The organism is Burkholderia sp. AU15512, from assembly GCF_002223325.1.
In the GTDB taxonomy this organism is placed as follows: Bacteria; Pseudomonadota; Gammaproteobacteria; order Burkholderiales; family Burkholderiaceae; genus Burkholderia.
Genome location: NZ_NKEX01000005.1, coordinates 171,408 through 228,098 on the forward strand (window position 1 = coordinate 171,408; position 56,691 = coordinate 228,098).

Sequence of the window (56,691 nt, forward strand, 5' to 3'; positions counted from 1 at the left end):
GGTTTCGTGCCATCGGCCGGATTGCACCGCCGGACATGGGTCCGCCGGAGACTGGCGGGCCCGCGCCGGTCGTTGTCTGAGGATTCTACATAAAACGTCTCCATCCGGAGACGAAATGGCCGTTCGGCCAGCCCATGGAATCGGGCAGGGCTTTCCCGGACAACGCATTGCGGCGTGTCTCCAGAGTGAGATAATCCGTCTCGTTCCGGAGACAGCCGGCCCAGAATACACGGAGACGACGACACGATGATGAATGACTGGGCCCGCCTGCCCGTCAACTACGGCGACGTGCTGCGGCGCGCCGCCGAGTCGCTGTTCCGGACCTTCGAGGATTCGAGCGCGGGCACGGTGGTCGTCGATCGCGATGCGCGTGTGGTGTGGATGAACGAGCGGTACGCGGCGCGCTTCGGTTTTGCCGATCCGCAGCAGGCCGTCGGCCTCGACTGCGAGGCCGTGATCCCGAACAGCCTGATGCGCGAGGTCGTGTCGACCGGGCAGCCGATCCTGCTCGACATCATGGAGACGGGCCGCGAGCCGCTCGTCGTCACGCGCCTGCCGCTGAAGAACGAGGCCGGCGAGACGGTCGGCGCGATCGGCTTTGCGCTGTTCGACCAGTTGAAGACGCTTACGCCGATCTTTTCCCGCTACGCCCAGCTTCAGCAGCAGTTGATCGCGACGCAGCGTTCGCTCGCGCAGGCGCGCCGCGCGAAATACACGTTCGCGAGCTTCGTCGGCACGAGCGCCGCGAGCCTCGAAACCAAGCGTCAGGCGCGCCGCGCCGCGCAGGTCGATTCGCCGGTGCTGCTGCTCGGCGAGACGGGCACCGGCAAGGAACTGCTTGCGCATGCGATTCACGCGGCGTCGGCGCGCGCGCTCCAGCCGCTCGTGACCGTCAACGTCGCCGCGATTCCCGACACGCTGCTCGAAACCGAATTCTTCGGCGCGGCACCTGGCGCGTACACGGGCGCCGATCGCAAGGGGCGCATCGGCAAGTTCGAGCTGGCCGATCGCGGCACGCTGTTTCTCGACGAGATCGGCGACATGCCGCTGCCGCTGCAGGGCAAGCTGCTGCGCGTGCTGCAGGACAAGGAATTCGAGCCGGTCGGCTCGAACCGGATCGTGCGCGCCGACGTCCGGATCATCGCGGCCACGAGCGCCGACCTGCCGGCGCTGGTCGCGGCCGGGCGTTTTCGCGCGGATCTCTATTACCGGCTGAACGTGCTGACGATCCACGCGCCGCCGCTGCGCGAGCGCGCGTCCGACATCGCGGCGCTCGTCTACGCGACGCTCGAGGAACTGGCCGCGCAGCACGGGCGCGCCGCCCATTGCGAGCTGACCGACGATGCGCTGCGGATGCTGTGTGCGTATCCGTGGCCGGGCAACGTGCGCGAGTTGCGCAACACGCTCGAACGCGCGCTGATGCTGTCGGACCGGTCGGTGATCGATGCGCGCGCGCTCGCGCCGTTCCTTGGGCCGGTGCGCGTCTCGACGGACGGTGCCGTGCCGGCGCAGCCGCTGGCCGTGGCACCGGTCGAACCGCGCGCGGGCGAGCGGCCTGCTGTGCCGGCCGCTTCGTATGCCGATGCATTGGCGGCGTGGGAGCGCCAGTTCCTGATCGATGCGCTGGCGGCCTGCGACGGGAAGGTGGTGGAAGCGGCCGCGCGCATCGGGATCGGCCGCGCGACGCTGTACAAGAAACTGGCGGCGCTGGGCATCGACCGGTAAGCCAGACGGCCAAGCCGGCGCGCTCGGACGTGAAGCATCGAACAACAGGAGATCACGATGAAACGGATCGGCATCGCAGGGTGGCTGACCATGTGGCTGGCGACCGCCGCGTTCGCGCAGTCCGGCGACACCGATGCACCCGAGGCGCGGCGCAACTGGTACAACGATCCGTTCATCGCGCTGTCGCGGGACGTGGCCGAATGCCCGTTGCCGCTCGGCCCATGGATGACCCGGGCCGAGATGACGGACGACGCGCATTACCGCGCCGAACGCGGCACCACCTGCTGGCTTGCGCATCGCTGCACGAAGCCGAATTCCTATATGTATGACGCACCGATCGCCGATGCCGTGAAGGCGCACTTCGCCGGCTCCGATCGGCTGCATGGCACGAGCCTGTGGATCACCGTGCAGCGACGTTTCATTTACGTCGAAGGATGTGCGGATACGGCGTTCGATCAGCCGGCGTTGCAGCGCGAACTCGAGGCGCTTCCGGACGTCGAGCAGGTGTTCGTTCGCATCACCGACGATCCACGCAAGCGCTTGCCGTACAAGGCGCGCGGGCAACCCGGCCGTACGCCGAACTGACGGCCGAAGGGTCGCGCATGGCATACTCGCGGCATTCAAAAAAAGGTTGACGGGAACCACAATGAAACACATGCTTGCGTCGGTCTGTCGGTGGCCTCGGGCGGCCGTTGTGTTGGCTCTGGTTGCAGGGCTCGGCGGGTGTGGCGGCAGCGCGCCGCTGTTCACTTCGGACGGGCGTCCGACTACTCAGGTGCAATGCACCGGTAGCGACTGGAGCAATTGCACCGACAACGCGCGGGCGATCTGCAACGGCGATTTCGAAGTGATTCAGCAATCGAGAGATGACGCCACGCGAAATCTTCTCTTCGCGTGCAAGAAAAAGAGCGGTTATTGATCCCGAGATAACCGGCTGAGGCGGTCACGATCGGGCGAAGTGTTTTTCTGTTGGCTGAGCGTCATCTATTTTTCACGAATAACACTCACGGAGTCCCATCCATATGGCGACCTACAGGCAACTGACCGCGCAGCTCGAACGGCTTCAGCAAAAGATCGACAAGGAACGCGAAAAGGCGATTGCCGATGCGATTGCCGATATCCGCGCGAAAATCGAGGAATACGACATTACGCCGGAAGAACTCGGGTTTCGTCCGGTGGGCGCGGCCGCTGGCGCAGCCAAGCCGAAGCGTGTGTCGCCGCCCAAATATTTGAATCCGAAGACGGGTGAAACCTGGAGTGGCCGCGGGCGCTCGCCGACCTGGCTCGGCAAGAATCGCGAGCGTTTCCTGATCAAGGACTGACTCCCGAAAAACCTCACCTTTCGCGTACTGACTGACGGTGCGAACGGCCATGCGGCCGTCGCACCGTTTTGTTTTTGCGCATTTCCGGCGCGATTCCCGACGGCGTATTGAACCGCGACGCCGCGCAATTAACGGATCCCGTTTTGCGAATTCGCTGCGATTCGACGGGATATCGCGGTGAATTCCGGTAAACAGCCGCGCAATTGCGCAGCGCATGCGCATTGGCTTGCGCCATTCTCGTGGTGCACGCATGCTGCGAAATCCGATCACCGTTCGCATGTTGGCGCGTGGCGCCGCGCAATTCCCGAAGAGTCTCACCCTGGCTCCTGTAAATCCTCACCTTTGACGAAGCGGACGCAGCGTCGCGCTGCACGCCTGCACCTTGCGCGCCGAGCGGAGGGGCTCGGCCGGCGCGCGGCGATGGCTTCCGTGCTGGTGTTGCAGGCCCATGATGCGAGCGTTGACGTGGGTCGAACAGTCGGCCGTTCGGCATATAGGCAGCCGCATGCGCTTCGCCTATGCTTGGGGTTCGCGTCGATCGGCGTATGGCCTGTCCGTGCCGCATGCCGATCGGGTCGTCTTTCGTTACCGCAGGGAGCCGATGTGACCGTTCGCCATCTCGATGCGTTGTTCCAGCCCAAGTCCGTTGCGGTCGTCGGTGCGTCGTCGCGCGCGGGCAGTATCGGCGCGATGGTGTGGTCGCGCGTGCTCGACGGTGCATTCGAGGGGCCCGTGTGGCCCGTCAATCCGAAGTATCGTGAGCTGCACGGGCATCCGGTCGTTGCCGATGTCGACCGGTTGCCCGCGCCGCCGTCGGTGGCCGTGATCTGCACGCCGCCCGCGACCTGGGCCGGCATCGTGCGCAAGCTCGGCGAGCTTGGCACGCGCGTTGCGGTGATCGTCGGCGAGGCGCGTACCGATGCCGATCGCGCCGCGCTCGATCGCACGCTGAAGGCGGCGAAGCCGTTCGTGCTCCGTATCGTCGGGCCGGGCAGCCTCGGCGTGCTGTCGCCTGCACGGCACGCGCATTTCGGCGCGCCGGCCTATACGGCGCGATCCGGCGGCGTCGCATGGGTGTCGCAATCGAACGCGCTGACGAACGCGGTGCTCGGCTGGGCCGATGCACGGGGCCTCGGCTTTTCGCACGTCGTCGCGCTCGGCGGCGAGTCCGACGTCGATGCGGGCGACGTGCTCGACTATCTCGCGAGCGATCCCGGCACGCGCGCGATCCTGCTCGAACTCGATACCGTGCGCGCCGCGCGCAAGTTCATGTCGGCCGCGCGCGCGGCCGCACGCAACAAGCCGGTGCTCGCATTGCGCACCGGCCGCGCCGATCCCGGCGACGCGCTCTATACGGCGGCGTTCCAGCGCGCGGGGATGGTGCGGGTGGATGCGCTCGACGATCTGCTCGACGAGATCGAGACGCTCGGCGTCGGCCGCGTCACGGCGCGCGGCGCGGCCACGCTCGTGACGAGCGATGCGGGTGTCGCGAAACTCGCGGTCGATGCGGTGGCCGAAGTGCGCGATGTGCTGACCGACTGGTCGCCCGCGGCAACATCTGCGGTGTCGGCGGCGCTGCCGCATCTCGCATCGCCCGCCAATCCGCTGACGCTGGGCGACGATGCGCGCCCCGAGCATTTCGCCGCGGCGGTCAAGGCGCTCGCGCCGTTCCCGCAAACGGGCACGCTGTTCGTCGTCCATTCGACTTCCCACAGCGCGCCGGCCGATGCGGTTGCGCATACGCTGATCGAATCACGGCAGTACGCGCATCGCGGCATCCTCGCGTGTTTCTTCGGCGCGGTCGACGCGGCGACGCGCGATGCGCTGCACGCGAACGGCATTCCGGTGCACACCACGCCGCAGCGGCTCGCGCGCGCGTATGCGCGTCTCGTCGACTACAACCTCGGGCGGCAACTGCTGATGCAAACGCCCGAGGGTACGCCGCTGCAGCCGGCCGAGTGCGTGGCATCCGCGCAGGCCGATGCGCGCCGGAGGGTCGAAGCCGGCCAGCATGAACTGACCGGCGAAGCCGCGCTGCGCTGGCTGTCTCATTTTGGCCTGCAGGGCGAGCCTGCCGTCGAGCCGGCCGGAAAGAAAGTCGTCGATGTCACCGTCGACATGTACGACGATTCGAACTTCGGCCCGGTGTTTCGCTATGCCGTGCCGCCCGCGGACGGCGTATCGGCGCCGTTCGTCGTCTATGGCCTGCCGCCGCTGAACACCGTGCTTGCCCGTGCGGTGATGGAACGCTCGCCGTATGCGCGCAGCACACCCATCGAGCCGACGCTCGATGCGTTGACGGCGCTGTCGCAGGTCGTCTGCGACGTGCGTGAAGTCGTTGCGATGTCGGTCACGCTGCGCGTGCTGTCCGACCGCGCGCACGTGATCGCGCCGCGCATCACGCTGGCAGCGGGGCGCAGCCGGCTCGCGATCATGCCGTATCCACGCCACCTCGAGCAGACGCTCGAGTGGCGCGGCGAGACGGTGACGATCCGCCCGATCCGTCCGGAAGACGAGGCCGCGCACAACGAACTGCTCGGCGCGATGACGCCGGAAGATCTGCGGATGCGTTTCTTCGGCGCGGTGCGCAGCTTCGATCATTCGCAGGTCGCGCGCATGACGCAGATCGATTACGACCGTGAGATGGCCTTCATCGTGTCGTTCACCGATGTGTCGGGCCGCGACCACACGCTCGCGGTGGTGCGCGCGGTGGCCGATCCCGACAACGAGGCGGCGGAGTTCGCGATCGCGGTACGACCCGATCAGAAGGGCAAGGGGCTTGGCCGGCTGCTGATGACCCGCATCATCGATTACGCGCGCTCGCGCGGAACCGCCTGGATGATCGGCGAGGCGCTGCGCGAGAACACGGCGATGATCTCGCTGGCGAAGGCGTGCGGGTTTGCGGTGTCGACGACGGAGGAGCCTGGCGTCGTGGGCTTCAGGATGAAGTTGCAGCCGTAGCGTCTGTCGGCGGCCCGACACGCGGAGACGTTGCATGCGGTGGATGTCTCCGGCCTCCCGGCACGTTCGGCATGTTGCCGGTCAGGAATGCAGAGCATTCGAACCTGCGTCGCGAGCGAAGCAACCGAGAAAGTGTCGGCGCCTGTTCGCAGCGGAAATATCGACGCGCAAATGGCACCGATCCGGCACCGCGAGACGCGTACCGCTTGCCGCGATATACGCTCCGCGCCGCTGTTTCAGACAAGGTGTCGTCACGCATTTACCGCCGCATTCCACCTTCGAAAATTCGAACTTCCCCAAAAGGTGAGACTTTTCGGGAGCTGTCGGTGAGCTTCTCCGGGAAGGTTGGGGTGAGTCGATACGGGAGCGCTTGGTGAGCCGATACAGGAACACTCGGTGAGCCTTCCCGGGAATGGCCGGTGAGCACCTGCGGGAGCCGCCGGTGAGCCTTTCCGGGGCACATGGGTGAGGATCTGCGGGAAGCGTCGGTGAGGACATCCGGGACGCTTGGGTGAGGGTCTCCAGGAGCCTGGGTGAGCTTATTCGGGAGGGTCAGGTGAGTGCTTGCGGGACGCAAAGGTGAGGCTTTTCGGGAGCGTGCGGATGCACGTCTCCCGCAAGCGCAACGCCGGCCTGGGCCGGCGTTACGCGGGGTGCGGGCACGCATGAACCGTGCCCGTGGCGACATTCAGGCAGCAAGTTTCGACGCTGCGTCGTTCACCTGATCGCGAGAAATCGCGAGTTCCTCGAGGTGCGGATCGGCATAGACGGCGCCGGTTTCGCGCTCGAGGCGGGCGATCGTCAGCGCACAGCGCGCGGTGTCCTTCGGCATTGCGATGAAGCGCTTGACCGATTCGCCGGACGTGAACGCTTCGAACAGCGCGCCGCGCACGTCGTCCGGAAGCGTCTTGGTCCACTGGTACGGCTTGCCGTTGAACGTGATCGACGGCGGCAGCGTGCGCTCCTTCTTGGTCGCCGTGATGAGCCCATAGGTGCGGGCCGCGTCGCCGATCTGTTCGGGCGAGAAGAGTTCGTCGGGCGTGATGTCGAACTGCTCGATGTAGCTCTCGATCGCCTGCATTGCAGCGGTACGATCGTCGCGCTTCTTCTGCGCGCGCGCGACGATATCGCGCAGCTCGTCCGCCTCTTCGGGCGTGATCGTGAAGCTTGCCTGCTTCTGCTGAAGTTCGGAGAAACGCTGGAATTCTTGATCGTTCAGAAGTTTGGCCATGACATCCATCGGACACGACGGCCGCGACAACCGGCCGCCGTAGTTTTTGAGAGGGCCGCTATTTTAGCGTAGCGCCGTGGGCGCACGATATGGCACCGTGCATCGCGCTCCGCAGAGGGGTTGCGCGCGACCGGGGGCAACGCGATAGCGCCGCCGCCGGTGCGCTCCGCCGCGCCTGCGCGTCAGCAGGTCTCGTCGCGGCACATCGACAGATGGGCGGCCGTCTCGCGCACCCCTTCGACGACCGTGTCGACGGACGGCGCCATGTGCGCATCGATCCGGCGCATGTACGGGCAGGTCAGCACCGCGATCGCATGGCCGGACGGCCCGAGGATCGGTGCGGTCAGGTCGGTCACGCCGTACGCCTGGCGGCTGTCCTCGCGCAGGTAGCCGTCCTGCCGGATGGACTGGCACGCATACGCGAGTTCCTGCTCGTTCAATGGCGCTTCGCCCTTGACCTTGCGGTGCTCGGCGAGCATGTGCGCGCGCTGCTCGGCACCCTGGAACGCCAGCATCACGCGCCCCGATGCCGTATCGACGAGCCCGACACGCGAGCCGAGCCGGACCGACACGCCCCACGGGCCGGGCCCGTCGACCTGCGCGATCACGAGCAGGTTGCCGCGATCGTAGACGGACAGGTGACACGATTGCTCGGAGGAATCCGCGAAACGCTGCATCGGCGGCAAGGCCTCGGCGATCAGCCGGCTCATCGGCGGATGGCGGTGCGCGAGCGAGAACAGCTTGAGGCTGAGCGTGTAGCGGTCGCCGCCGGTCGAGCGCATCACGTAGCGGCGCGCGACGAGGCGTTCGAGCATCCGGTAGATCTCGCTCGCGTTGCGGCCGAGTTCCTTCGTGATTTCGGTGCGGGTGAGGCCTTCTTTCTGCTCCGACAGGAGTTCGAGAATGTCGAGACCCTTGTCGAGCGCGGGTGCGCGATAGCGGTCGATTGCGCCCATCGATTCCCGTGCGTCGCAGCCGGGAAGCAGGTCGTTGGTTGTTTGCATTGTCGGTGTGAAGTTGGGGGATTACTTTCGATCGATTGGCGACGCACGCTGACCGATTCTGCAACACGCTTGTGTCGAGCCCGCGTGTGGCGACGAACGCCATCCGTTTGAGCTTAACAACAAACATTTAGTGTGCAATGCAGCGTCTTTTTACCGATCGTTACCGGATAAGAACGGATCGATTCCTGTTCGGGATGACAGGGAAGCCCCGAATACCCGGTATTCATGACAGGTGGCACCGGTTCAAGGTATCCGAAAGGAAATCGGGCGGTGGCGCTGCCCGCGATGCTGCGCCGCAGCGCCGGCGGGCGCACCAATAGTCGGTATCCGTCGCGCGTCATTTCACGGCGCGCGGCCGATGGTACAAAGGCTGGCGGGCCAGCGACGGTGCGGCCGCGTGTGAAGCCGGCCGGTACGGGCCGGACCATGTCGCGGGTGCCGGGCCGTCGTCGCCGATGCGCAGACCGGCGGCCGCCCGTTCGATGCGCGCCATACTTCCGTGCGGCGCCGCGATCGCTGCGCCCGCGCGACCCTCGCGCGTCGACGGCATGCCGGATGCGGCGTCGACGCGCGCAATCGACGATCGACAATCAGTCCGGCGCGCGGCCGCGAATGGCCGCGTCGGCCGGAATCCTGTCCCATTCGACAACAGAGGTTGACCACGATGAAACTGCTTCGCTATGGCCCGTCCGGCCAGGAAAAGCCCGGGATGCTCGACGCGGACGGCCGGATTCGCGACCTGTCCGCGCAGGTGCAGGATCTGTCCGGCGATGTGCTGTCCGACGCAGGTCTCGCGCGGCTGCGCGCGATCGATCCGGCCACGTTGCCGCTGGTGTCGGGCGAGCCGCGCATCGGCGCGTGCGTCGGGCAGGTCGGCAAGTTCATCGGCATCGGCCTGAACTACGCCGATCACGCGGCCGAAGCCGGCATGCCGGTGCCGAAGGAGCCGGTCGTGTTCGGCAAGTGGACGAGCTCGATCTGCGGCCCGAACGACGGCATCGATATCCCGAAGGGCTCGGTCAAGACCGACTGGGAAGTCGAGCTGGGCGTCGTGATCGGTGCGACCTGCAAGGACGTCGACGAAGCGCGCGCGCTCGATTACGTCGCGGGCTACTGCGTCGTCAACGACGTGTCCGAGCGCGAATGGCAGATCGAACGCGGTGGCCAGTGGGACAAGGGCAAGGGCTTCGACACGTTCGGCCCGATCGGTCCGTGGCTCGTCACGCGCGACGAGGTGCCCGATCCGCAGCGTCTCGACCTGTGGCTCGAAATCGACGGACACCGCTATCAGAACGGCAACACGCGTACGATGGTGTTCACCGTCGCGCAGCTGATCGCCTATCTGTCGCGCTGCATGACGCTGCAGCCGGGCGACGTGATCACGACCGGCACGCCGCCGGGCGTCGGCATGGGCATCAAGCCGTCGCCGGTATTCCTGAAGGCCGGCCAGACGGTGCGCCTCGGTGTCGAAGGACTCGGCGAGCAACTGCAGCACACGCGCGACGCGCGATAGCCACGCACCTGGCGATTCCGTCGAACGACCGCCGCCGGCAGTTCGATAGCAAGGGCCCGATTCCGCATGGTGCGGAATCGGGCCCTTGTCTTGGGTGACGCGAGCGCGATTACACGACGTTGTCGAGTTCGCAATGTGCTTCCAGCCGATATCCGTCGGGATCGACGACGAACGCCGCGTAGTAGCCCGGCCCGTAGTGGTCGCGCTTGCCCGGCCCGCCGTTGTCCTGACCGCCGTGCTCGAGTGCGGCGCGGTAGAACGCGTCGACTTCGACGGGCGAAGCGGCCTTGAACGACAGGTGCATCCCCGAGTCGGGATCAGGGGCGACAGGGCGAGGTGCATATTGCAGCCACAACTGCGGCTCGGTTGCGCCGTACCCGATGGATTCGTCGTCGGTATGCAGCCTTTTGTAGCCGAGCGCGCCGAGCGTGCTGTCGTAGAAGGCTCGGCTGCGGCCGACGTGTGCAACGCCGAACGAAAGGTGATCGATCATGTGTGGCTCCTTGGACTGAAGAGGGACGTCAGTACGGCAAGCCTGCTTATAACCACCATGCCAGCCGCTTGTAGCGGAGTGTGCCGAGTGTGCTGTCGTAGAACGCGCGGCTGCGGTTGTTGTGGATAACGCCGGACAAAAGACGATCGATCATCTGTGGCTCCTTGAACTGAGGCGGGTGTCAGTGCAGCAAACCTTTTATAACTACCATGCTGGTTATGTTAGGAAGCGCTCGCGGGCTTGTCAACCGGCATGGTGGTTAGATACGATCCGGGCATGAGCGATACGCAACCTTCCGTCACGATGGACTGCCTGATTCCGGCGCCGCCCGAAACCCTGAGCATCGATTTCGCGAACACGCTGTACTGGCGCGGCAGCGATCCGCCGACGGAAACCTTCGGCACGATGGACGACCTGCTGGCGTGGTGTCGCGACCAGGCAGGCGTGCCGGCCGGCCTTACGCAAGCGTGTCGCGCGCACGGCGAAGAAGAAGGGGAGCCGGCGATGCTCGCGCACGCGCTCGCGTTGCGCGAGGCGCTGTATCGGCTCTTTCTTGCGCAGGCCGAACAGCGCGAGCCGCAGGTGGACGATCTCGCACTGCTCGGCGGCTTCCTGGCGGAAGCGGCGCCGCGTGTCGCGCTGGCACGCGTCGATGGCGGTTATGCGTGGCGGATCGGGGAAGGGGGTGCGACGCTGGCCGGGCTGCTGAGCCCGGTATTGTGGTCGGCGATCGACCTGCTCGGCGGCGCGCGGCTCGCAAAGGTCAAGCGTTGCGCGAACGATGCCTGCCAGTGGCTGTTCATCGACGACAGCAAGAACGGCAGCCGCCGCTGGTGCTCGATGTCGTCGTGCGGCAATCGCGCGAAGGCATACCGCCACTATCACAAGGCCGACTGACGGTCGGCCCGGTCATTGCGCGGCAGCCGCCATATTCATTTCACCGACAACTTCCTCCACAGCGTCGTCTTGCTGATGCCGAGCATCGCGCACGCGCGGTCGCGGTCGCCGCCGCATGCGTCGAGCACCGCGCGGATCTCGTCGGCTTCCGCGCGACGGCGGCGCGCGTGCAGTGTCTGCGCGTCGTCGCTGTCGGCCGCGTCGGGTGGTGCCGCGAACAGCTCGGGTGCGATCGCCTGCAGCGCGTCGGGATCGAGCGCGCCGCACGCGGCGGCCGGATCGCTTTCATCGGCTGCCTCGGCCAGCTCCACCGCGATCCGCTCGATCACGTTCTGCAGTTCGCGCACGTTGCCGGGCCACCGGTAGCGTGCGAGCGCAGCCTGCGTTACGCCGAGCACGCGCGCGGCATCGTCGGAGTCGCGCAGGCGTGCGGCGAGGCGCGGCTCGCGTCGTGCGGCCTGCACGAGCAGCGTGGCCGCGAGTGCGGGGATGTCGGCGGCGCGCTCGCGCAGCGGCGGCAGGCCGACATTCAGGATGTTGAGCCGGTAATAGAGATCCGCGCGGAACGTGCCGGCCTCGACGGCCACGAGCAGCGGACGGTGCGTCGCGGCGATCACGCGCACGTCGATGCGGATCGGCTCGGTCGAGCCGAGGCGGATCACCTCGCGCTCCTGCAGCACGCGCAGCAGCCGGCTCTGCAGCGACGGCGGCATCTCGCCGATCTCGTCGAGAAACAGCGTGCCGCGGTGGGCGGCTTCGAACAGGCCGGTCTTGCCGCCGCGCCGCGCACCGGTGAACGCGCCTTCCTCATAGCCGAACAGCTCGCTCTCGAGCAGCGCCTCCGGAAACGCGCCGCAATTGACCGCGACGAACGGGTAGCTGCGCCGCGCGGACAGCGCGTGCAGGCTTTGCGCGATCATTTCCTTGCCGGTGCCGCTTTCGCCGAGCACGAGCACGGTCGCATCGGATTTCGCGTAGCGGCGCACGAGCTCGCGCACACGCGCCATCGGTACGGATGCACCCACCACGTCGTCGAGCGCGTAGCGCGCGGCGAATTGCTGCGTGGTGGGCTGCGAGCGCAATGCGCGGTCGAGCCGTTCGACCGCGCGCGATTCCTGGAACGTCAGCACGCTGCCCGACGTGACGCCGCGATCGACGAGCGGCCCGCGATGCACGACGTAGCGTACGCCGCGCACGGTCGCGAGCGCGTCGCCGTCCTCGCCGCGCAGCGTGCGCAGCTCGGGCCGCAGGTCGACCAGCGCGCGGCCGACGGCCGCCGCGGGTTCGACCCCGAGCGCCGACGCAAGCCGTTCGTTGATCGCTTCCACGCGGCCGTGTGCGTCGAGCGCGACCACGCCGTCGCGCAGGTGCTGGAGCAGGTTGTCGAGCCGCTGGCGGCGGAACGCCTCGGCATGCGTCGCATACGCGACTTCGAGCGCCGTCTCGACGGCCTTGCGCACCGACGCGTGCGAATACAGGAACACCGCGCCCATGCCGGCGCTGGCCGCGAGGTCGGTGACGAGGCCGGGGCCGACGATCGTCTCGATGCCGCGGTCGTGCAGGTCGTGCACGCAGGCTTCCGCTTCCTGCGCGGACTGATATGACGCAAACTGCACGTCGAGGCCGTATGCGGCGACGAAGCGGCGCACTTCGGGCGGCGTTTCCCCGGCGCTGACGAGCGCGATCCGCGACGCGTCGCGCCGGGCGCGCGCGAGCGCCTGCATCACGTCGAAACCGGTCGGCGACACGACCACCACCGGCACCTGCGCACGCGTCTTCAGGAAGCCGCCGTTCGAGCCGGCCGCGACGATCACGTCGGGCCGCGCGGTGCCGGCCTCGGCGATCGCGCTGAGCGCATCCTCATAGGCGCGCGTCACGATGCGCACGTCGGCGCGTTCGTCGAATTCGCCGGCGATCTCGCGAAACAGGTCGCGCAGGCGGCTGATGCCCATCGCCCAGATGCGCGGGCGCGCCGCGCGATCGGCCGGGCCGACGGGCTTGGTCGAGGAGAGGTCCATGGCGGTCGATTATGCGCGCGCGATTTCATTTTTGAAACATGAAATTGCTAAATTGAAATCGCCGGGCACGTCGACGCCCGTGCCGGATGCTTAAGAATCAGTGGGTTAGCGACGTTGCGCGAGCTGGCCCGGTCCTTGCTGTTGATGGTCGTTCCTTCAGGAGGCCGTTCATGAGCAATACGCATCTTCAGAGCGCCGGCGCGAAATTCCGCGCGGCAGTCGCGGCGGAGCAGCCGCTGCAGGTGGTCGGCGCGATCACCGCCTACGCAGCCAAGATGGCGCAGGCCGTCGGCTTCAAGGCCGTGTACCTGTCGGGTGGCGGCGTCGCCGCGAACTCGCTCGGGATCCCCGACCTCGGCATCAGCACGATGGAAGACGTGCTGATCGACGCGAACCGGATCACCAACGCGACCGACCTGCCGCTGCTGGTCGACATCGATACCGGCTGGGGCGGTGCGTTCAACATCGCGCGCACCGTGCGCTCGTTCATCAAGGCCGGCGTCGCGGCCGTGCACCTGGAAGACCAGGTCGGCCAGAAGCGTTGCGGCCACCGTCCGGGCAAGGAAGTCGTGCCGATCGAGGAAATGGTCGATCGCGTCAAGGCAGCGGTCGATGCGCGCACCGACGACCAGTTCGTGATCATGGCACGCACCGACGCCGCCGCCGCCGAAGGGATCGACTCGGCGATCGAGCGCGCGGTGGCCTACGTCGAAGCCGGCGCGGACATGATTTTCCCGGAAGCGATGAAGACGCTCGACGACTACCGCCGCTTCAAGGCCGCCGTGAAGGTGCCGATCCTCGCGAACCTGACCGAATTCGGCTCGACGCCGCTGTTCACGGTCGACGAGCTGCGCGAGGCGAACGTCGATATCGCGCTGTACTGCTGCGGCGCGTATCGCGCGATGAACAAGGCCGCGCTGAACTTCTACGAGACGGTGCGCCGCGACGGTACGCAGAAGGAAGCCGTGCAGACGATGCAGACGCGTGCCGAGCTGTACGACTTCCTCGGTTATCACGAATACGAGCGCAAGCTCGACGAGCTGTTCGCGCAGGGCAAGAAGTAACGCACCCGCGCGCCGGGACACGATTCCGGACCGCGAAGCATGGGGCCGCACTAGGCGCTGAAGCGCCAAGTCCGGCCGACCGCGAAGCATGGGGCCGCACTAGGCGCTAAAGCGCCAAGTCCGGCCGACCGCGAAGCATGGGGCCGCACTAGGCGCTAAAGCGCCAAGTCCGGCCGACCGCGAAGCATGGGGCCGCACTAGGCGCTAAAGCGCCAAGTCCGGCCGACAGCCCATACCCCAGATACACATTGGAGAGCAGAAACATGAGCGAGACGAAAGACGCAGCAGCACCGGCCGCCGCAGGCGCATTCAAGCCGAAGAAGTCGGTGGCGCTGTCGGGCGTGACGGCCGGCAACACGGCGCTGTGCACGGTCGGCAAGACCGGCAACGACCTGCACTATCGCGGCTACGACATTCTCGACGTCGCCGAGTCGTGCGAATTCGAGGAAATCGCCCACCTGCTCGTGCACGGCACGCTGCCGAACCTGACCGAACTGGCCGCGTACAAGACGAAGCTGCGCGCGCTGCGCGGCCTGCCGAACGCGCTGAAGGCGGCGCTCGAGCAGATCCCGGCGTCCGCGCACCCGATGGACGTGATGCGCACGGGCGTGTCGGTGCTCGGCACCGTGCTGCCGGAGAAGGACGACCACAACCTGCCGGGCGCGCGCGACATCGCCGACCGCCTGATGGCATCGCTCGGCTCGATGCTGCTGTACTGGTATCACTTCTCGCACAATGGCAAGCGCATCGAGACGGAAACCGACGACGATTCGATCGGCGGCCACTTTCTGCACCTGCTGCACGGCAAGACGCCGTCGAAGTCGTGGGTCGAGGCGATGCATACGTCGCTGATCCTGTACGCGGAGCACGAATTCAACGCGTCGACGTTCACCGGCCGCGTAATCGCGGGCACGGGCTCGGACATCTATTCGGCGATCACCGGCGCGATCGGCGCGCTGCGCGGGCCGAAGCATGGCGGCGCGAACGAAGTCGCGTACGAGATCCAGAGCCGCTACAGCTCGCCGGACGATGCCGAAGCCGACATCCGCCGCCGCGTCGAGAACAAGGAAGTCGTGATCGGTTTCGGCCACCCGGTCTACACGATCTCCGATCCGCGCAACAAGGTGATCAAGGGCGTCGCGCACAAGCTGTCGAAGGAAGCGGGCGACCTGAAGCTGTACAACATCGCCGAGCGCCTCGAATCGGTGATGTGGGAAGCGAAGAAGATGTTCCCGAACCTCGACTGGTTCAGCGCGGTGTCGTATCACATGATGGGCGTGCCGACCGCGATGTTCACGCCGCTGTTCGTGATCTCGCGCACGTCCGGCTGGAGCGCGCACATCATCGAGCAGCGCATCGACAACAAGATCATCCGCCCGAGCGCGAACTACACCGGTCCGGAAGACCTGCAGTTCGTGCCGATCGAAAAGCGCTGACATGCCCACCGCGCACACCGGCCGCCCGCGTGACGGGGGCCGGCGTGCGCCGGACGCCATACCCGAGTTCCCCACACCATGAATACCGCCAACCGCAACCCCCTGCCCGGCACGTCGCTGGACTATTTCGACGCGCGTGCCGCGGTCGAAGCGATCGCGCCCGGCGCCTACGACACGCTGCCGTACACGTCGCGCGTGCTCGCCGAAAACCTCGTGCGCCGCTGCGATCCGGCGATCCTTGCCGATTCGCTGAAGCAGATCATCGAGCGCAAGCGCGAACGTGATTTCCCGTGGTTCCCGGCGCGCGTCGTGTGCCACGACATCCTCGGGCAGACGGCGCTCGTCGATCTCGCCGGCCTGCGCGACGCGATCGCCGACGGCGGCGGCGACCCGGCCAAGGTGAACCCGGTCGTGCCCGTGCAGCTGATCGTCGATCACTCGCTCGCGGTCGAATGCGGCGGCTTCGATCCGGACGCGTTCGCGAAGAACCGCGCGATCGAGGATCGCCGCAACGAGGATCGCTTCCACTTCATCGAGTGGACCAAGAAGGCGTTCGAGAACGTCGACGTGATCCCGCCGGGCAACGGCATCATGCACCAGATCAACCTCGAGAAGATGTCGCCGGTGATCCAGGCGCAAGACGGCGTCGCGTATCCGGACACCTGCGTCGGCACCGACAGCCACACGCCGCACGTCGACGCGCTCGGCGTGATCGCGATCGGCGTCGGCGGCCTCGAAGCCGAGAACGTGATGCTCGGCCGCGCTTCGTGGATGCGCCTGCCCGACATCGTCGGCGTCGAGCTGACCGGCAAGCGCCAGCCCGGCATCACCGCGACCGACGTCGTGCTCGCGCTGACCGAATTCCTGCGCAAGGAAAAGGTGGTCGGCGCGTACCTGGAATTCCGCGGTGAAGGCGCGGCGAGCCTCACGCTCGGCGATCGCGCAACGATCTCGAACATGGCGCCCGAATATGGCGCGACGGCCGCGATGTTCTTCATCGACGGCCAGACGACCGACTACCTGCGCCTCACCGGCCGCAGCGACGAGCAGGTGAAGCTCGTCGAGACCTACGCGAAGGCGGCCGGCCTGTGGGCCGATACGCTCGCCAACGCGCAATACGAGCGCACGCTGACGTTCGACCTGTCGAGCGTCGTGCGCAACATGGCCGGCCCGTCGAACCCGCACAAGCGGCTGCCGACGTCCGATCTCGCCGCGCGCGGGATCGCCGGCCAGTGGGAAGAGAAGGCGGGCGAGATGCCCGACGGCGCGGTGATCATCGCCGCGATCACGAGCTGCACGAACACCAGCAACCCGCGCAACGTGATCGCGGCGGCCTTGCTCGCCCGCAACGCGAATGCGCGCGGCCTCACGCGCAAGCCGTGGGTGAAGAGCTCGCTCGCGCCCGGCTCGAAGGCGGTCGAGCTGTACCTGGAAGAAGCGAACCTGCTGCCCGAACTCGAGAAGCTCGGCTTCGGCATCGTCGCGTTCGCATGCACGACCTGCAACGGGATGTCGGGCGCGCTCGACCCGAAGATCCAGCAGGAGATCGTCGATCGCGACCTGTACGCGACGGCCGTGCTGTCCGGCAACCGCAACTTCGACGGCCGCATCCACCCGTATGCGAAGCAGGCGTTCCTCGCGTCGCCGCCGCTGGTGGTCGCGTATGCGATCGCCGGCACGATCCGCTTCGACATCGAGAAGGACGTGCTCGGCCACGACCAGAACGGCCAGCCTGTCACGCTGAAGGACATCTGGCCGACCGACGAGGAGATCGATGCGATCGTCGCGTCGAGCGTGAAGCCCGAGCAGTTCCGCAAGGTCTACGAACCGATGTTCGCGCGTAGCGCCGATGCGGGCGAGCGTGCGGCACCGCTGTACGACTGGCGTGCGCAGAGCACGTACATCCGCCGTCCGCCGTACTGGGAAGGCGCACTGGCCGGCGAGCGCACGCTGCAGGGGATGCGCCCGCTCGCGGTGCTCGGCGACAACATCACGACCGACCACCTGTCGCCGTCGAACGCGATCCTGCTGGACAGCGCGGCCGGCGAATACCTCGCGAAGATGGGCCTGCCGGAAGAAGACTTCAACTCGTACGCGACGCACCGGGGCGATCACCTGACCGCGCAGCGCGCGACCTTCGCGAACCCGACGCTGGTCAACGAGATGGCGATCGTCGACGGCGCGGTGAAGAAGGGCTCGCTCGCGCGCGTCGAGCCGGACGGCAAGGTCATGCGGATGTGGGAGGCGATCGAGACGTACATGAATCGCAAGCAGCCGCTGATCGTGATCGCCGGCGCCGACTACGGCCAGGGCTCGTCGCGCGACTGGGCGGCGAAGGGCGTGCGGCTCGCGGGCGTCGAGGCGATCGCCGCCGAAGGCTTCGAGCGGATCCACCGCACGAACCTGATCGGGATGGGCGTGCTGCCGCTCGAGTTCAAGCCGGGCACGAACCGGACGACGCTCGGCATCGACGGCACCGAGACCTTCGACGTGATCGGCGAGCGCACGCCGCGCGCCGACCTGACGCTCGTGATTCGTCGCAAGAACGGCGAGCGCGTCGAGGTGCCGATGACGTGCCGGCTCGATACGGCCGAGGAAGTGTCGATCTACGAGGCGGGCGGCGTGCTGCAGCGCTTCGCGCAGGACTTCCTCGAATCGTCGCAGGCGGCTTGATCGCGTCACACAGGGATAACGCACACATGGCTCACACTCCTCAAATCAGGATTCCCGCGACCTACATGCGCGGCGGCACCAGCAAGGGCGTGTTCTTCCGGCTGCAGGACCTGCCGGACGCCGCGCAGGCGCCGGGCGCCGCGCGCGACGCGCTGCTGCTGCGCGTGATCGGCAGCCCCGATCCGTACGGCAAGCAGATCGACGGGATGGGCGGCGCGACGTCGTCCACCAGCAAGACGGTGATCGTGTCGAAGAGCGCGCGGCCCGGCCACGACGTCGACTACCTGTTCGGTCAGGTGTCGATCGACAAGGCGTTCGTCGACTGGACCGGCAACTGCGGCAACCTGTCGGCGGCGGTCGGCCCGTTCGCGATCGGCGGCGGGCTCGTCGATCCTTCGCGCGTGCCGCGCGACGGCGTCGCGACCGTGCGGATCTGGCAGGCGAACATCGGCAAGACGATCGTCGCGCATGTGCCGGTGACGAATGGCGCGGTGCAGGAGACGGGCGATTTCGAGCTGGACGGCGTCACGTTCCCGGCGGCCGAAGTGCAGCTCGAGTTCATGGACCCGGCCGCCGAGGAAGAAGGGGCGGGCGGGTCGATGTTCCCGACCGGCAACCTGATCGACGATCTCGCGGTGCCGGGCGTCGGCACGCTGAAGGCGACGATGATCAACGCGGGCATTCCGACGATCTTCGTCGAGGCGGAAGCGATCGGCTATACGGGCACCGAGCTGCAGGACGCGATCAACGGCGATGCGAAGGCGCTCGAGAAGTTCGAGACGATTCGCGCGCACGGCGCGCTGCGCATGGGCCTGATCGACACGCTCGATGAAATCGCGACGCGGCAGCACACGCCGAAGATCGCGTTCGTCGCGAAGCCGGCCGACTACGTCGCCTCGAGCGGCAAGCGCGTGAACGCGGGTGACGTCGACCTGCTGGTGCGCGCGATGTCGATGGGCAAGCTGCACCACGCGATGATGGGCACGGCGGCGGTCGCGATCGGCACGGCCGCGGCGATCCCCGGCACGCTCGTCAACCTGGCGGCGGGCGGCGGCGAACGCAACGCGGTGCGCTTCGGGCATCCGTCGGGCACGCTGCGCGTCGGCGCGGAAGCGCAGCTCGAGAACGGCGAGTGGACCGTCACCAAGGCGATCATGAGCCGCAGTGCGCGCGTGCTGATGGAAGGCTGGGTGAGGGTGCCGGGCGACGCGTTCTGAGCGTGGCCGGTTCCCGGCAAGGCAGCCGGAATGCGCGCGGCTCACCCCGATCCCTGCGAAGCGGCCCCCGCGACGCAGGGATTTTTTCATTTGACGCGTTGACGCCCGCGTGACGGGGGCGATCCGATGCGAGGCGTATGGCATCGGAGACCGTCGCGATACGCGACACAGACAGGAGAATCGCATGCCGCTCGATGCGCCGCTTTCCGGCATCCATATCGTCGAATTCGAAGGTCTCGGCCCCGGCCCGCTCGCGGGCTGGATGCTCGCCGGGATGGGCGCGCGGATCACGCTGATCGCGCGCCCGTCCGGCCGTACGAGCGCGCCGGACGCGTTGCAGGCCCGCGACGGCGACCTGCTGCGCGAAGGCAAGACGATCGTCGAACTCGACCTGAAGTCGCCGGCCGGGCGCGACGCCGCGCTCGACCTGATCGCGCAGGCCGATGCGCTGATCGAGGGGCTGCGGCCCGGCGTGATGGAGCGGCTCGGCCTCGGGCCCGACGATTGCGCGCGCCGCCATCCGACGCTCGTGTACGGGCGGATGACCGGCTGGGGCCAGCACGGCCCGCTCGCGGCCGCGGCCGGACACGATCTGAACTACGTCGCGCTGACGGGGCTGCTGTCGCTGTCCGCGCCGCGCGACGGCCGGCCGGGGTTGCCGCCGACCGTCGTCGGCGATGCGGGCGGCGCGCTCGGGCTCGCGTTCGGAATCGTCTGCGCGTTGCTCGACGTGCGCGGCGGTGGCCCCGGGCGCGTGGTCGACGGCGCGATCGTCGACATCGTGTCGATGCTCGGCTCGCTCGCGCTGTGGGCGCGCGCGAACGGGCAGCTCGACGGCGCGCAGCCGAGCCTCTTTCACGATGCGCCGTTCTACGACGTGTATCGCTGCGCGGATGGCGAATGCGTGACGATCGGCGCGCTCGAGCCGCCGTTCTATGCGCTGCTGGTCGAACGGCTCGGGCTGACCGACGTCGATCCGGCGTCGCAGTACGACCGTGCGCGCTGGCCCGCGCTGAAGGTGCGTTTCGCCGACGTGTTCGCGCAGCAGCCTTCCGCGCACTGGCGCGCGCTGCTCGAAGGCACCGATGCGTGTTTTGCGCCGGTGCTGAGCGTGGCCGATGCGGCCGCGCATCCGCACAACGCGGCGCGCGGGATCTATCGGACGGATGAGAACGGCAACGTGCGGGCGCGCGTGGCGCCGCGGTTTCTGCCGCTGGCGGGGGAGGGGGCGGAGTAGACGCGCCGGCATATCGAGGTCGTTGAGCCGGTCGCGATATGCGCTTCACTTCAAGGCTTCGGGAGTGGCTGGCGCCAGTTATGGTGCTAAATTTGGTACCGGATTAGATGCAACGCCATTCTGTAGAAGAGGGAGCCGACATGCCTCAACCCATCCTGGCCAAATTTACCGCGAGCGTTTCCGAGCTGAAGCGGAACCCGATAGGCACGGTCGCGGCGGGAAAGGGTTTCCCGGTCGCGATCCTGAGTCGCAACGAGCCCGCGTTCTATTGCATCCCGGCGAAGACGTGGGAGGCGATGGTCGAATGTCTGGAGGATATTGAAGACAACACACTGGTCGACGAGCGCGCCAATGGGAAAGTCGTCAACGTCAGGCTGAACGACCTTTGAACTTCAATTATTCGAACCTGCGCTGAAGGAGCTGACGAAGCTCGATCGCACCGTTCGCGACCAGTTCAAATCCCGGCTCGCAGAGCGGCTCGAGAATCCTCGAATACCGTCCGCAAAGCTGCAGGGTCATCCGGACCGCTACAAGATCAAGCTGCGCAGCATCGGTTATCGGCTCGTGTACGAAGTGCGCGATTCGGAAGTGCTCGTACTGGTCGTGGCGGTCGGTCGACGCGAGCGCGATGCGGTCGATCTTGCCGCGATGAAGCGTTAGATCCCGATGCGCCGCATGGGGAGCGGCCAGCTTGTCCGCATGTCTGACCGCTCGGCTCGACTACGCGCTCATCGTCTTCTGGAAGGACGGGCGATCCATCAAGTGCGGAGAACCGCTCACGCCGTTTCCTCCGGCGCATCCGGCATCTTGCCGTCGCCGACGCGGTTGATCGTGCCCTGCGCGATCGCGACGAGCCGCTCGTGGTCGCCGTCGATGACGAACACATGACACTGGCAGGTCGCTTGGTGCCGCCCCGCGTAGACGAGCTTCGCGCGGGCGACGAGCGTGCCGTTCACGGCCGGCCGCAGGTAATTGATCTTGTATTCGGCGGTGATCACGCGCGGGCCGAGCACGAGCGCGCCGGCAAACGTCAGCGCGTTGTCCGCGAGGTAGCTGATGACGCCGCCGTGCACGAAACCGTGCTGCTGCCGCAGTTCCTCACGCACGGGCAGGCACAGCGACACTTCGTTGTCGCCGATATGCATCAGCTCCGTGCCCAGCAGCATGCTGAACGGTTGCGCGCGCAATGCGCCGCGCGCGTGGTCCGTGATGTCGGTCATCGACTTTCCTCGAAATGAGTGCCCGCTTGCGCTGAACTCTAGGAAGGGGGATGCCGATAAGCAAGGAAATTCGTCCGCCTTTCGCGCAATTTCCAGCGTGATGCGACGCGATTATTGCGTCGAATGCCGTAGATTTCCCTGTTTGCGGGGGATTCCGCTGGAATGCGCGGACAACGTGAATTTCGTTGCCGTCCGCACCTAAAGTCCGACGAAGAAATGCCGCTAATGCCGGGGCATTGCCTCATCGTCCGCTTTCCAGGAATCTCCCCCATGTTCGGAAAAATCAAGCTCGCGTCGGGTCTGCTCGGCGTGTTGACCGTGTTTTGCGTCTTCCTGTTCGCGATCGAGGCGCTCGGCTTCTGGGCGCTCAAGTCGACGCGCAGCGGCGTCGACGATTTGTCGAACGTTGCGATCACGCAGGTCGAGGCGGCCAGCCAGGCGACCCAGCAGCTGCTCGACGCGCGCATCAACCTGTCACGCGCCGGCACGCGGATGGTGCGCGGCGGCCCGAAGCCGGAAGACATCATCCGCCATGCCGGCGCGTCGCTCGCGGAAGCGGACAAGGCGTTCGCCGCGCTGACGGCCGCGCAGCCGGTCGACGATGCCAACCGCGCGCGCGTCGCGGCGCTCACCGAGCGCTATCGCGCGCTGCGCGGCGCGCTCGGCGAACTCGTGCAGTTCCTCGACGCCGACAACATCCAGGCCTTCCTCGACCAGCCGACGCAGAGCATCCAGGACGCCTATATCGCCGAGTTGCGCCGCTTCACCGACTATGGCGGCGCATCGAGCCGCACGGCGCTCGACACGATCGACGGCGGCATGCTCTGGTTCAAATCGGTCGGCATCGTGCTGCTGGTGGCGATGCTCGTGGCGAGCGCGGCGATCTACGCGGCCGCGCGGCGCGCGGTCGTCGCGCCGCTGGAAGAAGCCGGCCGCCATTTCGAGCGGATCGCGCAGGGCCGGCTCGATGAGGTCGTGCGGGCAGGCGGCGTGTTCGAGATCGACCGGATGCTGCGCGGCCTCGCCACGATGCAGACGAGCATCGCGGGCACCGTGCGCACGGTGCGCCAGGCGTCCGACGCGATCCACCTCGGCGCGGGCGAGATCGCGGGCGGCAATGCCGACCTGTCGGCGCGCACCGGCACGCAGGCCGCGTCGCTCGAGGAAACGGCCGCGAGCATGGAGGAGCTGACGGCGACCGTCCGGCAGAACACCGACAGCGCGCGTGCGGCGAGCGCGCTGGCCGACGCGGCGCTCGAGGCGACGAGCCACGGCGGCGGCGTGGTCGACAGCGTGATCGACCGGATGCGCGGTATCGCGCAGAGCTCGGGGCGGATCGCGGAGATCATCTCCGTGATCGACGGCATCGCGTTCCAGACCAACATCCTTGCGCTGAACGCGGCCGTGGAAGCCGCCCGTGCAGGCGAACAGGGGCGCGGCTTCGCGGTCGTCGCGGGTGAGGTGCGCTCGCTCGCGCAGCGCAGCGCGCAATCGGCGAAGGAGATCAAGGCGCTGATCGAGGATTCGGTCGCGCAGATCAACGGCGGCGCGGAGCTCGTCGAGCGCGCCGGCGATGCGATGCGGACGGTGTCGGCGTCGATCACGCGCGTCGTGCAGACGATGTCCGAGATCACGGCGGCGTCGGTCGAGCAGAGTGTCGGGATCGAGCAGGTAAACCAGGCCGTCACGCAGATGGATCAGCTCACGCAGCAGAACGCGGCGCTGGTGGAGGAGGTCGCAGCGGCGGCCGCGTCGCTGAACGACCAGACCGCGCACCTGATGCAGGCGGTGTCGGTGTTCGAACTGGGCGACGGCCGCGCCGCACGCGGCGAGCGCGCGGCGCCGTCGTTCGACGACGCGGGTTACGCGCCGGCCGGCAGCGCCGCGTAGGCGGTCTCGAGGTGGTAGGGCGTCGTCGACGGCATGTCGGCGCGCGCCACCTGCCCGTCCGCCGTCTTGCACTCGAACCAGCCGCGCGGATGCAGGAAGCGCGCGGCGAAGCGTTCGATCTGCCGCGCGAGCGGCGCGGAGGCCGGCGTGCCGCCGTGCGTCGCGAGCGCGCGCAGGTACTCGGTCTGCGCCCAGATCCGCTGCGTGCCGTCGATGCACGCGCCTTGCGCGTCGAGCGCCGCGCAGACGCCGCCCGTCTGCGGATCGACGCCGTATTGCTCCGCGAACACGAATGCGCGCGCCAGCGCGCCGGGGAGCCCGGTCTGCGCGAGCCGCGCGCCGGCCGCATCGACCAGATAGAACCACTCGAACTGATGGCCGGGCTCGAACCGGTTGTCGGCCGCGCCGAGCGGCAGCTCGGCCACGCAGCCGGTTGCCGCATCGACGAACGTGCGCTCGACGGCCTGCGCGGTGCGCGCGAGCGCGTCGTCGAACGCCGCGTCGCCGAATGCGGCCGCCGCCGCGAGCCACGCTTCGGTCAGGTGCATCAGCGGATTCTGCAGCGCCCCGCTGCCGGATGACGAGAAATCGGCGTGGCGCGCCGCGTCGAGCAGCGCGTCGCCGCGGTGCGGCGCGAAGCGGTCCTGAATCAGCGCGGCGGTCTCTTCGGCTGCCTGGCGTGCGGCGGCGTCGCCCGACACCGCATACCACGCGGCGCACGCGAATACGATGAAGGCGTGCGTGTAGAGATCCTTGGTCGTGTCGAGCGGGGCGCCCTGCGCGTCCACGCTGTAGTGCCAGCCGCCGTGGCGCGGGTCGCGAAAGTGGCGACCCAGCGCGTCGAACAGCGTGGCCGCGTGCGCGATGTCGCCGGCCTCCGCGAACACGAACAGTTGCCGGGCGCAGGCCATTGCGCGATAACGGGTCACGGGCAGCGGCGCGTGGGTGGCCGGATCGACGGCTTCGAACGGCAACTGCAATGTCTGGTCGAACCCTGAACCCCGCCAGATCGGCAAGACGACATGCGCGAAATGGTGGCGCAGCTGGGCGGCCTGGGCGGAAGCGGAGTCGGAAACGGACATGACGGGGTTGAGCGCTGGGTTCGAAACGTGTCGGCGCGGCCCGGAGGATCGGCGCGACCGGGGCCAAGGATAAAACATTCCGCACGGCCGGCACCAAAAAAGGAGATAAATCGCATGCTGAGCAACCTGGAACTCGTGATGCGGCTCGTCCTCGCGGCGGCGCTGGGCAGCGTCATCGGCTTCGAGCGCGAGCGTCTGTCGTGGGCGGCCGGCCTGCGTACGCACATGCTCGTCTGTGTCGGTTCGACGCTGATCATGATCGTGTCGGCGTTCGGGTTCGCCGACGTACTCGGCAGCAGCGAGCACATCGTGCTCGACCCGTCGCGGATCGCCGCGCAGGTCGTATCGGGCATCGGCTTCCTGGGCGCGGGCTCGATCCTGCTGCGCGGCGAGATCGTGCGCGGGCTGACGACGGCCGCGAGCCTGTGGTCGGTCGCCGCGATCGGCCTCGCGGTGGGCGGCGGGCTCTACGTCGCGTCGATTTCGGCGACGATCATCATCCTGATCATCCTGGCCGGCATCAAGCCGCTGGAGCGGCGCTACTTCACGGTGCGCCAGCGGCGCCAGCTCGCGCTGACGGTCGTGAGCGGCACGCTGAACTTCGATTCGCTGCACGCGGCGCTTGGCCCGGACAGTGCGCGCGTGAAGCAGTTCATCGTGCAGCGCGCCGACGACACGGGCGAGCATGACGAGGTGCGCATCGCGCTTGCGCGGGTGTCGGCACTCGAATACCAGGCGATCTGCGACAAGCTGCGCGCGCTGAAGGGCGTCACGCGTTTCGAAGAGGGCAATGGGTTGTCGGGCGACGAATAGGCGGAATCGGCGATGGGGCATGCGACAATGGCCGACCACCGATTCCGTTCGACATCCGGTTCCGCGCTTGCGGGCCCCGCCATCCGATTTCCATGACCGAATCCGTTTCCTCGCCTCGCTCCCGTTCCCGTTCCAATCGTTCGTCGGCCCGTTCGCGCCCGCGCTCGGCTGCTGCCGCGGGCAGTACGTCAGCAAGGGCGACGGTGCGGTCCGGCAGTGCGCCGGCCGGCGACGCGTCGCGCGACGAACGGACGCTCGACCTGTTCGGCGATCCGGTGCTCGAGCCGGGTGAGCGTGTGCCGGCTACGGCGCGTGACGAAGCGGGCGCGCAAGCCGAGGCTGCGGTCGATGTCGCGGACGATGTGGCGTCCGGGCGGCAGGCTGCGCTGGACGGGTTCAGTGCGCCGGATGGGGTGGCCGCAGCAGGACATGTGGAAGCAGCGGAAGGTGCGGTGACGCCTGGAGACGCGACGGTGGCGCATGGCGTTTCGTCGCCTGAAGGTGGTGGTGACGCAAACGTCGACGTCGTACCGGCTTCTGGCGCGGCTGGGATGAAGGCGGTCGATATTCCCCTGGCCGATGGCGTCGCATCGAAGGCCGCCGATGGGCCTGCGAGCGATGGCGCCGCAACGGTGGTGACCAAGTTGCAAGCAACCGATGGTGCTGCGGCGAAGGCGACCGGGTCTCAAGCGGCTGATGGTGAAGTTGAGAAGGCTGTTGTTGCTGCTGCCGCCGTTAAATCCCGCGAAGGGCGGTCCTCCGGTGGTGCCGTGAAGGAACGCCGTGCGTCGTCGGGCGGCAAACGCCGGGCGGCTGCCGGTGCAAGCGACGCGACAACGGAGCAATCCGCGCCGGTCGTGACGAGCGTTGGCACGGTGCCGGAAGCGACCGCGGTGAGCGCGGCGCCGGACGCGGTGTCGACGGTCGAGCCCCAGACGTCGGTGCAGCCGGCCAAGCCGGTGATTGCCGCGAACACGGCGAACACGGCGAACACGGCCAACACGGCCAACACGGCCAACGCCGCGAAGGCCCATGACGCCGCGCCGCGGGTCGACGCCACCGTATCCCCCGTTACGCAGCCGCTGGCTTCCGCTGCCTCCTTTGTCACGAAGCCGTCGGCGGAGCGCACGCAACCGGCCGCGATGGCCTTCGATCCGGATACGCACCTGCGCCCGCTGACCGACCGGCTGGCCGTACTGCAGGCCGATGTGGATGGCCTGACGCGCACGGCCGATCGCGAGATGCGCCGCGTCAACCGCCTGCTGCTGGCGTTGGCCGTCGTCGTGCTGGCGGGGCTCGTCGCACTGGTGATGCAGACTCGGCAGATCGCGCACCTGAAGCAGGACGTCGCCACGAAGCAGCAGCGGATCGATCGACTAGCAGCTGATCTGTCGACGCAGCAGGCAACGCTGATGACGCTCGAAGAGCATCACGAAGCGCTTCTGTCGCAAGTCGACCGGCTTCAGCGCAACGCGAACCGCGAAGCGGCCGTCGCGAAGCGCGCTCGCCGCACGCGTTAATTGTTTCGACCCTATCCTGGAAGCCCGACGGAGCAAGGATCGCCGTGATGTATCGGCGATCCGCCGTCGCGCGCATGCGGCAAACTGATGCGGTGCGCTGGCAGAGTTCAGGGAAAACCCTTAGAATGGAGTCCATCTAAGGGAAAACCCTAGCCACATCTGTCAGGAGTCTCACATGAGCTTCATCCTCGCCCTGCTGCAAAAGATCGACGACCTTTTCGTGTCCCCGCACCTGCCGCTCGACGCCGAATACTCGTACGCTGCGCGTCGTGCCGAAGCCGAGCGCGTGCGCCGTGCACACCTCGTGCCGATCGTCCTGTACCGTCGCTGATTCGCTGATTCGCTGATTCGCTGATTCGCTGTCAGCGCGGCGCCTGCCGCACCTGCCTGTCCGCTTTCCGCCGCTGCCATCGCGCGCTGGCGCGACCGTCCCGCTACACTGGAAGTCCGATTCCGTTCACGGTGACCGGGCCATGCTGCAGATGCGGCCGATGACGGCCAGCGAATTCCACGCTTACCGCACGCGAGCCATCGACGGCTACGCGAGCGATCTCGTTTCATCCGGGCAGAATGCTGTCGAAGACGCGGCCAGCCGGGCGCGCGCCTGTTTCGACACGCTGCTGCCGGACGGCCTGCGTACCTCCGGCCAGACCCTCGTCGTGCTCATCGACGGCGCCAGCGGCGACGCGGTGGGCGACCTCTGGTACGCGATCGTGCCTGAAGGGCCGAACCGCACGCTGTTCATCTACGACCTCGACATCGCCCCGTCCCGGCGCCGCCAGGGCTGGGCCACGCGTACGCTCGAGGCGCTCGATGCCGAGGCACGCCGGTACGGCGTCACCGAGATCGGGCTGTCGGTGTTCAATCACAACGCGGCAGCCCGCGCGCTGTATCGTGCGTGCGGCTTCGCGCCGATCACGACGACCTTGATCAAGCCAGTCATTTCGGACTGAAGCCACCGGCCGGCGCCGCGTCGTCGTGTGCTGGCGGTTCGCCCCGCCGCGATCGGCCAATGCCGGCCGACCTCACGATCCTTACTGTTCGCCAAGCGCCAAGCGCCAAGCGCCAAGCGCCAAGCGCCAAGCGCCAAGCGCCAAGCGCCAAGCGCCAAGCGCCAAGCGCCAAGCGCCAAGCGCCAAGCGCCGAACGGCCATCCGGCCGTTCGGCACACGTCACCGGCACACGTCACCGGCACACGTCACCGGCACACGTCACCGGCACACGTCACCGGCACACGTCACCGGCACACGTCACCGGCACACGTCACCGGCACACGTCACCGGCACACATCACCGGCACACGTCACCGGCACACGTCACCGGCACACGTCACCGGCACACGTCACCGGCACACGTCACCAGCGCACGCCACCGCCACACATCACCGCGCGCGCCCCTTCCATCTCCGCAACAGCAACGCGTTGGTCACGACGCTGACGCTCGAGAACGCCATCGCCGCGCCCGCGATCACCGGGTTCAGCCAGCCGAGCGCCGCGAGCGGCACGCCGACCAGGTTGTAGACGAACGCCCAGAACAGGTTCTGCTGGATCTTCCGGTACGTGCGTCGGGAGATGTCGATCGCGTCGGCGACGAGCGCCGGGTCGCCGCGCATCAGTGTGATGCCGGCCGTGTGCATCGCGACGTCCGTGCCGGTCGCCATCGCGATGCCGACATCGGCCGCGGCGAGCGCCGGCGCATCGTTGATCCCGTCGCCGACCATCGCGACGATCCCGCCGTGCGTGCGCTTCAGCTCGGCGACGACGCGCGCCTTGTCGTCGGGCAGCACCTGCGCATGCACCTCGGCGATCCCGAGCGACGCCGCGACGGCGGCCGCGCTGCCGCGGTTGTCGCCCGTCACGAGTACGCTCGCGACGCCGCGCGCCGACAGCGCCGCGATCGCGTCGCGGGCGCCCGGCTTCACGGTGTCGCCGAAAGCGATCAGCGCGAGCAACGCGCGCGGCGCGTCGGCGCGCATCAGCCACGAGATCGTGTTGCCCGCGCGCTCGAGCTCCGCCGCGCGTGCGTCGAGCGCGGGCGGCACCGCGATGCCGAGCTCGTCGCGCCAGCGCGTGCTGCCGAGCGCGAGCAACTGCCCGCCGACGCGCGCTTCCACGCCGCGTCCGGCCACCGCACGCGCATCGGCGGCGACGGGCGACGGTCCCGCACCGCCGCGTGCGGCCAGGTCGGCATCGTGCGCGGCGACCACGGCGCGCGCGAGCGGATGGTCGCTCTGGCGCTGCACCGCCGCCGCGAGCGCGAGCGCGTCGTCATGCGGCACGTCGACCGCTTCGAACGCGGTCACGGACGGCTTGCCTTCGGTCAGCGTACCGGTCTTGTCGAACGCGATCACGGTCGTGCGCTGCGCGAGTTCGAGCGCCTGCGCATCCTTGATCAGCACGCCGTGCCGGGCCGCGACGCCCGTGCCGGCCATGATCGCGGCGGGCGTCGCGAGGCCGAGCGCGCACGGGCACGCGATGACCAGCACCGCGACCGCGTTGAGGATCGCGGTTTCCGTGCCGGCGCCCGCGATCAGCCAGCCGACCAGCGTCAGCAACGCGATGCCGAGGATCGCCGGCACGAACACCTCGCTCACGCGATCGACGAGCCGCTGGATCGGCGCCTTCTCGGCCTGCGCGGATTCGACGAGGCGGATGATGCGTGCGAGCGTCGTCTCCGCGCCGATCGCGGTGGTTTCGACGACGAGCGCGCCTTCGCCGTTGATCGAGCCGGCCGTGACGGGGTCGCCGTCGTCCTTCGGCACGGGCAGGCTTTCACCGGTGATCAGCGATTCGTCGATGTGCGAGCGGCCCGACACGATCCGGCCGTCGACCGGCACGCGCTCGCCGGGACGGATGCTGACGCGGGTGCCGACGCGGACCTGCGCCAGCGGCACGTCGCGCTCGACGCCGTGCTCGACGACGCGCGCGCGGTCGGGACGCAGCGCGTTCAGCGCGCGAATCGCGTCGGTGGTCTGGCGCTTCGCGCGCGACTCGAGCCACTTGCCGAAGCGCACCAGCGTGACGATGACGGCCGACGCCTCGAAATACAGGTGGCCGGGATGCAGGGGGGCGCGCAGCAGCATCCACAGGCTCAGCCCGTACGCGGCCGACGTGCCGAGCGCGACGAGCAGGTCCATGTTGCCGGTGCGGGCCTTCACCGCATGCCAGGCCGCGCGATAGAAGCGCGCGCCGTAGCCGAACTGGACGATCGACGCGAGCATGAGCTGGAGCCAGCCGGGCAGCATCAGGTCGATGCCGAACGGCGCGACGAGCATCGGTGCGACAAGGGGCGCGCTCAGCACGGCGGACCAGACCACGAGATCGCGTTCGCGAATCGCTTCGAGGTGCTTGCGGGCGTCCGGGTCTTGCGCGGGGCTGCCCGGTTGCGCGTCAGCCCCGGTGGTGGCACCGGCTGATGATGCGGCGGAGAGCGACGCGCGGTAGCCGGCTGTGGTGACGGCCGCGATCAGCGTCGCGGCGTCGAGCGCGCCGGCGCCGTGCACCGACGCACGCTCGGTCGCGAGGTTGACGGAAGCGCGTGCGACGCCCGGCACGGCGGCCAACGCCTTTTCGACGCGGCCGGCGCAGGATGCGCAGGTCATCCCGCCGATGTCGAGTTCGAGATCGGCGGGGGCGATGGAGGCTGCCGGCGGGATCGCGGCGCCGGCCACCGGTGTCGCGCCATAGCCGGCTTGTTTCACGGCTTCGGCGAGTTGTACGGCGGTCACATCGGGCGCGGCGTCGATGGTGGCCCGTTCGGTCGCGAGATTGACCGACGCGCGCGTGACGCCCGGCACCTTCGCCAGCGCCTTTTCGACGCGCGACACGCAGGACGCGCACGTCATCCCGTCGACCTCGAGTTCGATGCTGGCGGGCGCGGCAGGCGACGAAGGCGCGAACGCGGCGACGCCGGCCTCCGTTACCGTCGGCGTCGCGCCGTAGCCGGCCTGCTTCACGGTGTCCACCAGTTGCACGGCGGAAACGTTCGCCGCGGCATCGACGGTGGCGCGCTCGGTCGCGAGGTTGACCGACGCGCGCGTGACGCCCGGCACCTTCGCCAGCGCCTTTTCGACGCGCGACACGCACGATGCGCAGGTCATCCCGTCGATATCGAGTTCGATGGTGGTGCTGTCGGCCGGAAGCAGGTGGCGGGTCGTGGAAGCGGCTGCGGCCATCGGCGCGGGCGATGCTTCGACAGGATGGGCATGCGGCGTCGCGGCGTCTTCGAGCAGCGGGTCGCGCACGGCGGCGCGGTAGCCGGCTGCGTCGACCGCCTCGACGAGTTGCGCGGCTTCGACCGTATCGTGCGCAGTCACCGTCGCCGTGTGCGTGTCGAGGTCAACCGCCGCCTCGACGACGCCCGACACCGCGGCCAGCGCCCGTTGCACGCGGCCCGTACAGCCGCCGCAATGCATGCCGTCGATGCTCAGCTCGATCGTATGCAACGCTGCGGAGGCAAGTGGTTCAGTCATGTCGGATTCCCTGAATGCGCGGCTCATGCCGCCAATGATCCCAGTATCAACATTCCCACGATGGTAAGGTCAAGCGGTGGATGATGCATGCGATGCAAGGCGGGTGGATCGGCTCAAGGCCATCCCTGATCACAGGGTGCCACGACCCGGAAAAAGCGAACGCCCGGCTTCCACGAGGAAGGCCGGGCGTCACGTGCTGCACGCAATCGAACGGTTACGCGCAGAGCTTGGCGCTGGCGAGACGGTTCAGGCTGACGCCCTGTTCGGCGGCCTGGATCACCAGCGCACGGTGAGCTTGCGGCGGGATGCGGACCTTGAATTCACCGCTATAGGTGCGGTCGGCGATCGGTTCGGGCACCTTTTCGCCGTTCGCGGTCATGTCGCGCACGACATCGGCAACGAGCCGGCGGATGCCGGCGAGCGCGCCTTCTGGCGTCGCGTCGAGCCACGAAAGAGATGGGAACTCCGCGCACAGGCCGACGTGCTCCCCGTCCTCCGGGGACCACGTTACGCGGTACGTAAAGTGGTCTTGAGTCATGATTTCTGTTCCTTCAGTCGGTCGATCGCGTCGAGAACCTGCCGCACCTGATAGGCCTTGGCTTTCCCGCGATCGTTCTGGATATTCACTCGAGGATCGCCTTGCCACGGTGTCTTGAAAATGGCGTGGCTCGAACCGGATTGGCGGGCCTGGCCGAAGTGTGCCTCGCAGACCTTGAACAGATCGCCGAATCGCACATTCGCGGGCTCGCGCCTCATTTGTTCGAGGATCTTCCAATCGCTTGCCATGCTGAATGGTGTCAATAGTGACACCATCTGTCAATCCAGATGGCAACTCAATCGCTACTGAGACCGATCCGAAGTCGGCCGACATCGCCTCGATGCCACCCCAATTCTCCTGAAGATCCGGCGAAACATTTGGGACCGGTCAGCCCGCGGATACGCGCCACCCGCTAATCGGCATATTGGGGGATGCCCTGAGGCGCTATGATACCGGCCTGACATCAGCGCCCACCGTTATGAACCGTAGCGAGACGGTTGTCCGGGCAGGCTGGGGTGCCTTGCTTTCGCCATTCGCAAGTCGAACAAGGCGTTGACTGAAAAGAACGATATTCGGCCAGTAATCGATGATTGAAAACCAGCAGGAATCAGTTTCTCTGCGGCGCGCGTGCGCGTCGCTCGCCATCATGGCGTTGCTAGCCGGGTGCGCGTCGCAACCGGACGCCATCCAGCGGAAAACCGGCTGGATGCGCGCGGAAGTCGCCGACTCCTACGTCTACGCGTATCCGCTCGTGCTGATGGACGTCGCGAAGGAAGCGGCGACGGGCGGCGACGGCGCGCAACCGGGGCAGGCGCCGCTCAACACGCTGCGCCATGCGCAGGCGCTGCCGCCCGTCGGCGCGGTCAACCCGCCGCTGCCGGGCGTCGACACGCTCGACTCGACCGGCTGGCTCGACGTCGCGACCGAACCCGTGATCGTCACGTTGCCCGACACGCGCGGCCGCTACTGGGATGCGCGCGCACTCGACATGTGGACGAACGTGCTGTGGTCGTCGTCGAGCGTGGCCGCACGCGGGGCACGCGGCGGCGCGCGATCGCAAACGATTGCCTTCGCCGCGAAGGACTGGCAGGGCACGCTGCCGAAGGGCGCGGTCCGGATCGACGTCCCGTCGGCCAATGCGTGGCTCGAAGTCCGGCTGCAGACGAGCGGCGGGCGCGACCTCACGAACGTGAAGAAACTGCAGCGCGCGATCCGCGTGGTGCCGCTGTCCGTCTACACGGGCGCGGCGCGCGGCGCGTCGGTCGCGGTGCATGCGGGCAGCGCACCGTCCGAAGCGGTGGGCGGCGGCACGCCGGCCGAGCAGGTGGCCGCACTCGATCCGAAGGCGTTCTTCACGCGCTTCGCGCAGGCGCTGCAGGACAACCCAGCGCCGGCCGACGATGCGCACGCACAGGCACTGCTCGGCGACATCGGCGTGTCGGCCGGCTATCCGGTGCTGTGGACGGGCGACCGCCTCGCGGCCGCGACGGCCGGCGTCGCCGAGGCGCGCGCGCGGCTCTCGACCCCGCCGTCGAACCTGCTGAACGCGAACGGCTGGAGCTGGATCGGCGATACGGCCGGCAAGTACGGCCAGGACTACACGCTGCGCGCGTACGCGGCCTACACGCAGTTCGGCACCGCGACGCGCGACGACGAAACGCTCGCGGTCGTCCGCGTCGACAGCGACGGGCATCCGCTGAACGGCGCGAACCGCTACGTGCTGCATTTCGCGCCGGGCGCGCTGCCGCCGGTGCGTGCATTCTGGACGCTGACGCCCTATTCGACCAACGGCGCGCTGCCCGACGTCGGGTCGGCACGCCGTTCGCTCGGCGATCGCGACCGGTTGCGCCGCAACCACGACGGCTCGATCGACATCGTCGTGTCGGCGTCGCCGGGCGGCACGCAGGCGGCCAACTGGCTGCCGGCGCCGCGCGCCGATTTCGCACTCGCGTTGCGCCTGTACGCGCCGAAGCCGCAGGCGAGCGACGGGTCGTGGATGCCGCCCGTCGTCGTCCGGAAATGAACGGATGACCGGCGGCGCTGTCCGACCGGCGGGCGCGACGGCGCCCGAACCTCGTCCCGTCCCCTCCTGAGCCTATACTTTCGGGATAGCGTGCGCGGCCGCCCGGTTCTCCGGCGCGGCCCGGCATTCCATCCCGAGGCATTCAAGCATGGCAAGCGCAGACAAAGAAACCGTACCCTCCACCCTCCATGCCCTCGGTGGCGTTGCACGTTCGCGCCGGGCCCGGCGCATCGGCATCGGCCTGCTGATCTTCATCGTTTTATTCGGACTGCTCGGGTTCTTCGCGGCGCCGCCGCTGATCCGCCATATCGCCGAACAGCAGTTGAGCAAGCAGCTCGACCGGCCCGCCACGATCCAGCACATCGCGCTGAACCCCTACACGCTGAACCTCGAAGCCGACGGCATCCATCTCGGCGACAAAGGCGGCCAGGGCGACTTCATCGACATCGCGAAGCTCGTCGTGCGGCCGTCGTGGTCGTCGCTGTTTCGCGGCGCGCCGATCGTCAATGAAATCCGCCTCGACTCGCCGCGCTTTCATATCGTCCGCTACGACGCGCAACGCTTCAACTTCACCGACCTGATCGAGAAGTTCTCGACGCCGTCACCGAAACCCGAGAGCAAGCCGACGCAGTTCTCGGTGTCGAACATCCAGGTCAACAACGGCCGGATCGATTTCGACGACCGGCTGCTGAACGAACAGCACGTCGTCGACAACTGGACGCTCGGCATTCCGTACATCGCGACGCTGGCCTCGAAGACCGACATCTTCGTCGAGCCGAAGCTGCGCGCGCGCTTCGACGGCAGCCCGATCGCGATCGACGGCAAGACCAAGCCGTTCGCGCAGTCGCGCGAATCGGAGATCGCGCTGAAATTCGACGGCCTCGACGTGCCGAAGCTGATCTCGTACGTGCCGGCGAAGCTGCCGGTGGCCGTGACGAGCGGCCTCTTGAGCAGCGACCTCGCGGTCAATTTCGTGATGAGCGGCGAGACGCCCGCGCTGCGCGTGTCGGGCACCGTCGACCTGAAGGACGCGAAGGTGACGGACCATGCGTCCGCGCCGCTGTTCGCCGCGCGCGGCGTGCACGTCGCGGCCGCCAGCCTCGAACCGCTGCGCAACGCGATGCATTTCGACGAGATCCGGATCGACCAGCCGGTGGTCGACCTGTCGCGCGACAAGCAGGGCGTGCTGAACGTCGAGAAGCTTGCCGCGCAGCCGGCAGCCGCATCGAAGGCCGCCGAAGGCACGCCGGCGGCGTCGGGGGCCGCCGCCGCTTCCGCCGCTGCCGCAGCCACCGCCAGCGGCGCGAAGGTCGAAGCTGCAACGAAGGAGGCGCCGCCGCTCGACCTGACGATCCGCCATTTCGCGATCGACGGCGGCACGGTCAACGTCGACGACCGCGTGCCGGCGACGCCGACCGCGCTGTCGCTCACGAAGCTCGCCGCGACGCTCGACGGCTTCACGATGCAGGGCAAGACGCCCGCGAAATACACGCTGTCGACGTCGCTGTCGCGCGGCGGCGACGTGACGGCCGAAGGCGCGTTCAATCTCGCGGAGAAGCAGGTCGAGAGCAAGCTGACGGTCGCCGCGCTCGCGCTGCCGGCGCTGCAGCCGTACCTCGGCGAGGCGACGCGGGCGCGCGTGCTCGACGGCACGCTCGGCGCGACCGTCAACGCGAAGGCCGACTGGGGCAAGACGCCGCTCGCCGCGCAGGTTGCCGACAGCACGGTGAGCCTGAAGTCGCTGAAGATCGCGACACCCGATGCGAAGGCGCCCGCGATCGTGCTGCCCGACGCGAGCGCGAAGATCGCGAAGGTCGACGTGGCCACGCGCATCGCGGAGATCGCCAGCGTCGACGTCAGCGGGCTCGCGCTCGACGTGCAGCGCCTGAAGGACGGCAAGATCGACCTCGCGGCGCTGGCCGAACCCGCGCAGGCCGCGGTGCCGAAGCGCACGGTCGCGCGCAAGGCCGAGGCCGCCGCGCCGTCGTGGCATTACCGGATCGACGCGCTGAACGTGAAGGATTCCGCCGCGAACTTCACCGACCTGTCGACGCCGCGCCCGGTGAAGCTGGCGATCAAGCCGTTGGACCTGTCCGTGCAGAAAATCAGCGACGACATGACCAAGCCGCTGCCCGTGCAACTGAAGGCGACGCTGAACCGCAAGGGTTCGCTGAACGTGACGGGCGACGTGACCGCGCAGCCGCTGAAGCTCGGCCTGAAGATCAACGGCAACCGCCTCGACGCGGCCGCGTTCGAGCCGTATTTCGGCAGCGCGCTGAACGCGACGATCGCCAGCGCGCTGCTCAACGCGCAGGGCAACCTGACGTTCGCGCAGGTGAAGGGCGCGCCGCGCGCGACCTATCGCGGCGATGTCGCGCTGGTCGACGTACGGATGCTCGACAAGGCGACCTCCGACCCGTTCGCGGGCTGGCGCTCGCTCGCGCTGACGAACCTGAAGGCGAACTACGACGAGAAGGGCACCGACGTCGATGCCGCGCGCGTGACGTTCTCGAACTTCTACGGCCGCGTGCTGCTCGACGCGCAGGGGCGGTTGAACCTGAAGGACGTGGTCGCGAAGGAAACGGGCCCCGCGCAGTCGCTCACGCGTGACGCGAGCAAGGGCGAGCCGGTGCCGCTGTCGCCGGGCATGACGCCGCCGGCCGCCGCCCAGGCCGCGTCGGCCGCGGCCGCGCAGCAGGCGTTGGCACCGGCCGCCGCCTCGGCGACGGTGGTCGTGAAGGCCGCGCCGCCGCCGCAGAACCCGGTGCGCATGCATTTCGGCGAGCTGCTGCTGCAGAACGGCCGCGTGACGTACACCGACAACTTCATCAAGCCGAACTACACGGCGAACCTCGTCGCGATCAAGGGCACGGTCGGTGCGTTCGGCACGGATTCGACGACGTCCGCGCCGGTCGACGTCGCCGCGAACCTCGCGGGCAACGGGCCGATCTCGATCAAGGGTTCGGTGAACCCGCTGATCGAGAAGCCGGCGCTCGACCTCACCGCGACCGCGCACGACATCGAGCTGACCAACCTGACGCCGTATTCTGCGAAGTACGCGGGCTACCCGATCACGAAGGGCAAGCTCAACGTCGACCTGCATTACGAACTGGCGAACGACCAGTTGAAGGCGAACAACCACATCTTCATCGACCAGCTCACGTTCGGCGACCATGTGGAGAACGACACGGCGACCCGGCTGCCGGTGAAGCTCGCGATCTCGCTGCTGAAGAACACGCGCGGCCAGATCGACGTGAACCTGCCGGTGTCGGGCTCGCTGTCGAATCCGGAGTTCAGCGTCGGCGGGCTGATCTGGCGCGCGGTGCTGAACCTGATCGCGAAGGCCGTCACGTCGCCGTTCTCGCTGCTCGCGCATGCATTCGGCGGCGGCGGCGAGGATCTCGGCTACGTCGAATTCGCGCCGGGCTCGTACCAGCTCGACGACGCGCAGCAGAAGAAGCTCGACACCGTCGTGAAGATGCTGACCGAGAAGCCGTCGATCCGCCTCGACCTGATCGGCCGCGTCGATCCGGCGAAGGACACGTCGGGGCTCGGCGACGCGTACGTCGAGCGGCTCGTGCGCCAGCAGAAGCTGAAGGACGTGATCGGGCAGGGCGAGAGCATCGACCCGATGTCGGTGAAGGTCGAGCCGGCCGAGTACAGCAAGTACCTGACGCGCGCGTACAAGGCCGCCGACTTCAAGAAGCCGCGCAACGTGATCGGCCTGCAGAAGACGCTGCCCGACGCCGACATGAAAAAGGCGCTCGCCGAGCACGCGCCGGCCGACGACAACGCGCTGCGTGCGCTCGCGCAGCAGCGCGCGCAGGCCGTGCGTCAATACCTCGACGGGAAGATCGATTCGAGCCGTGTGTTCGTCGTCGCGCCGAAGCTCGATGCGAAGGGCATCGAGGACAAGGGCGCGACGACCCGCGTCGACTTCGGCCTGCAGTAAGCAGGCCATCCGCCGCCGCGTCCGTTCATCCGTTCGGGCGCGGCGGCGCGTTTCCTTCAGCGCGCGGCGATCGCCGGTTCCTCGCGCTTGCCCAGTTCCTTCTTGGCAGCCAGCGGCAGACGCGCGTCGTCCCACTGCGCCAGCCATTCGACTTCCTTCGCGGTAAACACCTGTCCGTAGTTGCGCAACGCGTACTGCAACGCATCGACGACGTGGTGGCGAATGATTTCGGGGGTGCGTGCATCGTCCAGCACGAACCGGAGGGCTTCCAGGGTCGACATACTCGTGCTCCGGGTCAGGGAAAACCCTTTATCACACGCCAATAGTCGCGCGCCAAGCCGGAAAAAAAATCGTGCGGCCGATGACGTTGCCGGCGGTTTGACCGATGCACCGGTGTAGTGCCGGCAGGTGAGCGCGCCCGTCGCAATGTGCGCCAGGTCACCTTGCTTTGCGAATGATTCGCGTCACTTGCGATTGGTTACGTTTGATAGAAGACAGAAAGCCCCGCTTCATGCGAGCGACCCACGGCGCAGCCATAGTCTTGCGCGCCTGATGGCAAGTCACGCAGTTCAACGTCAATCGAAGAGGTGGGGTGATCATGTCTTTCCTTGGTAAGCAGCGGAAGGTGGTGGCGATGGTGGCGAGCGCGCTGGCGCTCGCCGGTGCGGGTGCGCACGCCGCGCAGCAGGACGACGACAGTCACGGCGAGGATCGCGGCCACGCGAGCCGCGTCGTGAAGCACGTGCTGCTGATCAGCGTCGACGGCCTGCACGAGCAGGATCTCGCGCGCTGCATCGGCGCGAACACGTGCCCGAACCTCGCGGTGCTCGCGCAGCACGGCGTGACGTACACGAATGCCTACACGCCGGGCCTGTCGGATTCGTTTCCGGGCCTCGCCGCGCTCGTGACGGGCGGCTCGCCGAAGACGGCCGGCCTGTTCTACGACGTGTCGTACGACCGCAACCTGTACGCGCCGGGCGACACGAGCTGCTCGGGCAAGCAGGGCTGGAACGTCGTGTTCGACGAGACGACCGGCATCGACGCCCAGAACGGCGGCGCGCTGGTCCACCTGAACGGCGGCGGCGCGTTCAACCCGCAGGCGATCCCGAACGCGAAGGTCAACGGCAAGTGCGTGCCGGTCTATCCGCACAACTACGTGAAGACCAACACCGTGTTCGAGGCCGTGAAGGCCGGCATCCCGAACGCGACCACCGCGTGGGCCGACAAGCACGCGTGGGGCTACGACTGGCTGAACGGGCCGTCGGGCACCGGCGTCGACGATCTGATGCGCACCGAGATCAACTCGATCGACCCGGTGACGAAGACGGACTACACCGACGTCTATTCGCATACCGCGCAGTTCGATAACCTGCACGTGCAGGCGCTGATCAATCAGATCAACGGCCGTGACTCGACGGGCACGAAGAGCGCGCCGGTGCCGACGCTGTTCGGCGGCAACTTCCAGACGCTCAGCGTCGCGCAGAAGGCGCCGGTCGCGAAGGGCGGCGGCTATCTCGATGCGAACTTCACGCCGAACGGCCAGGTCGCGAACGCGATCACGTACGTCGACAACTCGATCGGCCATATCGTCGCGGCGCTGAAGCAGGCGAACCTGTATGCGTCGACGGCCGTGATCGTCACGGCGAAGCATGGCCAGTCGCCGACCGATCGCACGAAGCTCGTTAAGAACGGCGACACGCTGACGAAGCTGCTCGAAGCGAACAACTACATCGACCCGAACGGCAACTTCGGCCAGAACAACACGAAGACGGGCAACCTGAACGACGGCTCCGGCCTGGTCGACACGGGCTTCGTGCAGACCGACGACGTCGGCCTGATCTGGCTGCGCGACCGCAACCAGCGCACGGCCGTGGTGCAGACGCTGAAGGCGAACCTCAGCTGCAACGCGCCGGGGATCTGCGCGGACGGCCCGCAGGCGTACGTGCTGTACGGCGCGGCGCTCGCCGAGCGCTTCGGCGATCCGGCCAACGGCCGCACGCCGGACATCGTCGTCCAGCCGAATCCGGGCGTGATCTACACGTCGAGCACGAAGAAGGACGAGGAGCACGGCGGCAACGCGCCGGACGACAGCCACCTCGGCCTGCTCGTGTCGTACCCGGGCCTGCATCGCGCACGCACGGTGACCGACACGGTCGGCACGAAGCAGGTCGCGCCGACGATCCTCGGGCTGCTCGGTGCGAACCCGCGCCTGCTGCATGCGGTGGTGGCCGAGAACACCGGCGTGCTGCCGGGGCTCGGTATCGATCGGCACTGACGACGGCTGCCGGACACCGCTGCCCGGCGGTGTCCGGTACGGCGGGACGCGCGGTCGAGCGCGTCCCGCCGCGTGACGCATGCAGGCCGGCTTACGCCGGCGCGCATTCGTCCAGCATCCATGCCCTGAAGTGCCGCAACGCTTCGCTCGTCTCGAGGCGCTCCGGCGCGTAGCACAGGTAGTGCCCCTGCGCGTCGACCTCGACGGGCGCATCGAACGGTTCGACGAGCGTGCCGGCCGCGAGATTGTCCGCGATCAGGAAACGCGGCACGAGCGCGAGCCCGAGTCCCGCCTGCGCGGCCTGGATCAGCACCGAATACTGTTCGAAGCGCGGCCCGGCGAGCGCATTCATCTGCGTCGCGCGATGGCGTTCCGCCCACGCGGACCACGCGATTTCCGCCTGCTCGTGCACGAGGCGCGGCGCCGTGACGGCGTCGGCGGGCGTGCGCAACGCGTGCCGCTCGCCGAATTCGCGCGTACAGACCGGCACGAAGGTTCGCCCGTCCAGGTAATCGCTTCGCACCCCTTCCCATGCCCCGTCGCCGTAGCGGATCGCCGCGTCGAGCCCGAACGGAAAGATGTCGCCGTGCGCGAGATGGCGGCGAAAGCTCAGCGTGACGCCGGGCGCGACAGCCAGGAAACGCGAGAGCCGCGGTACGAGCCACTTGGTCGTAAACGTCGGCACGCTGGCGATCGTCAGCAGGTCGCCGTTTTCGCGCGCGCTCAGCAGTTCGATCGACGCGTTGCCGATCTCGCGCAGCGGGCCGGCGACGCGTGCGTGGTACACCTGTCCGGCACGCGTGAGCGCGAGGCTGCGCCCCTCGCGCACGAACAGCTTCACGCCGAACAGCGCCTCGAGATTCGCGATCTGCCGGCTGACCGCGCTGGGCGTCAGGCCCAGTTCGCGGGCCGCGTACGAGAAGTTCAGATACTTCGCAGAACAGGTGAATGCATGCAGTTCCGAGACGTTCGGATACAGGTGCTTCATCGTGACTATTCCTTCGGCGCACAGATCGATGCGGGCTTTGTACGTTTTTTTCATGACGATGCCATGTCGGATCCGCACACTGCGGGCATCCAGAAAACGCGTGACAGCCCCGCCCGGCGGGCGTTGCGCGGTGTCTTCGTCTCTTGTCCGCGAGTGTTTTCATGCCTGCGTCTACCGCCCCGGCCCTGGCCGATGGTGTTCCGATTTCGCGTAACAGGCCGGTGCGCCCGCGTGCCGGACGCTTCCTGCTGCACGCGCTCGTCGCGGTGTTCGGGCTCTACCTGTTGCTGCCGATCGCGCTGCTGCTGATCGGCTCGGTGGGCCAGTCGTGGACCAACACGCTGCTGCCGACCGGCTTCACCTGGCACTGGTTCGCCGATCTCGCCGGAAATCGCAGCTTCACCCGCGCATTCGGCGTGAGCCTGACGGTGGCGCTGGCGTGCTGTGCGCTGAACGCCGCGGTCGGCCTGCCGCTCGCGTATGCGCTGCATCACCGTGCGCAGGCCGGGCGCGGCATGGCGACGCGCATCGTGATGCTGATGCCGGTGGCCGTGCCCGCGCTGACGCTCGGCTTCGGCTATATCGCGATCTTCAGCGGCGACACGCTGCCATGGCACGGCACGCTGCCGCTGATGATCGGGGCCCACGCGGTGCTGACGCTGCCGTACCTGCTGCAGACGCTGCTCAGCGATCTGCGCCACCTCGGGCTCGCGCGCCTCGAGGCCTGCGCGGCGACGCTCGGCGCGACGCCGCTGCGCCAGTTCTCCACGATCGTGCTGCCGAACCTGCGGCATAGCCTGTTTTCGGGGCTCGTGATGGTGGCCGCGCTGTCGATCGGCGAATTCCAGATCTCGAACCTGATCGCCGGCTTTCGCTATCGCAACTATCCGATCGTGCTGCTGCAGGCGTTCTACGGCGCGTCGGGGATGGCCTGCGCGGCGACCGTCGTGCTGCTCGTCCTCGCCGTGCTCGCGACGCTCGTATCGGTCGGCACCGTGCAACGTATGAAGTGAGTCCGTCATGAGTCTCGAGTTCGAACACGTCAGTTTCCAGTATCCCGGCGCGCGACACGGCGTCGACGACGTCACGCTGTCCGCCGCGCAAGGCGAGCTGCTCGCGGTGATGGGGCGCAGCGGGTCCGGCAAGTCCACGCTGCTGCGGCTCGCGGCCGGCCTGCTCGACGGCGGCAGCGGCCGCATCGCGATCGGCGGCGCCGACATGGCCGGCGTGCCGGTGTGGCGGCGCGAGGTCGGCATGGTGTTCCAGCACTACGCGCTGTTCCCTAACCTGTCGGTGGCGGACAACGTCGCGTACGGGCTGAAAATGCGCGGCGTCGCGGTGGACGCGCGGCGGCGTCGCGCGCGCGACATGCTCGAGCGGGTCGGCCTGGCGGCGCAGGCGGAGCGCGGCATCGCGATGCTGTCCGGCGGGCAGCAGCAGCGCGTCGCGCTGGCGCGTGCGCTCGTGATCGAGCCGAAGCTGCTGCTGCTCGACGAGCCGCTGGCCGCGCTCGACGCCGGCATCCGCCATCAGCTGCGCGACGAGATTCGCGCGCTGCAGCGCGCGTGCGGCGCGACGACGCTGCTCGTCACACACGACCAGGACGAGGCGCTGAGCATGGCCGACCGCGTCGCGATCGTCGACGGCGGGCGCGTGCTGCAGGTGGGCACGCCGCGCGACCTGTACGAGCGGCCCGCGTCCGCGCAGGTCGCGCGCTTCGTCGGCCATTCGACGCTGCTGCGCGGCCGCGTGACCGCGCACGATACGGTCGACGTGCGGTTCGCGACGCTGCGCGTCGAGACCGGCGCGCACCGGCCGGGCGCCGAGGTCGAGGTGCTGGTGCGGCCCGAGCACGTGGAGGCCGATCCGCCGGCGCACGGCGTGAACTGCATCGACGGCGCGCCGGGCGACGTGCGCTACTTCGGCGCGACGCAACGCTACGACTTCCTTCCCGCCGGCTCGGCCGACCCGCTGCTGTGCGAAGGCCGCGTGCCGGCCACCCGGCGGATCGCGATCGACCCGCGCCATCTGCTCGTGCTGCCGGCCGCGCCGGCCGCGCAATGACCCCTTTCATTCAACGGAGATCCCCGATGCTTGCAGGCCACCCTCTTGTGAAGACCCTACGCGCCGGCGTGCTGGCGCTCTGCGCGTTCGCGGCGCTGGCTGCCGCGCCGGCGCACGCCGCGCCGCTGTATCCGGGCGAGGACGCGCTGTATGCGAAGGCCGCCGACGAAGGGCTCGTCGTCTCGTTCGACACGGGCCCCGAATGGGCCAACTGGAAGGCGCTGTTCGCCGAGTTCCGCAAGCGCTATCCGAAGGTCGAGATCACCTACAACGACATCGGCTCGGCCGCGACCGTGGTGTCGCTCGACAAGTCGCGCCGCCGTCCGCAGGCCGATACCGCGTACTACTTCGCCGCGTCGGCGCTCGACGCCGAAAGCAAGGATGTCGTCGCGCCGTTCAGGCCGGTCAACTTCGACAAGCTGCCGGACGTGTTTCGCTCGGCGGACGGCCGCTGGTTCGCGGTGCACTCGCTGAACATCGCGTTCCTCGTCAACCGCAAGCTCGTGAAGAACGTGCCGCAGCGCTGGTCCGACCTGCTGAAGCCGGAGTATCGCAACGCGGTCGTCTATCTCGACCCACGTTCGACCGGGCAAGGGCAGGTCGCCGTGTTCGCGGCCGCGTATGCGAACGGCGGCAGCGTCGAGAACCCGAAACCCGGCACGGAATTCTTCGGCAAGCTGAAGCGCGCGGGCAACGTGCTGCGCGTCGAAGGCACGACGCCTTATGCGAAGTTCGTGAAGGGCGAGATTCCGATCCTGATCGGCTACGAGAACGACGGCCTGAAGGCGAAGTACGTCGACGGCATGGGTGACGCGGCCGACGTCGTGATTCCGCAGGACGGCAGCGTATCGGCACCGTATGCGATGAGCCTCGTGAAGAACGGCCCGAACCCGTCCGCCGCGCAGCTGTGGCTCAACCTGGTGATGAGCGACGCCGGTCAGGCGCTGTTCGCGCAGGGCTTCGTGCGGCCGGCCGTACCCGGCACGCCGGTCGCGCCGGATGTCGCGGCGAAGCTGCCGAAGGCGCCGCAGGTGCGTCCGCTCGACGTGGCGAAGGCGGCCGCGCGCAAGGCCGAGGTCGACCAGCTCTGGTCGCAGGCGACGCTCGGCCAGTAAGGGGCACACGATGCAGACCTCCCTGGCGGAACGCGGCGCGCTGCGCCGCTTCGGCGCGGTGCTGGCGGCGGTATTGCTGGCGGTGTGCTTCGCGCTGCCGCTCGCCGCGCTCGTCGGCTCGGCCTTCACGGATGGCGGCCGTGCGTTCGGTGCGGTGCTGCGCGATCCGCTCGTCGCCGATGCGATCGCACATTCGCTGGCGCTGGCGGTGGGTGCCGGCACGCTGTCGGTCGGCATCGGCGTGCCGGTCGCATTCGCGCTGGCGGGGCAGTCGCCCGCCCGCCGCCACTGGACGCTCGCGCTGCTCGGCGTGCCGCTCGCGTTCTCCGGGCTGGTGATCGCGTACGGCTTCATCCTCGCGTTCGGCCGCGCCGGCTTCGTCACCACGCTCGCGGCGTCGCTGGGCGCTGACCCGACCGTGCTCGGCGGCGCGATCTACACGATGCCGGGGCTGGCGGTCGCGTATGCGTACTACCTGATCCCGCGGGTCGCGCTGATGATCTACCCGGCGCTCGCGAATCTCGACCGGCGCCCGCTCGAGGCGGCACTGACGCTCGGCGCGCGCCCGTGGCGTGCGTGGCTCGACGTCGCGTGGCGCGAACTGTGGCCGTCGGTCGCGTCCGCGTGGTGCCTCGTCACGGCGATCGCGCTCGGCACCTACGGCACGGCGCTCGCGCTGGCCGGCACGCAGATCAACATCCTGCCGCTGCTGATGTATCTGAAGCTGTCGGACGGGCAAACCGATTTCTCGCAGGCGGCGGTGCTGTCGATCGTGCTGACGGCGATCTGCACCTGCGTTCTTGCATTGGGGGAAGGCCTTGTACGGCAACGACGTCATGGATGAGTGGTCGGAAGCGGCGTCCGACGCGCTGGCGCAACTCGCGCAACGGCAGCGCGGCGCGCGGCGGCATCGCATGCCGGTCGGCGTGATCGGTCCGCGCGAGGCGACCGACGAACAGATGCGGGTCGCGCAGCGGATCGCGCACGCGCTCGCGGCGGCGGGTGTCGCCATCGTCGGCGGGGGCAAGCAGGGCGTGATGGAGGCGGCCGCGCGCGGCGTGCATGCGGCCGGCGGGTGCGCGATCGGGCTGCTGCCGGAGGACGATGCGACGCTCGCGAATCCGTACCTGAGCGTCGCGCTGCCGACCGGGCTCGGCATCACGCGCAACGCGCTGGTCGCGCGGGCGTCGCTGTGCCTGATCGCAGTCGGCGGCGGGCTCGGCACGCTGTCCGAGATCGCGCTCGGGTTGCAGTGGGGCAAGCCGGTGTTCGCGATTTGCGACGCGCCGCGCGTGGCGGGCGCCGAATGCTTCGACGAAGCGGATCCGCTCGTGGCGCGGGTCGCGCGGTGGCTGGCCGATTCGGCTTAGGCCGTATGGCGCGCGTGCCGATCGCCGGCTGCGTCGGCGGGGCGAATGCCGGTTCGAACTTGAAATGAGGCGCGCGGCCCGTCATATTGTCTGCGCTTGAACTTTCAACGACGCCCCCGGAGGATTCCCGATGCGCCTTTTGCTTGCCCTGCTGTTGCCGTGGTTCCAGTTCTTCACGATCGGCCGCCCGATCGCCGGGATCATCTGCCTGATCCTGCAAATCACGATCATCGGCTGGCTGCCGGCCGCGATCTGGTCGGTGTATGCGCTGAGCCAGTACAAGACCGATCGGAAGATCGAGGTGGCGCTGCGGGGGCAAAAGTGAACGCGCGGAGGTGACTCTCCCGGTCGCTGCGTTTCGGTTAGCCAACAGCAATAGTTTCTATTTCGGTAGAAAAATATATACTTTATCTGTACAGGTTCAGATAATTTGTATAGATTTTTGCCGAAATGACCGCCTCCTGCACAATTCAGCTCCACGCCGACGATGCCTGGCATGACATCGGCGTCGTCACTCTGTTCGGTACGCCCGACGAAGGCTGGCGTGCCCGTGCCTATACGGGTTACGACGTCGAGTGGGCCGTTCGGTATCAGCTCGCTCGCGATGCGCACGCCATGACGTGCCGGTTTTCGGTTGGCCTCGAGCCGCTGGACACGCCGCATTGGCCTGTTTTCCTGATCGATCTGTTACCGCAAGGGTTCGGCCGCGCGGAGTTGCTACGCCGTCTCGGCTTGCCGGAAACTGTCGAGGAGCGCGCCGACTGGCCATTGCTGCTGGCGGGCGCTGCCAATTCGATCGGGAATCTGCGAATCAAGGAGGCGGTGGACTGGCTGGCCGAACGTCAGGGGCCGCAGCAGGGCTTTACCGACGAGGAGGTCGTCGCGCGAGGCGACGCATTCAGCGAATATCTCGCCGCGCATGGCTTCTTCGTTGCGGGCTCCTCGGGTGTACAGGGTGAGTGGCCGAAGCTGCTAATGACTCGTGCCGACGACGGCTTGCTCTATCTCGACCACACGCTGCCGGACGAGCGCGCGATCGAGCACTACATCGTCAAGTTCGGGCGCGGTGCGAACGCGAGCCTTGCGCAGATCCTGCGCCACGAGGCGCCCTACATGGCATTGGCCCAGCGTCTCGGTTTGCGCGTGCATGCGCCACTGGAATTGCGCGATCGATCGCTGTTCATTCGGCGTTTTGATCGGGCGCGTGTCGACGGGCGTGTGGTCCGGTTCGCCCAGGAAAGCATCGCTTCGTTGACGGGCAAGGCGGGCTTTGGCGTCGCGCCGAGTCACGATGAGGTGTGCTGGCATCTTGTGCGTCAATGCACGGATCCGCAGGCCGAGGTGGCTGAGTATCTGTGCCGGGATGTCGCGAATCTCGCGTTGGGCAACAAGGACAATCATGCGAGAAACACCGCGCTGCAACGCGACTTCGAAGGGCGTATCGCCTTGACGCCGCTCTATGACTTCGCGCCGATGTATCTGCACCCCGACGGCATTGCGCGACGCATCCGCTGGGAAGGCAATGACGGTGGTCAGCCGGACTGGGGGCGAGTGCTCGACGCAGTCGTTCGGAGCAGTGTGCCACAAACGGCTGAGGCACATGTCGTGTTGGACCGCGATGCGCTGCGGGCAAGGCTGAGCGCGATGTCGCCGGGTTTGCGGGAGATCGCCGATCATGGCGTCGATCTCGGGCTGGAGCACGATGTGCATGCTTTTCTGAAGCCTGGGCTTGAACGGCTGGCTCGCGAAATGGATGCCGTGCGCTAGGCGGAGGCCACACCATGGACAAACGCTATAACGCGCTGCCGCTCCCCGAACAACTTTCGCTTCGGCGGCAAGCGATCGAGGAAGTGCTCGCGCATCCCGAATGGTCGTTGCGCGAATCGGTGCGCCATCTGAAAAAGACAATGCGGCTGACGAGTGCGGAAATGGCCAAGCTCGCGGGCGTTTCGACGAAAACCATTCAGGATATCGAACAGGGGCGCAGCGACGGGACGGTGCAGACGATGAACAGCATCTTCGGCATGCTGGGATTGAAGCTGGGCGTGGTGAGGCAGAATCCATAGTCGGAACGGGCCGCGCATCCGTTTGCGCCATCGGTGGTGTATTGCTTTCGCATCGAACAGACTGGATCGCTGCCGCCTTTCTGCGTCGTCTCGTTCCGCCATCTAGAACGGCCCGCGCAGCGTCTCGGTGACGGCTGAGTCCTCCTAGTGGAACCAGTATTGCCACGCCTGCGGCAAGCCCGCGTAATGCAGCAGTGGCGCGGTGCGCAGGTCGGCCGGCGTGCGCATTTGATCGAGCCCCGGGTGGCCGCCGTCGTCACGGTTCGCGTGACCGCGGCGCGCGACGCGATCGTGCGTGCGCGATTCGACCGCACGGCATGGGACAGCAACGGCGACTCGGACGAAGACCATCGTCGAGCCTGATTACTACCAGACCTTCTTCAGCGCGATGGACAAGGCAATGTGCACGACATCGTGCGAGCGGTGATCGGCACGCAGCTGCCGGTGCCGGGGGCGCAAGGAAGGAACGGGGAATGGAGGGCGCGCTGCCGTCGCCTGGAGAATGGCCGCGGATGCTGGCGCGTCGCCCGGTGCATCCCGCCGAAGCGGCAGCCGTCGACGAGAAAACGGCTGCCCGGATCGTCGCTCGACCCGGCAGCCGCTTCGCCTATTTCACCGCAAACAGCGTCAGGTTCATGAAGATCTTGAACGCATAGCCGAGCGTGACGGCGCCGAGCACGCCGCCCGCCCACAGGACGACGAACCACATCCAGCCGCGCATGCGCGGCTTCGGCGCATCGGGCTGGCGATCGGCGGAATCAGTGGTGGTAGTAATGCTGGTCTTCATGGCGCACCTTGCCTCGGAATACCCAGTAACCCATCGTCGTGTAGGCGATGATGATCGGGAGGATAACCGCTGCGCCGACCAGCGTGAAGGTCTGGCTGGAACGCGGTGCCGCGGCTTCCCAGATCGTCATCGTCTGGGGAATCGCATACGGGAACAGCGTGACGAGCAGGCCGACGTAGCCGAGCAGCACGAGCGCCAGCGCGAGCACGAACGGCGTCATGTCGTGCCGGGCGCGCACCGCGCGGCGCATCCACACCGCGCAGCCGGCGACCAGGAACGGCACCGGCAGCAGGCGCCAGAACAGCCCCGAGTCGAACCAGCGCTGCGCGATGGCCGGATCCTGCAGCGGCGTCCACAGGCTGACGACCGCGATGAAGCCGAGCAGCACGACCGTCAGCGGCCACACGACGCGATGCAGGCGCCGCTGCAGGTCGCCTTCCGTCTTTGCGACGAGCCAGCAGCAGCCGAGCAGCGCATAGGTCACGATCAGGCCGAGGCCGGTCAGCAGGCTGAACGGCGTGAGCCAGTCGAAGGCGTCGCCCGCGAATACGCCGTCCTTCACATTGATGCCCTGCAGGAACGCGCCGAGCGCGATGCCCTGGAAGAACGTCGCGCCGGCCGAGCCGCCGATGAACGCGAGATCCCACAGCTGCTTCGTGCGCCGCGCCTTCGCGCGGATCTCGAACGACACGCCGCGGAAGATCAGGCACACCAGCATGAAGATCAGCGGCAGGTACAGCGCCGACAGCACGGTCGAATAGACGACCGGAAACACCGCGAACAGCCCGGCGCCGCCGAGCACGAGCCACGTCTCGTTGCCGTCCCACACGGGTGCGACGGTGTTCATCATCAGGTCGCGTTCCTTCTCGTCCGGGAAGAACGGGAAGACGATGCCGATGCCGAGGTCGAAGCCGTCGAGCACGACGTACATGAAGAGCCCCAATGCGATGATCGCGGCCCAGATTACGGTGACGTCCATAGGTTTTCTCGTATGCGAAAAAGAGTGGGCTCAGACGGTCTCGAGCGGCTCGTCGACGGCCGACATCGGGCGGCGCGCGGTGTGGTCGGGGCGCGTGTCCGGGGTGTCGTCGTGCTTCACGTCGGGGAGCGCGGGGCCGGCTTTCATCAGCTTCAGCATGTAGTACACGCCGGTGCCGAACACGAGGAAGTACACGATCACGAACGTCATCATCGACAGGCTGACCTGCTGCACCGACAGCGGCGATACCGCATGCGCGGTACGCATCACGCCATACACGACCCACGGCTGGCGGCCCGCTTCGGTCGTCACCCAGCCCGCGAGCAGCGACACGAAGCCGGTCGGGCCCATCACGAGCGCGAAGCGCTGGAACCACTTCGATTCATACAGGCGGCCGCGGCGGCGCAGGAACCACGCGAGCGCGGCGAGGCCGATCATCGCGAAGCCGAGGCCGACCATGATGCGGAAGCTCCAGAACACGACCGTCGAATTCGGGCGATCTTCCGGCGGGAATTCCTTCAGGCCGCGGATCTCCCCGTCCCAGCTGTGCGTGAGGATCAGGCTGCCGAGGTGCGGCACCTTCACCGCGTAGCGGGTCGTTTCCGCCTTCATGTCAGGGATGCCGAACAGGTTGAGCGCGGTACCGCCCTTTTCCGTTTCCCACAGCCCTTCGATCGCGGCGATCTTCGCGGGCTGGTGCTTCAGCGTGTTGATGCCGTGCTGGTCGCCGATCAGGGCCTGCAGCGGCGCGAGTACCAGCAGCAGCCACAGCGCCATCGAGAACATCTTCTTCACGCCCTTGTCGCGGCGGCCCTTCAGCAGGTGCCAGGCGCCGGTCGCGGCCACCACGAGCGCGGCGACGATGAACGCGGCGATCGCCATGTGGAACAGGCGGTACGGGAACGACGGGTTGAAGATGATCGCGAACCAGTCGGTCGGCACGACGCGGCCGTCGACGATCTCGAAGCCCTGCGGCGTCTGCATCCAGCTGTTCGACGCGAGAATCCAGAACGTCGAGATCAGCGTGCCGATCGCGACCATCAGCGTCGCGCCGAAGTGCGCGCGCGGGCTCACGCGGTTCCAGCCGAACAGCATGATGCCGAGGAAGCCGGCCTCGAGGAAGAACGCGGTCATGACCTCGTACATCAGCAGCGGCCCGGTGACGGCGCCGGCGAAGCTCGAGAAGCCCGACCAGTTCGTGCCGAACTGGTAGCTCATCACGACGCCGGAGACGACGCCCATCCCGAACGCGACCGCGAAGATCTTCGACCAGAACAGGCAGAGGGTTTTGTAGTACTGCTTGCCGGTTTTCAGCCAGCGATATTCGAGCACGGCGATGAAGCTGGCGAGGCCGATGCTCAGCGCCGGAAAGACGATGTGAAAGGAGACGGTGAACGCGAATTGCAGGCGGGCCAGATCGAGGGCCGAAAGAGCGGTGTCCATACCAGTTGACCGAGGCTGACGATACCCGCCGGCGGGTGCCGGCGGACCCCGGCGGATGGGCGTCGGGGTTGGCTGGAGTATGGGCCGCGATGTTGCACCGCGAAATGCGCCAACTCGTCGCAGATGTCCAGCCCGTCGCGCGCATTTCCAGGGTAAATCGTTGATTCGTATCAAGAAGACTGCTTGCGGCGCGCGCGGCCGCGGCGTGGCGGTCTGACGCACGTGCGGCAATATGGCGCGTCGCGTCATCGGAACGGTTCGAGGCGGATGCAAATGCCGCGTGACGCCCCGCATCACGGCGCCCGCGCGGCCGAACCGTTTCAGTGCGTTATCGCGTAACGCAAGCGGTCGTGCCGGCGGGCCGCGGCCGATGGGGTCTGTCACATGGGTAACGCCGCGCAACATGGGCGCGCCGGCCCGTAATGGATGACGGATCGCGCGCGGCGTAGCGTTCGGGATGTCGGGTTCGCATCGACGAACCGCCAGCCGGAGAACGTGACGTGAATGGATTGAAGCTCGCACTGGGCGCGGTGGCCGCAGTGGCGATCGCGACGGGCGGCGTGGCGCATGCCGCTCGGGTCGGAGTCTATATCGGCCCCGGCTACCCGTATTACTACCCCGTCGTCCCCGCGCCTTACTACTACCCGCCGCCCGTCGTTGCCGTGCCCGTCGATCCGGGGCCGCCGCCCGAGTACGTCGAGAAGGGCCAGCCGCAGGACGAAGGCGACGCGAACCTCTGGTACTACTGCGACGCGTCGAAGCATTACTACCCGTATGTGAAGACCTGCAAGTCGGGCTGGCGATCGGTGCCGGCGCGGCCGCAGTGACGGAGGCGCGACGATGAAAGCCGTATTTCGACCGTTGCGCGTGCCGGCCGCGCTGGCGCTGGCCGGCCTGCTCGGCGCGTGCGCATACATGCCGACCGGGCCGAGCGTGATGGCGCTGCCGGGCACCGGCAAGTCGTTCGACCAGTTCCGCGCCGACGATGCGAACTGCCGCCAATACGCGTTCGAGCAATCGGGCGGCGTGAGCGCCGGGCAGGCGTCGACCGCGAGTGCGGTCGGCAGCGCGGCCGTCGGCACCGCACTGGGTGCGGCGGCCGGCGCGGCGTTCAACGGCGGCACGGGTGCGGCCGTCGGCGCGGGTGCGGGACTGCTCGCGGGCAGCGTGGTCGGCGCCGGTGCCGCGCAAGGCTCGGCCTACGACATCCAGCGCCGCTACGACTATGGCTACCTGCAATGCATGTACGCGACCGGCAACCGCGTGCCGGTGCCGGGCGGGATGAGCGGCGGCAGTGGCGGTGGCGGGTATGGCGGTGGCGGATATGGGGGCGCACCGCGCGCGGCGCCGCCGATGCCGCCGGCGGGCGTTCAACCGCCGCCGCCGCGCTACTGACGGCGGCCCGGGCGGCGTCGTACGGCATGGCGCGCACGTGCGCCAGGTGAGCCGTGCGCGCAGCGACCTTCGATACGCACACGCTGCATGAATTGCGTACACTCTGAGTCTCGTTTCGGCAGGGCCGGACGCATCGGTTCCGGTCCGCGTTTACCCAGGACTCAGCGATGATCGATTTACGCAGCGATACCGTGACACGTCCGAGCCAGGCAATGCTGGCCGCGATGACTGCCGCCGAAACCGGCGACGACGTATGGGGTGACGACCCGACCGTGCTGCGCCTGCAGGCGGTGACGGCCGAGCGGGCCGGCAAGGAAGCCGGCCTGTTCTTCCCGAGCGGCACGCAGAGCAACCTGGCCGCGCTGATGGCCCATTGCGAGCGTGGCGACGAGTACATCGTCGGCCAGCTCGCGCACACCTACAAGTACGAAGGCGGCGGCGCGGCCGTGCTCGGCAGCATCCAGCCGCAGCCGATCGAGAACGCGCCGGACGGCACGCTGCCGCTCGCGAAGATCGCCGCGGCGATCAAGCCGCTCGACAACCACTTCGCCCGCACGCGCCTGCTTGCGCTCGAAAACACGATCGGCGGCCAGGTTTTGCCGGAAGGCTACGTGCAGGAAGCCACCACGTTCGCGCGCAGCCGCGGGTTGTCGCTGCACCTCGACGGCGCACGCGTATGCAACGCGGCCGTCGCGTCGGGGCGTTCGATCGCCGAGCTGGGCGCGCCGTTCGACAGCGTGTCGATCTGCTTCTCGAAAGGGCTTGGCGCACCGGTCGGCTCGGTGCTGGTCGGCAACCGTACGCTGATCGAGCGCGCGCAGCGCTGGCGCAAGGTGCTCGGCGGCGGGATGCGGCAGTCGGGCATTCTCGCGGCGGCCTGCCTGTATGCGCTCGACCACAATGTCGAGCGGCTCGCGGACGATCACGCGAATGCCGCGCATCTCGCCGAAGGCCTCGCGCGGATCGATACCGTGAAGGTACTGTCGCACGCGACGAACATGGTGTTCGCGCAATTCCCCGAAGCCGATTGCGCGCCGCTCGAGGCGTGGCTCAAGGAACGCGGGATTCTCACGCAGATGCTGTACGCGTCGCGCTTCGTCACGCACTGCGACGTATCGCGCGCGGACATCGATACGTTCATCGACGCGGTCGGTGCGTATTTCGCGCAACGCCGCGCGTAAGGGGGAATGCGCCGGCCGGCGGGGACGCCGGCCCGATGGCGCGAAGCAGGGGCGGAGAGGCGACGGGGGCGATGGGGCAACCCGTCTGTCGATATCGGGCGAGCCGGCGGATCATGCTTGCCGGGGTGCATCGGCGGGCGGTGTGCCGTCGCGGAACAGCGCTTGCAGTTGCGTGCGCAGTTCGGCGCTGTCGGTGTGCTGGTGCACCTGGACCGCATGCTGCACGGCGGCCTCCAGCAGTTCGTTGTCGGAGTCGGCGGAAATCGCGACTGAGCAATTCGTCGCGCTGGGAAACTCGCGGCAATCGATGTAGCGGCGAGACATGACGTTCTCCTTGCGGGAAAGGGCGCGGCCGGATAGGCGTGATCGGCCGCGCGGCGCGTTCGCGAGGCCGATGGAAAAAGTATAGGCGGCGCGGCGGGATTTCTCGCCTTCAGGTATACCGCACACCGCGGACTGTGGCGATGGCGGTGCTTACGGCAGCGGCGCAAGCAGCCGCCGCGCCGCTTCGACGACCCGCTCGGACAACGACGCCATCGTCGGCGACTGCACGGTCCACGCGTGCCAGTACAGCGTGACGTCGGTCGGATGCGCGGGCGCGAGATCGACGAGCCCCTGCGTGTCGAGCGGTGCACTGCCGATCAGCGGCTCCGGCACCATCGCGTAGCCGAGCCCGTGCCGCACCGCCGCGAAATGCGAATGGGTTCCCGGCACGTAGTGGCACGGGTACGCGCCGTCGGGCAACCCGAACTTCTCCTTCAGGAACGACGACTGCAGCGTATCGCGCCGTGAATACGCGACGACGGGCGCCTTGCGCGCGCTCGTGCGGTTCAGCCCGCGCGGAAACCAGCGCACCGCGAACGCGGCGGCCGCGAGCAGCCGGTAGCGCATCGTGCCGAGCGGCGTCGCGAGGCAGCCGCGCATCGGCTTCGGCTCGGTCGTCACGCAGCCCACCGCCATCCCGCTTTCGAGCAACGCGAACGTGTGGTCCTGATCTTCGACGATCAGCTCGAAGAGGATGCGCTCGCCCGCGAGCACGGACGTCAGCGCCGGCAGAAACCACGTGCCGAGGCTGTCTGAATTGAGCGCGATCGTGACCGAGATCGGCGATTCGCGCTCGGTCGCGAGCGTGCTCTGCAGGTCGGCCTGCAGCAGCGCGACGCGGCGCAGGTGCTGCAGCACGCGCTGCCCGGCCACCGTCGGGCGGCACGGCCGCGTGCGCAGCACCAGCGGCGTGCCGAGGCTCGCTTCCAGCGCGCGGACCCGCTGCGTGACGGCGGACGCGGTCACGTGCAGGCGCACGGCGGCCTGCTCGAAGCTGCCCGTGTCGGCGACGGCCAGCAGCGCGGCGGCCTGCTTCGGATCGATCGTCATCGACATGTCGGTGGGATTCCTGTGAACGTAAGACGAGAACAGCCGGTAGTGTAAGTCAGTGCGTACCGGCGGCCGGGGGCGGCGCGAGGTTCTGCCGCACCGCATTCATCGTCGGAATCGGCCGCGGCACGCATGCATACCGCACGCCGCATGCCGGTGGCGCGCGCATTTTGAACTAGGCTATATGAACGCGCGGCGCCCGGCATGTGCCATGCCGGCCCTTCGCGCGCGGACGATCGCGCGTCGCGCGCAAGCCGCGGCGCGGGCGTCGTGACGATTCCCACTTGATGGAGACGAACATGTCGATTCGACTAGGCGAGGACGCGCCCGATTTCACCGCAGAGACCACCGAGGGAACGATCCGCTTTCATGAATGGATCGGCGACCACTGGGCGATCCTGTTTTCCCATCCGAAGGATTTCACGCCGGTGTGCACGACCGAACTCGGCTACATGGCCGGGCTCAAGCCGGAATTCGACAAGCGCAACACGAAGATCATCGGGCTGTCGATCGATCCGGTCAGCGATCACCGGAAGTGGGTGGCGGATATCGCCGAAACGCAGGGTCACGCGGTCAACTATCCGCTGATTGGCGACGACGAGCTGAAGGTCGCGAAGCTGTACGACATGATTCATCCGAATGCGAGCGGCGGCCCGCGCACGGCGGTCGACAACGCGACGGTTCGCTCGGTCTTCATCATCGGGCCGGACAAGAAGGTCAAGGCGATGCTTGTCTATCCGATGAGCGCGGGGCGCAATTTCGACGAGGTGCTGCGCCTGCTCGACGCGCTGCAGCTCAACGCGAAGCATACGGTGGCGACGCCGGTGAACTGGAAGCCCGGCGACGATGTCATCATTCCGACGTCGGTATCGGACGATGCGGCGAAGCAGAAGTACCCGGACGGCTTCCGGACGTTGAAGCCGTACCTGCGCTACGTGGCGCAGCCGCGTTGACCGCACCGTGCCGGCCGGATGCCGGCGATGCCGGACCACGACGGGGCGGCCCGCGCGACAGCGACAGTCGCGGCGCGGGCCGGACGACAGCATCAGGTACGCATCGAACAAGCTTCAACCAGCGACGGAGCGACTTCGCGATGATCTTCCGGCAACTCTTCGACCCGCAATCGTCGACGTACACGTACCTGCTTGCCGACAGCGCGTCGCGCGAAGCGGTGCTGATCGATCCCGTGTTCGAGCAGGTGCGCCGCGACGCGGCGCTGCTCGACGAGCTGGGGCTGCGGCTCGTCGCGACCGTCGACACGCACGTGCATGCCGATCACGTGACGGGCGCGTGGCTGCTGAAGCAGCGCACGGGCAGCACGATCGCGATCTCGGCCGCGAGCGGCGCGCAGGGCG

52 protein-coding genes (1 of these 52 cut by a window edge) are annotated in these 56,691 nt (G+C 67.8%); 35 read left to right on the forward strand and 17 right to left on the reverse strand.

Features of this window, described 5'->3' with window-relative positions; genetic code table 11:
* Positions 1-246 precede the first annotated feature (246 nt).
* From CFB43_RS18300 to CFB43_RS18320, 5 genes are all read left to right on the forward strand, one after another.
* The gene (locus tag CFB43_RS18300; protein ID WP_089496018.1) at positions 247-1,725 is read left to right on the forward strand and encodes a sigma-54 interaction domain-containing protein; all 1,479 of its coding nucleotides are present in this window, start codon (positions 247-249) and stop codon (positions 1,723-1,725) included.
* 57 nt (positions 1,726-1,782) lie between these two features.
* A complete protein-coding gene (locus CFB43_RS18305; protein WP_089496019.1) occupies positions 1,783-2,310 on the forward strand; it encodes a BON domain-containing protein in 528 nt (175 codons plus the stop codon).
* Between the two features lie 61 nt (positions 2,311-2,371).
* Positions 2,372-2,644, forward strand: coding sequence for a hypothetical protein (locus CFB43_RS18310; RefSeq protein WP_089496020.1), 273 nt, complete (start codon positions 2,372-2,374; stop codon positions 2,642-2,644).
* A 103-nt stretch (positions 2,645-2,747) separates the two neighbouring features.
* On the forward strand, positions 2,748-3,047 hold the full coding sequence (locus CFB43_RS18315; RefSeq protein ID WP_089475849.1) for an H-NS histone family protein: 300 nt from the start codon (positions 2,748-2,750) through the stop codon (positions 3,045-3,047).
* Positions 3,048-3,650: 603 nt separating this feature from the next.
* Positions 3,651-6,008, forward strand: coding sequence for a GNAT family N-acetyltransferase (locus CFB43_RS18320; protein WP_089496021.1), 2,358 nt, complete (start codon positions 3,651-3,653; stop codon positions 6,006-6,008).
* Positions 6,009-6,696: 688 nt separating this feature from the next.
* Here CFB43_RS18320 and CFB43_RS18325 read toward each other — a convergent pair.
* Entirely contained in the window at positions 6,697-7,248 is a 552-nt protein-coding gene (locus CFB43_RS18325; protein ID WP_039349620.1) for a hypothetical protein, read from the reverse strand.
* A gap of 173 nt (positions 7,249-7,421) precedes the next feature.
* Positions 7,422-8,243: an IclR family transcriptional regulator gene (locus CFB43_RS18330; RefSeq protein ID WP_089496022.1), complete on the reverse strand. Its 822-nt coding sequence runs from the start codon at positions 8,241-8,243 to the stop codon at positions 7,422-7,424.
* 664 nt (positions 8,244-8,907) lie between these two features.
* On the opposite strand from CFB43_RS18330, the gene CFB43_RS18340 reads away from it, so the two are divergent.
* On the forward strand, positions 8,908-9,756 hold the full coding sequence (locus CFB43_RS18340) for an ureidoglycolate lyase (RefSeq protein WP_089496023.1): 849 nt from the start codon (positions 8,908-8,910) through the stop codon (positions 9,754-9,756).
* Positions 9,757-9,865: 109 nt separating this feature from the next.
* On the opposite strand, the gene CFB43_RS18345 is transcribed toward CFB43_RS18340, so the two are convergent.
* Positions 9,866-10,249, reverse strand: a complete 384-nt coding sequence (locus tag CFB43_RS18345) for a VOC family protein (protein ID WP_089496024.1) — start codon at positions 10,247-10,249, stop codon at positions 9,866-9,868.
* A 276-nt stretch (positions 10,250-10,525) separates the two neighbouring features.
* On the opposite strand from CFB43_RS18345, the gene CFB43_RS18350 reads away from it, so the two are divergent.
* The gene (locus tag CFB43_RS18350; RefSeq protein ID WP_226207259.1) at positions 10,526-11,146 is read left to right on the forward strand and encodes a CGNR zinc finger domain-containing protein; all 621 of its coding nucleotides are present in this window, start codon (positions 10,526-10,528) and stop codon (positions 11,144-11,146) included.
* A 35-nt stretch (positions 11,147-11,181) separates the two neighbouring features.
* Here CFB43_RS18350 and prpR read toward each other — a convergent pair whose 3' ends face one another.
* Positions 11,182-13,164, reverse strand: coding sequence for a propionate catabolism operon regulatory protein PrpR (gene prpR, locus CFB43_RS18355; protein ID WP_089496026.1), 1,983 nt, complete (start codon positions 13,162-13,164; stop codon positions 11,182-11,184).
* Positions 13,165-13,334: 170 nt separating this feature from the next.
* Between prpR and prpB the strand changes: the two genes are divergently transcribed.
* The 7 genes from prpB to CFB43_RS18390 all read left to right on the forward strand — a co-directional run bounded on the left by prpB (position 13,335) and on the right by CFB43_RS18390 (position 21,451).
* Positions 13,335-14,228: a methylisocitrate lyase gene (prpB, locus tag CFB43_RS18360; RefSeq protein ID WP_039349639.1), complete on the forward strand. Its 894-nt coding sequence runs from the start codon at positions 13,335-13,337 to the stop codon at positions 14,226-14,228.
* Positions 14,229-14,491: 263 nt separating this feature from the next.
* Entirely contained in the window at positions 14,492-15,664 is a 1,173-nt protein-coding gene (gene prpC / locus CFB43_RS18365) for a bifunctional 2-methylcitrate synthase/citrate synthase (RefSeq protein WP_031400290.1), read from the forward strand.
* Between the two features lie 78 nt (positions 15,665-15,742).
* A complete protein-coding gene (gene acnD, locus CFB43_RS18370; RefSeq protein WP_089496027.1) occupies positions 15,743-18,337 on the forward strand; it encodes a Fe/S-dependent 2-methylisocitrate dehydratase AcnD in 2,595 nt (864 codons plus the stop codon).
* Positions 18,338-18,363: 26 nt separating this feature from the next.
* Positions 18,364-19,554, forward strand: a complete 1,191-nt coding sequence (gene prpF, locus CFB43_RS18375; protein ID WP_089496028.1) for a 2-methylaconitate cis-trans isomerase PrpF — start codon at positions 18,364-18,366, stop codon at positions 19,552-19,554.
* 184 nt (positions 19,555-19,738) lie between these two features.
* Positions 19,739-20,791 (forward strand): CaiB/BaiF CoA transferase family protein, encoded by a 1,053-nt coding sequence (locus CFB43_RS18380; RefSeq protein WP_089496029.1) that lies wholly within the window; start codon positions 19,739-19,741, stop codon positions 20,789-20,791.
* A gap of 140 nt (positions 20,792-20,931) precedes the next feature.
* Positions 20,932-21,180 carry a type II toxin-antitoxin system Phd/YefM family antitoxin gene (locus CFB43_RS18385; protein WP_089496030.1) on the forward strand — a complete coding sequence of 83 codons (249 nt, stop codon included), beginning with the start codon at positions 20,932-20,934 and terminating at the stop codon, positions 21,178-21,180.
* 22 nt (positions 21,181-21,202) lie between these two features.
* Positions 21,203-21,451, forward strand: coding sequence for a type II toxin-antitoxin system RelE family toxin (locus tag CFB43_RS18390; RefSeq protein ID WP_089496031.1), 249 nt, complete (start codon positions 21,203-21,205; stop codon positions 21,449-21,451).
* A gap of 116 nt (positions 21,452-21,567) precedes the next feature.
* Here CFB43_RS18390 and CFB43_RS18395 read toward each other — a convergent pair whose 3' ends face one another.
* Complete coding sequence (locus tag CFB43_RS18395; protein ID WP_011353771.1) at positions 21,568-22,011, reverse strand: PaaI family thioesterase; 444 nt, start codon at positions 22,009-22,011, stop codon at positions 21,568-21,570.
* Between the two features lie 270 nt (positions 22,012-22,281).
* On the opposite strand from CFB43_RS18395, the gene CFB43_RS18400 reads away from it, so the two are divergent.
* Positions 22,282-23,901 (forward strand): methyl-accepting chemotaxis protein, encoded by a 1,620-nt coding sequence (locus tag CFB43_RS18400; protein ID WP_089433469.1) that lies wholly within the window; start codon positions 22,282-22,284, stop codon positions 23,899-23,901.
* Here CFB43_RS18400 and CFB43_RS18405 read toward each other — a convergent pair.
* On the reverse strand, positions 23,874-24,983 hold the full coding sequence (locus CFB43_RS18405; protein ID WP_089496032.1) for an AGE family epimerase/isomerase: 1,110 nt from the start codon (positions 24,981-24,983) through the stop codon (positions 23,874-23,876). The two genes, CFB43_RS18400 and CFB43_RS18405, sit on opposite strands and share 28 nt — an antisense overlap.
* 114 nt (positions 24,984-25,097) lie before the next feature.
* On the opposite strand from CFB43_RS18405, the gene CFB43_RS18410 reads away from it, so the two are divergent.
* The 4 genes from CFB43_RS18410 to CFB43_RS18420 all read left to right on the forward strand — a co-directional run bounded on the left by CFB43_RS18410 (position 25,098) and on the right by CFB43_RS18420 (position 28,269).
* On the forward strand, positions 25,098-25,796 hold the full coding sequence (locus CFB43_RS18410) for an MgtC/SapB family protein (protein WP_089496033.1): 699 nt from the start codon (positions 25,098-25,100) through the stop codon (positions 25,794-25,796).
* Between the two features lie 92 nt (positions 25,797-25,888).
* The gene (locus tag CFB43_RS18415; RefSeq protein ID WP_089496034.1) at positions 25,889-27,316 is read left to right on the forward strand and encodes a flagellar hook-length control protein FliK; all 1,428 of its coding nucleotides are present in this window, start codon (positions 25,889-25,891) and stop codon (positions 27,314-27,316) included.
* A gap of 175 nt (positions 27,317-27,491) precedes the next feature.
* Entirely contained in the window at positions 27,492-27,647 is a 156-nt protein-coding gene (locus CFB43_RS38425; protein WP_006481665.1) for a hypothetical protein, read from the forward strand.
* 142 nt (positions 27,648-27,789) lie between these two features.
* Complete coding sequence (locus CFB43_RS18420) at positions 27,790-28,269, forward strand: GNAT family N-acetyltransferase (RefSeq protein ID WP_071333859.1); 480 nt, start codon at positions 27,790-27,792, stop codon at positions 28,267-28,269.
* A 427-nt stretch (positions 28,270-28,696) separates the two neighbouring features.
* On the opposite strand, the gene CFB43_RS18430 is transcribed toward CFB43_RS18420, so the two are convergent.
* The 3 genes from CFB43_RS18430 to CFB43_RS18440 all read right to left on the reverse strand — a co-directional run bounded on the left by CFB43_RS18430 (position 28,697) and on the right by CFB43_RS18440 (position 32,599).
* Complete coding sequence (locus CFB43_RS18430; protein ID WP_089496036.1) at positions 28,697-31,786, reverse strand: heavy metal translocating P-type ATPase; 3,090 nt, start codon at positions 31,784-31,786, stop codon at positions 28,697-28,699.
* A gap of 214 nt (positions 31,787-32,000) precedes the next feature.
* Positions 32,001-32,324, reverse strand: a complete 324-nt coding sequence (locus CFB43_RS18435; protein ID WP_060074480.1) for a type II toxin-antitoxin system HicB family antitoxin — start codon at positions 32,322-32,324, stop codon at positions 32,001-32,003.
* Positions 32,321-32,599, reverse strand: a complete 279-nt coding sequence (locus CFB43_RS18440) for a toxin HicA (RefSeq protein WP_206124945.1) — start codon at positions 32,597-32,599, stop codon at positions 32,321-32,323. The genes CFB43_RS18435 and CFB43_RS18440 overlap by 4 nt, the downstream gene beginning before the upstream one ends.
* Positions 32,600-32,910: 311 nt before the next feature.
* Here CFB43_RS18440 and CFB43_RS18445 point away from each other — a divergent pair, with 311 nt between their 5' ends.
* Together CFB43_RS18445 and CFB43_RS18450 are read left to right on the forward strand one after the other, a co-directional pair.
* Positions 32,911-34,347, forward strand: coding sequence for a DUF1254 domain-containing protein (locus CFB43_RS18445; protein ID WP_089496037.1), 1,437 nt, complete (start codon positions 32,911-32,913; stop codon positions 34,345-34,347).
* A gap of 148 nt (positions 34,348-34,495) precedes the next feature.
* Positions 34,496-38,299, forward strand: coding sequence for a DUF748 domain-containing protein (locus CFB43_RS18450; RefSeq protein WP_089496038.1), 3,804 nt, complete (start codon positions 34,496-34,498; stop codon positions 38,297-38,299).
* A 56-nt stretch (positions 38,300-38,355) separates the two neighbouring features.
* Here CFB43_RS18450 and CFB43_RS18455 read toward each other — a convergent pair whose 3' ends face one another.
* Positions 38,356-38,580, reverse strand: coding sequence for a hypothetical protein (locus tag CFB43_RS18455; RefSeq protein WP_027790361.1), 225 nt, complete (start codon positions 38,578-38,580; stop codon positions 38,356-38,358).
* Positions 38,581-38,897: 317 nt separating this feature from the next.
* Between CFB43_RS18455 and CFB43_RS18460 the strand changes: the two genes are divergently transcribed.
* Positions 38,898-40,574: an alkaline phosphatase family protein gene (locus CFB43_RS18460; protein ID WP_373452553.1), complete on the forward strand. Its 1,677-nt coding sequence runs from the start codon at positions 38,898-38,900 to the stop codon at positions 40,572-40,574.
* A gap of 91 nt (positions 40,575-40,665) precedes the next feature.
* Here CFB43_RS18460 and CFB43_RS18465 read toward each other — a convergent pair whose 3' ends face one another.
* On the reverse strand, positions 40,666-41,562 hold the full coding sequence (locus tag CFB43_RS18465; protein ID WP_089496040.1) for a LysR substrate-binding domain-containing protein: 897 nt from the start codon (positions 41,560-41,562) through the stop codon (positions 40,666-40,668).
* A gap of 161 nt (positions 41,563-41,723) precedes the next feature.
* Here CFB43_RS18465 and CFB43_RS18470 point away from each other — a divergent pair, with 161 nt between their 5' ends.
* The 8 genes from CFB43_RS18470 (at position 41,724) to CFB43_RS18505 (ending at position 48,177) form a co-directional block, all read left to right on the forward strand.
* Entirely contained in the window at positions 41,724-42,575 is an 852-nt protein-coding gene (locus CFB43_RS18470; protein ID WP_089496041.1) for an ABC transporter permease, read from the forward strand.
* A gap of 7 nt (positions 42,576-42,582) precedes the next feature.
* Positions 42,583-43,626: an ABC transporter ATP-binding protein gene (locus tag CFB43_RS18475; protein ID WP_089496042.1), complete on the forward strand. Its 1,044-nt coding sequence runs from the start codon at positions 42,583-42,585 to the stop codon at positions 43,624-43,626.
* Positions 43,627-43,652: 26 nt separating this feature from the next.
* Positions 43,653-44,741, forward strand: coding sequence for an extracellular solute-binding protein (locus tag CFB43_RS18480; protein ID WP_089496043.1), 1,089 nt, complete (start codon positions 43,653-43,655; stop codon positions 44,739-44,741).
* Positions 44,742-44,751: 10 nt separating this feature from the next.
* A complete protein-coding gene (locus CFB43_RS18485) occupies positions 44,752-45,585 on the forward strand; it encodes an ABC transporter permease (RefSeq protein WP_089496044.1) in 834 nt (277 codons plus the stop codon).
* Positions 45,578-46,111, forward strand: a complete 534-nt coding sequence (locus CFB43_RS18490) for a TIGR00725 family protein (RefSeq protein WP_089496045.1) — start codon at positions 45,578-45,580, stop codon at positions 46,109-46,111. The genes CFB43_RS18485 and CFB43_RS18490 overlap by 8 nt, the downstream gene beginning before the upstream one ends.
* A 130-nt stretch (positions 46,112-46,241) precedes the next feature.
* Complete coding sequence (locus CFB43_RS18495; protein ID WP_089496046.1) at positions 46,242-46,436, forward strand: YqaE/Pmp3 family membrane protein; 195 nt, start codon at positions 46,242-46,244, stop codon at positions 46,434-46,436.
* A 125-nt stretch (positions 46,437-46,561) separates the two neighbouring features.
* Complete coding sequence (locus CFB43_RS18500; protein WP_089496047.1) at positions 46,562-47,878, forward strand: type II toxin-antitoxin system HipA family toxin; 1,317 nt, start codon at positions 46,562-46,564, stop codon at positions 47,876-47,878.
* A 14-nt stretch (positions 47,879-47,892) separates the two neighbouring features.
* Positions 47,893-48,177, forward strand: a complete 285-nt coding sequence (locus CFB43_RS18505; protein WP_089496048.1) for a helix-turn-helix domain-containing protein — start codon at positions 47,893-47,895, stop codon at positions 48,175-48,177.
* 144 nt (positions 48,178-48,321) lie between these two features.
* Here CFB43_RS18505 and CFB43_RS37790 read toward each other — a convergent pair whose 3' ends face one another.
* The 4 genes from CFB43_RS37790 to CFB43_RS18520 form a co-directional block, all read right to left on the reverse strand.
* Positions 48,322-48,528 (reverse strand): hypothetical protein, encoded by a 207-nt coding sequence (locus CFB43_RS37790; RefSeq protein WP_144023071.1) that lies wholly within the window; start codon positions 48,526-48,528, stop codon positions 48,322-48,324.
* Between the two features lie 256 nt (positions 48,529-48,784).
* Complete coding sequence (locus CFB43_RS18510; RefSeq protein ID WP_089496049.1) at positions 48,785-48,964, reverse strand: hypothetical protein; 180 nt, start codon at positions 48,962-48,964, stop codon at positions 48,785-48,787.
* Positions 48,936-49,943, reverse strand: coding sequence for a cytochrome d ubiquinol oxidase subunit II (gene cydB, locus CFB43_RS18515; protein ID WP_039364378.1), 1,008 nt, complete (start codon positions 49,941-49,943; stop codon positions 48,936-48,938). The genes CFB43_RS18510 and cydB overlap by 29 nt, the downstream gene beginning before the upstream one ends.
* A gap of 30 nt (positions 49,944-49,973) precedes the next feature.
* Positions 49,974-51,386 carry a cytochrome ubiquinol oxidase subunit I gene (locus CFB43_RS18520; protein ID WP_089496050.1) on the reverse strand — a complete coding sequence of 471 codons (1,413 nt, stop codon included), beginning with the start codon at positions 51,384-51,386 and terminating at the stop codon, positions 49,974-49,976.
* Positions 51,387-51,886: 500 nt separating this feature from the next.
* Between CFB43_RS18520 and CFB43_RS18525 the strand changes: the two genes are divergently transcribed.
* The 3 genes from CFB43_RS18525 to ltaE all read left to right on the forward strand — a co-directional run bounded on the left by CFB43_RS18525 (position 51,887) and on the right by ltaE (position 53,962).
* A complete protein-coding gene (locus tag CFB43_RS18525; RefSeq protein ID WP_039364383.1) occupies positions 51,887-52,213 on the forward strand; it encodes a hypothetical protein in 327 nt (108 codons plus the stop codon).
* 13 nt (positions 52,214-52,226) lie between these two features.
* Positions 52,227-52,781 (forward strand): YMGG-like glycine zipper-containing protein, encoded by a 555-nt coding sequence (locus CFB43_RS18530; protein WP_089496051.1) that lies wholly within the window; start codon positions 52,227-52,229, stop codon positions 52,779-52,781.
* 167 nt (positions 52,782-52,948) lie between these two features.
* Positions 52,949-53,962 carry a low-specificity L-threonine aldolase gene (gene ltaE, locus CFB43_RS18535; RefSeq protein ID WP_089496052.1) on the forward strand — a complete coding sequence of 338 codons (1,014 nt, stop codon included), beginning with the start codon at positions 52,949-52,951 and terminating at the stop codon, positions 53,960-53,962.
* A gap of 111 nt (positions 53,963-54,073) precedes the next feature.
* Here the strand turns inward: ltaE and CFB43_RS18540 are convergent, their stop codons facing one another.
* Positions 54,074-54,286: a DUF1059 domain-containing protein gene (locus tag CFB43_RS18540; protein WP_089496053.1), complete on the reverse strand. Its 213-nt coding sequence runs from the start codon at positions 54,284-54,286 to the stop codon at positions 54,074-54,076.
* Positions 54,287-54,436: 150 nt separating this feature from the next.
* Entirely contained in the window at positions 54,437-55,342 is a 906-nt protein-coding gene (locus tag CFB43_RS18545; protein ID WP_089433450.1) for an HTH-type transcriptional regulator ArgP, read from the reverse strand.
* A gap of 293 nt (positions 55,343-55,635) precedes the next feature.
* Here CFB43_RS18545 and CFB43_RS18550 point away from each other — a divergent pair, with 293 nt between their 5' ends.
* Positions 55,636-56,289: a peroxiredoxin gene (locus CFB43_RS18550; protein ID WP_089459289.1), complete on the forward strand. Its 654-nt coding sequence runs from the start codon at positions 55,636-55,638 to the stop codon at positions 56,287-56,289.
* A gap of 140 nt (positions 56,290-56,429) precedes the next feature.
* Positions 56,430-56,691 carry the 5' portion of an MBL fold metallo-hydrolase gene (locus CFB43_RS18555; RefSeq protein WP_089428891.1) on the forward strand. 809 nt of this gene lie beyond the right edge of the window, so 262 of the gene's 1,071 nt are visible here — the first part of the coding sequence; it begins with the start codon at positions 56,430-56,432; the stop codon falls past the right edge of the window.

Bases quoted from the DNA above. Each gene is read 5' to 3' on its own strand.
- CFB43_RS18300 (WP_089496018.1), top strand. From the start codon at position 247: ATGATGAATGACTGGGCCCGCCTGCCCGTCAACTACGGCGACGTGCTG.
- CFB43_RS18305 (WP_089496019.1), top strand. From the start codon at position 1,783: ATGAAACGGATCGGCATCGCAGGGTGGCTGACCATGTGGCTGGCGACC.
- CFB43_RS18310 (WP_089496020.1), top strand. From the start codon at position 2,372: ATGAAACACATGCTTGCGTCGGTCTGTCGGTGGCCTCGGGCGGCCGTT.
- CFB43_RS18315 (WP_089475849.1), top strand. From the start codon at position 2,748: ATGGCGACCTACAGGCAACTGACCGCGCAGCTCGAACGGCTTCAGCAA.
- CFB43_RS18325 (WP_039349620.1), bottom strand. From the start codon at position 7,248: ATGGATGTCATGGCCAAACTTCTGAACGATCAAGAATTCCAGCGTTTC.
- CFB43_RS18330 (WP_089496022.1), bottom strand. From the start codon at position 8,243: ATGCAAACAACCAACGACCTGCTTCCCGGCTGCGACGCACGGGAATCG.
- CFB43_RS18340 (WP_089496023.1), top strand. From the start codon at position 8,908: ATGAAACTGCTTCGCTATGGCCCGTCCGGCCAGGAAAAGCCCGGGATG.
- CFB43_RS18345 (WP_089496024.1), bottom strand. From the start codon at position 10,249: ATGATCGATCACCTTTCGTTCGGCGTTGCACACGTCGGCCGCAGCCGA.
- CFB43_RS18350 (WP_226207259.1), top strand. From the start codon at position 10,526: ATGAGCGATACGCAACCTTCCGTCACGATGGACTGCCTGATTCCGGCG.
- prpR (WP_089496026.1), bottom strand. From the start codon at position 13,164: ATGGACCTCTCCTCGACCAAGCCCGTCGGCCCGGCCGATCGCGCGGCG.
- prpB (WP_039349639.1), top strand. From the start codon at position 13,335: ATGAGCAATACGCATCTTCAGAGCGCCGGCGCGAAATTCCGCGCGGCA.
- prpC (WP_031400290.1), top strand. From the start codon at position 14,492: ATGAGCGAGACGAAAGACGCAGCAGCACCGGCCGCCGCAGGCGCATTC.
- acnD (WP_089496027.1), top strand. From the start codon at position 15,743: ATGAATACCGCCAACCGCAACCCCCTGCCCGGCACGTCGCTGGACTAT.
- prpF (WP_089496028.1), top strand. From the start codon at position 18,364: ATGGCTCACACTCCTCAAATCAGGATTCCCGCGACCTACATGCGCGGC.
- CFB43_RS18380 (WP_089496029.1), top strand. From the start codon at position 19,739: ATGCCGCTCGATGCGCCGCTTTCCGGCATCCATATCGTCGAATTCGAA.
- CFB43_RS18385 (WP_089496030.1), top strand. From the start codon at position 20,932: ATGCCTCAACCCATCCTGGCCAAATTTACCGCGAGCGTTTCCGAGCTG.
- CFB43_RS18395 (WP_011353771.1), bottom strand. From the start codon at position 22,011: ATGACCGACATCACGGACCACGCGCGCGGCGCATTGCGCGCGCAACCG.
- CFB43_RS18400 (WP_089433469.1), top strand. From the start codon at position 22,282: ATGTTCGGAAAAATCAAGCTCGCGTCGGGTCTGCTCGGCGTGTTGACC.
- CFB43_RS18405 (WP_089496032.1), bottom strand. From the start codon at position 24,983: ATGTCCGTTTCCGACTCCGCTTCCGCCCAGGCCGCCCAGCTGCGCCAC.
- CFB43_RS18410 (WP_089496033.1), top strand. From the start codon at position 25,098: ATGCTGAGCAACCTGGAACTCGTGATGCGGCTCGTCCTCGCGGCGGCG.
- CFB43_RS18415 (WP_089496034.1), top strand. From the start codon at position 25,889: ATGACCGAATCCGTTTCCTCGCCTCGCTCCCGTTCCCGTTCCAATCGT.
- CFB43_RS38425 (WP_006481665.1), top strand. From the start codon at position 27,492: ATGAGCTTCATCCTCGCCCTGCTGCAAAAGATCGACGACCTTTTCGTG.
- CFB43_RS18420 (WP_071333859.1), top strand. From the start codon at position 27,790: ATGCTGCAGATGCGGCCGATGACGGCCAGCGAATTCCACGCTTACCGC.
- CFB43_RS18430 (WP_089496036.1), bottom strand. From the start codon at position 31,786: ATGACTGAACCACTTGCCTCCGCAGCGTTGCATACGATCGAGCTGAGC.
- CFB43_RS18435 (WP_060074480.1), bottom strand. From the start codon at position 32,324: ATGACTCAAGACCACTTTACGTACCGCGTAACGTGGTCCCCGGAGGAC.
- CFB43_RS18440 (WP_206124945.1), bottom strand. From the start codon at position 32,599: ATGGTGTCACTATTGACACCATTCAGCATGGCAAGCGATTGGAAGATC.
- CFB43_RS18445 (WP_089496037.1), top strand. From the start codon at position 32,911: ATGATTGAAAACCAGCAGGAATCAGTTTCTCTGCGGCGCGCGTGCGCG.
- CFB43_RS18450 (WP_089496038.1), top strand. From the start codon at position 34,496: ATGGCAAGCGCAGACAAAGAAACCGTACCCTCCACCCTCCATGCCCTC.
- CFB43_RS18455 (WP_027790361.1), bottom strand. From the start codon at position 38,580: ATGTCGACCCTGGAAGCCCTCCGGTTCGTGCTGGACGATGCACGCACC.
- CFB43_RS18460 (WP_373452553.1), top strand. From the start codon at position 38,898: ATGTCTTTCCTTGGTAAGCAGCGGAAGGTGGTGGCGATGGTGGCGAGC.
- CFB43_RS18465 (WP_089496040.1), bottom strand. From the start codon at position 41,562: ATGAAGCACCTGTATCCGAACGTCTCGGAACTGCATGCATTCACCTGT.
- CFB43_RS18470 (WP_089496041.1), top strand. From the start codon at position 41,724: ATGCCTGCGTCTACCGCCCCGGCCCTGGCCGATGGTGTTCCGATTTCG.
- CFB43_RS18475 (WP_089496042.1), top strand. From the start codon at position 42,583: ATGAGTCTCGAGTTCGAACACGTCAGTTTCCAGTATCCCGGCGCGCGA.
- CFB43_RS18480 (WP_089496043.1), top strand. From the start codon at position 43,653: ATGCTTGCAGGCCACCCTCTTGTGAAGACCCTACGCGCCGGCGTGCTG.
- CFB43_RS18485 (WP_089496044.1), top strand. From the start codon at position 44,752: ATGCAGACCTCCCTGGCGGAACGCGGCGCGCTGCGCCGCTTCGGCGCG.
- CFB43_RS18490 (WP_089496045.1), top strand. From the start codon at position 45,578: ATGGATGAGTGGTCGGAAGCGGCGTCCGACGCGCTGGCGCAACTCGCG.
- CFB43_RS18495 (WP_089496046.1), top strand. From the start codon at position 46,242: ATGCGCCTTTTGCTTGCCCTGCTGTTGCCGTGGTTCCAGTTCTTCACG.
- CFB43_RS18500 (WP_089496047.1), top strand. From the start codon at position 46,562: ATGACCGCCTCCTGCACAATTCAGCTCCACGCCGACGATGCCTGGCAT.
- CFB43_RS18505 (WP_089496048.1), top strand. From the start codon at position 47,893: ATGGACAAACGCTATAACGCGCTGCCGCTCCCCGAACAACTTTCGCTT.
- CFB43_RS37790 (WP_144023071.1), bottom strand. From the start codon at position 48,528: ATGGTCTTCGTCCGAGTCGCCGTTGCTGTCCCATGCCGTGCGGTCGAA.
- CFB43_RS18510 (WP_089496049.1), bottom strand. From the start codon at position 48,964: ATGAAGACCAGCATTACTACCACCACTGATTCCGCCGATCGCCAGCCC.
- cydB (WP_039364378.1), bottom strand. From the start codon at position 49,943: ATGGACGTCACCGTAATCTGGGCCGCGATCATCGCATTGGGGCTCTTC.
- CFB43_RS18520 (WP_089496050.1), bottom strand. From the start codon at position 51,386: ATGGACACCGCTCTTTCGGCCCTCGATCTGGCCCGCCTGCAATTCGCG.
- CFB43_RS18530 (WP_089496051.1), top strand. From the start codon at position 52,227: ATGAAAGCCGTATTTCGACCGTTGCGCGTGCCGGCCGCGCTGGCGCTG.
- ltaE (WP_089496052.1), top strand. From the start codon at position 52,949: ATGATCGATTTACGCAGCGATACCGTGACACGTCCGAGCCAGGCAATG.
- CFB43_RS18540 (WP_089496053.1), bottom strand. From the start codon at position 54,286: ATGTCTCGCCGCTACATCGATTGCCGCGAGTTTCCCAGCGCGACGAAT.
- CFB43_RS18545 (WP_089433450.1), bottom strand. From the start codon at position 55,342: ATGTCGATGACGATCGATCCGAAGCAGGCCGCCGCGCTGCTGGCCGTC.
- CFB43_RS18550 (WP_089459289.1), top strand. From the start codon at position 55,636: ATGTCGATTCGACTAGGCGAGGACGCGCCCGATTTCACCGCAGAGACC.